This is a genomic window from Pseudomonas sp. Tof1 (assembly GCF_055390395.1).
The window spans coordinates 6924272-6981942 of the sequence record NZ_AP024344.1 but is presented as its reverse complement, the minus strand read 5'-3'; the positions used below and the strand labels follow the sequence as shown (position 1 = coordinate 6981942).

The window sequence follows — 57671 nt, the reverse complement described above, 5'->3', positions numbered from 1 at the left end:
CATCCTGATCATCACCCTGCAGGCGTTCATCTTCATGATGCTGACCATCGTCTACCTGTCGATGGCGCACGAAGAAAACCATTAAGACCGGCCTCGGCCAGTCTGATGTCTCTCCCGGTCAAACGGGAGAGGGCCTCAAGCGGGAAACCGCGGCAGGGCCCGCTGAAACGATTTGTTTTACCGCTTTAAATTAAAAAAACCTAAACCATACGACGTAAAAGTCGGGAGGAAAGATGGAAACTGTAGTTGGTCTAACTGCTATCGCTGTTGCACTGCTGATCGGCCTGGGCGCACTGGGTACCGCAATTGGTTTCGGCCTGCTGGGCGGCAAATTCCTGGAAGGCGCTGCTCGCCAGCCAGAAATGGTTCCAATGCTGCAGGTTAAAATGTTCATCGTGGCCGGTCTGCTCGACGCCGTTACCATGATCGGCGTTGGTATCGCTCTGTTCTTCACCTTCGCGAACCCCTTCGTTGGTCAACTCGCTGGCTAATCACTCGAATTTTCGAGTTGATTGATGGACAACGAACGAGCGAGGTGTTGGCGTGAACATTAATGCAACCCTGATTGGCCAGTCCGTTGCGTTCTTCATTTTTGTACTGTTTTGCATGAAGTTCGTGTGGCCTCCGGTCATCGCGGCTTTGCACGAACGTCAGAAGAAGATCGCGGATGGATTGGACGCTGCCACCCGTGCAGCTCGCGACCTGGAGTTGGCCCAAGAGAAAGCGGGCAATCAACTGCGCGAAGCGAAAGCACAGGCAGCCGAGATCATTGAGCAAGCCAAGAAACGCAGCAACCAGATCGTCGAAGAGGCTGTTGAAAAAGCCCGCGTCGAAGCTGAGCGCGTGAAGGCTTCGGCTCAGGCCGAGATCGAACAGGAACTGAACAGCGTCAAAGACGCGCTGCGCGCCCAACTGGGTAGCCTGGCCGTCGGTGGTGCCGAGAAGATCCTGGGCGCCACAATCGATCAAAACGCGCACGCGGAGCTGGTTAACAAACTGGCTGCTGAAATTTAAGCGAGGGCGATCATGGCAGAACTGACCACGTTGGCCCGACCTTACGCTAAGGCGGCCTTCGAGCACGCTCAGGCCCACCAGCAACTGGCCAATTGGTCAGCCATGCTCGGCCTGGCAGCAGCGGTGTCGCAGGACGACACCATGCAGCGCGTGCTCAAGGCCCCGCGACTGACGAGCGCAAACAAGGCCGCCGCGTTTATCGACGTGTGCGGCGACAAGTTCGATGCCAAGGCACAGAATTTCATCCACGTCGTTGCCGAAAACGACCGTCTCCAGCTGTTGCCGGAGATCTCCGCCCTGTTCGACCTGTACAAGGCCGAGCGGGAGAAGTCGGTAGACGTGGAAGTCACCAGTGCTTTTGCATTGAACCAAGAACAGCAAGACAAACTCGCCAAGGTTCTCAGTGCACGACTCGACCGGGAAGTGCGCCTGCAAGTTGCGGAAGATGCATCCCTCATCGGGGGTGTTGTCATTCGCGCCGGCGACCTGGTTATCGATGGCTCAGTTCGCGGCAAACTCGCGAAACTGGCCGAAGCATTGAAATCTTGAGTTTGAAGGGGCAGCAGAGCAATGCAGCAACTCAATCCTTCCGAAATAAGTGAAATTATCAAGGGCCGCATCGAAAAGCTCGATGTGACCTCCCAAGCCCGTAACGAAGGCACCGTCGTCAGCGTGTCTGACGGTATCGTGCGGATTCACGGTCTGGCCGACGCTATGTACGGCGAAATGATCGAGTTCCCGGGCGGCGTCTACGGCATGGCCCTCAACCTGGAGCAGGACTCCGTGGGTGCCGTGGTACTGGGCGCGTACACGACTCTGGCTGAAGGCATGAGCGCCAAGTGCACCGGCCGCATCCTGGAAGTTCCGGTAGGTAAGGAACTGCTGGGTCGCGTGGTCGACGCACTGGGCAACCCTGTCGACGGCAAAGGTCCGCTGAACAACACCGAGACCGACGCGGTCGAGAAAGTTGCTCCAGGCGTGATCTGGCGTAAGTCGGTAGACCAGCCTGTACAGACTGGCTACAAGGCAGTCGATGCCATGATCCCGGTCGGCCGTGGCCAGCGTGAGCTGATCATCGGTGACCGTCAGATCGGTAAGACCGCCATGGCGATCGACGCCATCATCAACCAGAAGAACAGCGGTATCTTCTGCGTATACGTCGCCGTTGGTCAGAAGCAATCGACCATCGCCAACGTGGTTCGCAAGCTGGAAGAAAACGGCGCACTGGCCAACACCATCATCGTTGCCGCCAGCGCTTCCGAATCGGCCGCCCTGCAGTTCCTGGCTCCGTACTCCGGTTGCACCATGGGCGAATACTTCCGCGACCGCGGTGAAGACGCGCTGATCGTTTATGACGATCTGTCCAAGCAGGCTGTGGCTTACCGCCAGATCTCCCTGCTGCTGCGTCGTCCACCAGGACGTGAAGCGTACCCAGGTGACGTGTTCTATCTCCACTCCCGTCTGCTGGAGCGCGCATCCCGCGTTTCGGAAGAGTACGTCGAGAAGTTCACCAACGGCGCAGTGACCGGCAAAACCGGCTCCCTGACCGCTCTGCCGATCATCGAAACCCAGGCTGGCGACGTTTCCGCGTTCGTTCCGACCAACGTGATTTCCATCACCGACGGTCAGATCTTCCTGGAATCGGCCATGTTCAACTCGGGCATCCGCCCAGCAGTGAACGCCGGTGTTTCGGTATCCCGTGTAGGTGGTGCCGCTCAGACCAAGATCATCAAGAAGCTGTCCGGTGGTATCCGTACCGCCCTGGCTCAGTACCGTGAACTGGCGGCATTCGCCCAGTTCGCTTCTGACCTGGACGAAGCGACCCGCAAGCAACTTGAGCATGGTCAGCGCGTTACCGAGCTGATGAAGCAGAAGCAATACGCGCCAATGTCGATCGCCGACATGTCGCTGTCGCTGTATGCCGCTGAGCGTGGGTTCCTGACCGACATTGAAATCGCCAAGATCGGCAGCTTCGAGCAGGCGCTGATTGCTTACTTCAACCGCGATCACGCCGATTTGATGGCCAAGATCAACGTGAAGGGTGACTTCAATGACGAAATCGACGCTGGCCTGAAGGCTGGTATCGAGAAGTTCAAGGCCACCCAAACCTGGTAAGCCGCAGCGGGAGCCGCAAGGCTCCCGCTTGCTAACCTGATAGGTGTTACATGGCAGGCGCAAAAGAGATTCGCAGTAAGATTGCGAGCATCAAAAGCACGCAAAAAATTACCAGCGCCATGGAAAAAGTGGCGGTCAGCAAAATGCGCAAGGCACAAATGCGCATGGCTGCTAGCCGTCCTTATGCGGAGCGTATCCGCCAGGTAATTGGGCATCTGGCCAACGCCAACCCGGAATACCGCCACCCGTTCATGATCGACCGCGACATCAAGCGCGTCGGTTACATCGTGGTGAGCAGTGACCGTGGTCTGTGCGGCGGCTTGAACACCAACCTGTTCAAGGCCCTGGTCAAGGACATGGCGGTAAACCGCGAAAACGGCGTCGAGATCGATCTGTGTGTCGTGGGTAGCAAGGGTGCGGCGTTTTTCCGCAACTTCGGCGGCAACGTCGTTGCAGCTATCAGCCACCTGGGTGAAGAGCCGTCGATCAACGACCTGATCGGCAGCGTGAAGGTGATGCTGGATGCCTACCTGGACGGCCGTATCGACCGCCTGTCCGTGGTATCCAACAAGTTCATCAACACCATGACCCAGCAGCCTACCGTGGAGCAGTTGATTCCACTGGTGGCAACCCCGGATCAGGATCTCAAGCACCACTGGGACTATCTGTACGAACCGGACGCCAAAGAGCTGCTTGACGGCCTGATGGTGCGCTATGTGGAGTCGCAGGTGTACCAGGCGGTGGTCGAGAACAACGCTGCTGAACAAGCGGCGCGGATGATCGCGATGAAGAACGCTACCGACAACGCCGGTGATCTGATCAGCGACTTGCAGCTGATCTACAACAAGGCGCGTCAGGCTGCGATCACCCAAGAGATCTCGGAAATCGTCGGCGGCGCTGCCGCGGTTTAACGGTTCAAATATTCAGAGGATCCAGCTATGAGTAGCGGACGTATCGTTCAAATCATCGGCGCCGTCATCGACGTGGAATTTCCACGCGACAGCGTACCGAGCATCTACGACGCCTTGAAGGTTCAAGGCGCCGAAACCACCCTGGAAGTTCAGCAGCAGCTGGGCGACGGCGTGGTACGTACCATTGCGATGGGTTCCACCGAAGGCCTCAAGCGTGGCCTGGACGTGAACAACACTGGCGCAGCCATCTCCGTACCGGTCGGTAAAGCGACCCTGGGCCGGATCATGGACGTGCTGGGCAACCCGATCGACGAAGCCGGTCCGATCGGCGAGGAAGAGCGCTGGGGTATCCACCGCGCCGCTCCATCCTTCGCTGAACAGGCAGGTGGCAACGAACTGCTGGAAACCGGCATCAAGGTTATCGACCTGGTTTGCCCGTTCGCCAAGGGTGGTAAGGTTGGTCTGTTCGGTGGTGCCGGTGTCGGCAAGACCGTAAACATGATGGAACTGATCCGTAACATCGCCATCGAGCACAGCGGTTACTCCGTGTTCGCCGGTGTGGGTGAGCGTACTCGTGAGGGTAACGACTTCTACCACGAGATGAAGGACTCCAACGTTCTGGACAAAGTGGCACTGGTCTACGGCCAGATGAACGAGCCACCAGGGAACCGTCTGCGCGTTGCCCTGACCGGCCTGACCATGGCCGAGAAGTTCCGTGACGAAGGTAACGACGTTCTGCTGTTCGTCGACAACATCTACCGTTACACCCTGGCCGGTACCGAAGTATCCGCACTGCTGGGCCGTATGCCTTCGGCAGTAGGTTACCAGCCGACCCTGGCTGAAGAGATGGGCGTGCTGCAAGAGCGCATCACTTCGACCAAGCAAGGTTCGATCACCTCGATCCAGGCCGTATACGTACCTGCGGACGACCTGACCGACCCGTCGCCAGCGACCACCTTCGCCCACCTCGACGCCACCGTCGTACTGTCCCGTGACATCGCTTCCCTGGGTATCTACCCAGCGGTAGACCCACTGGACTCGACTTCGCGTCAGCTGGATCCGAACGTGATCGGCAACGACCACTACGAAACCGCTCGTGGCGTTCAGTACGTGCTGCAGCGCTACAAGGAACTGAAGGACATCATCGCGATCCTGGGTATGGACGAGCTGTCGGAATCCGACAAGCAGCTGGTATCCCGCGCTCGTAAGATCCAGCGTTTCCTGTCGCAGCCGTTCTTCGTGGCTGAAGTCTTCACCGGTGCATCGGGTAAATACGTTTCCCTGAAAGACACCATTGCTGGCTTCAAAGGCATCCTCAACGGTGACTACGACCACCTGCCAGAACAAGCGTTCTACATGGTTGGCGGCATCGAAGAAGCGATCGAGAAAGCCAAGAAACTGTAATCCCGGCGCCCGGCAACGGGCGCTAATTTAGGTTGAGGCAATCAGATGGCTATGACAGTCCATTGCGATATCGTCAGTGCGGAAGGAGAAATTTTCTCCGGACTGGTCGAGATGGTGATTGCACACGGTGCACTGGGTGACCTGGGTATTGCCCTGGGCCACGCGCCGCTGATCACCAATCTCAAGCCGGGTCCGATCCGCTTGATCAAGCAGGGCGGGGAAGCCGAGGTGTTCTACATCTCCGGTGGTTTCCTCGAGGTTCAGCCGAACATGGTCAAGGTTCTTGCCGACACCGTGCAACGTGCTGCCGACCTGGACGAAGCCTCCGCTCAGGAAGCCGTCAAGGCTGCCGAGAAGGCCCTGAACGAAAAAGGCGCGGACTTCGACTACGGTTCCGCTGCTGCACGTCTGGCCGAGGCCGCAGCCCAGCTGCGTACCGTCCAGCAGATCCGCAAGAAGTTCGGCGGCTAAGCCACCGCTTGTTGCGCGATTGATTAAAAAGGGTAGCCTCGGCTACCCTTTTTTCTTTTCCGATATTCATCACCTGGTCACAGCCGCTGACCACCCAGGATTGGTAGCCAGTCATGTCTCTCGAAATCGTTATCCTTGCTGCCGGCCAAGGCACCCGCATGCGTTCGGCGTTGCCGAAGGTTCTTCATCCCGTAGCTGGCAATTCGATGCTCGGACATGTTATCCACAGCGCCCGCCAATTGAATCCACAGCGCATTCACGTGGTGATCGGCCACGGTGCGGACCAGGTGCGTGAACGACTGGCCGCCGATGACCTGAACTTCGTCCTGCAGGATAAACAACTGGGGACCGGCCATGCCGTGGCCCAGGCCGTTCCTTTCATTACCGCCGACACCGTGCTGGTGCTCTACGGCGATGTGCCGCTGATCGAAGTGGAAACCCTGCAGCGCCTGCTGCAGCACGCCACGCCTGAACAGGTGGCACTGCTGACCGTCGAACTGGCGGACCCGACCGGCTACGGCCGTATCGTGCGCAACGCCCAGGGCAAGGCCTGTGCGATCGTCGAGCAGAAGGACGCCAACGAGGCGCAGCGCGCCATCACCGAAGGCAACACCGGCATCCTCGCCTTGCCGGCCCGGCGCCTGGGCGACTGGATGAGCCGTCTGTCGAACAATAACGCCCAGGGCGAGTACTACCTCACCGATGTGATCGCCATGGCGGTCGCCGACGGCCTGGTGGTGGAAACCGAGCAACCCCACGATGCCATGGAAGTGCAGGGCGCCAACGATCGTCGGCAACTGGCCGAGCTCGAGCGTCATTACCAGAAGCGTGCGGCCCTGCGTCTGATGGCCCAGGGCGTGACCCTGCGTGACCCGGCCCGGTTCGATGTGCGTGGCGAGGTCACGGTGGGGCGTGATGTGTTGATCGACATCAACGTGATCCTCGAAGGCCGCGTGGTGATCGAGGATGACGTGGTGATCGGCCCGAACTGCGTGATCAAGGACAGCACCCTGCGCAAGGGCGTGGTGCTCAAGGCCAACACCCACCTCGACGGCGCGATCATGGGCGAGGGCAGCGATGCCGGTCCGTTCGCCCGCCTGCGCCCCGGCAGCGTGTTGGGCGAGCGTGCCCATGTGGGTAACTTCGTCGAGTTGAAAAATGCCGTGCTCGGCAACGACACCAAGGCCGGCCATCTGGCCTACCTGGGCGATGCCGTGATCGGTGAACGCACCAACATCGGCGCCGGCACCATCACCTGCAACTACGATGGTGCCAACAAGCACAAGACGGTGCTGGGTGATGACGTCTTCATCGGTACCAACAACTCCCTGGTCGCCCCTGTGGATATCTCCCACGGTGCTACCACGGCGGCGGGGTCGACCATCACCCAGAACGTCGATGAAGGCCAACTGGCGGTGGCGCGTGCACGCCAGCGCAATATCGATGGCTGGAAGCGGCCGGTGAAGATCAAGAAGAGCTGAATTATCCACAAGCGCTTTTGAGCGCTGTGGAAAGTGAGGGCCACCGTGGGTGGCCCTCTGCGTTTGTGGATAAATCTTCCCTCTTCCCCGTGCGCAGACTTCCCCCTGCGCAACCGGGCTTGCTGGCGACAGCCATTTCATCGACACCACAACATGTCGTGAATGCTCGCCTGCCAAAGGATTTTTCTGGCGGTGAAGGGAAGGGCTCGACCCGCGAACCGAAAAAGTTACCCACAAGCCATTTTTTGAAAACCTTCACTTGACGAAGTTTCGATTACAGGTTTTGATTGCACTTATTATCTTTCGAATCGAAACATAACGTCCCATGTCGAAACGTAATACCCCTCAACGTCGTCATAGCATTCTCGCCTTGCTCAGTGAGCAGGGTGAAGTGAGCGTGGACGAACTGGCCAAACGCTTCGAAACTTCCGAGGTTACGGTTCGCAAGGATCTGGCCGCGCTCGAAAGCAATGGTCTGCTGCTGCGTCGTTATGGCGGCGCGATCAGCATGCCCCAGGAACTGGTCAGCGATCCCGCCCACTCGGTGTCGAAATACAAGCAGGCTATTGCCCGTGCCGCCGTCGGCCGTCTGCGGGAACACGCCCGCATCATCATCGACAGTGGCAGCACCACGGCCTCGATGATCCCGGAACTGGGCCTGCAGCCTGGCCTGGTGGTGATGACCAACTCCCTGCATGTCGCCCGTGCCCTCAGCGAGCTGGAGCACGAGCCCGTGCTGCTGATGACCGGCGGCACCTGGGACCCGCATTCCGAATCGTTCCAGGGCCAGGTCGCCGAACAGGTGCTGCGCTCCTACGACTTCGACCAGTTGTTCATCGGTGCCGACGGCATCGATCTGGAGCGGGGCACCACCACCTTCAACGAATTGCTCGGCTTGAGCCGGGTGATGGCCGAAGTGTCCCGTGAAGTGGTGGTCATGGTCGAGTCCGACAAGATCGGTCGGCGTATTCCCAACCTGGAACTGCCGTGGAGCAGCGTCCATACCCTTATTACCGATGAACGCTTGCCCCAGGAGGCACGCGAACAGATTCAGGCCCGCGGCATACATTTGATTTGCGCGGCCGTCAGCTAGGAGAGAAAAGCATGTGCGGAATTGTCGGTGCAGTTGCTGAACGTAATATCACGGCCATTCTGGTCGAGGGTCTCAAGCGTCTGGAATACCGGGGCTACGACAGCGCCGGTGTCGCCGTCTTCACCCACAACGGTACGCTGGAGCGGACCCGCCGGACCGGCAAGGTCAGTGAGCTGGACCAGGCCCTGGCCGGCCAGCCACTGGCCGGCCGCCTGGGCATCGCCCACACCCGCTGGGCCACCCACGGCGCCCCCTGCGAGCGTAACGCCCACCCGCATTTCTCCGGCGCCGATATCGCCGTGGTGCACAACGGCATCATCGAGAACCACGAAGCCCTGCGCGAACAGCTCAAGGGCCTGGGCTACGTCTTCTCGTCGGACACCGATACCGAAGTGATCGCCCACCTGCTGAGCCACAAGCTCAAGGACCTGGGCGACCTGACCAAGGCCCTCAAGGCCACGGTCAAGGAACTGCACGGCGCCTACGGCCTGGCCGTGATCAATGCGCAGCAGCCTGATCGTCTGCTGGCAGCCCGCAGTGGCAGCCCGCTGGTGATCGGCCTCGGCCTCGGTGAGAACTTCCTCGCCTCCGACCAACTGGCCCTGCGCCAGGTGACCGACCGCTTCATGTACCTGGAGGAGGGCGATATTGCCGAAATCCGCCGTGACAGCGTGCAGATCTGGGACATCGATGGCCAGGTCGTCGAGCGCGAAGCCGTGCAGTATCGCGATGGCGCCGAAGCCGCCGACAAGGGCGAGTTCCGCCACTTCATGCTCAAGGAGATCCACGAGCAACCCTCCGTGGTGCAACGCACCCTGGAAGGTCGCCTGAGCCAGAACCAGGTGCTGGTGCAGGCCTTCGGCCCCCAGGCCGCCGAGCTGTTCGCCAAGGTACGCAATGTACAGATCGTCGCCTGCGGTACCAGCTACCACGCCGGCATGGTCGCGCGTTACTGGCTCGAAGGCCTGGCGGGCATTCCGTGCCAGGTCGAAGTCGCCAGCGAATTCCGCTACCGCAAGGTGGTGGTGCAACCGGACACCCTGTTCGTCTCCGTCTCCCAGTCCGGCGAAACCGCCGACACCCTGGCCGCGTTGCGTAACGCAAAAGAACTGGGCTTCCTCGGCAGCCTGGCGATCTGCAACGTCAGCATCAGCTCGCTGGTGCGCGAGTCGGACCTGACCCTGCTGACCCAGGCCGGTCGCGAAATCGGCGTGGCCTCGACCAAGGCTTTCACCACCCAACTGGTTGGCCTGCTGCTGCTGACCCTGGCCCTGGGCCAGGTCCGTGGCACCCTGGCGGAAGGTGTCGAAGCCGAACTGGTGGAAGAACTGCGTCGCCTGCCGACCCGCCTGGGCGAAACCCTGGCGATGGACGCCAAGGTCGAGAAGATCGCCGAGCTGTTCGCCGACAAGAACCACACCCTGTTCCTCGGTCGTGGCGCGCAGTATCCGGTGGCGATGGAAGGTTCGCTCAAGCTCAAGGAGATCTCCTACATCCACGCCGAAGCCTATCCGGCCGGCGAACTCAAGCACGGCCCACTGGCGCTGGTCGACAATGACATGCCGATCGTCACTGTGGCGCCGAACAACGAACTGCTGGAGAAGCTCAAGTCCAACCTGCAGGAAGTCCGCGCCCGTGGCGGCGAACTGATCGTCTTTGCCGACGAACAGGCCGGCATGAGCAATGGCGAGGGGACCCACGTCATCACCCTGCCGCACATCCACGACACCCTGGCGCCAATCCTCTACACCATCCCGCTGCAGTTGCTGTCGTACTACGTCGCTGTGCTCAAGGGCACCGACGTCGACCAGCCGCGCAACCTGGCGAAGTCGGTGACGGTGGAATAACGCGGTAGACGATGATGATCTGCGGGTTCTGACAATAAAGTCGCTACCAGGACAATAAAAGCTGTATCACGGGGCCACGTCTCACCTTAGGGGGCGTGGCCTCAATGCTTTACCTTGGATCCCGAAGAGAACACCCGACCCGTCTGCACCTGTGCTTATCAAGCGCAGGGCTTGAACGACATGATGTCGATATTCTTCTTGAGCACGCTGCTTTTGGGCGCCAGGCGCATGTACCAGTCGCGAAGCCAGCAGGCGATGCTCGACTCGGCCTGTTCGATGCCGCTCATGAAGCGCGCGGTGTTGACGATTTCATTGGCGCGCGGATGCCGATGCGCCTCGTACTCCGCCAGCGCGGTGCGCAGGTCAGGGGTCTTTGCCAGGCGATCAGCCAGTACGACGGCGTCTTCGATGGCCTGCGCCGCTCCCTGGCCCAGGCTCGGCAACATGGGATGAGCTGCATCGCCCAACAGCGCCACATGCCCATCGCAGAACTGCTCTACGGGCTGTCGATCCCTGGCATGCATTTTCAATATGACATCGTCGGGCGTCGCCTCAATGGCGGCACAGACTTCCGGTGCCCAGCCGGCATAGGCGTCGAGCACTTCCTGTTTGTTGAGGCTCAAGGCGTCGTGCGAGGCGTTTTCATGGTTACAGGTCCCCCACCAATAAGCGTGGCCGTCGCCCACATCGCAAAGCCCGAAGCGCTTGCCGCGGCCCCAGTAGTGCGCCACGTAGCCTTCAGTCATGACCGGGTGGCTGAACGGCGTTACCGCCAGCCAGGCGATATAGCCCGAGGATCGCAGGGGCGTCTCGCCCAGCATTTGTCGGCGTATGACCGAGTTGAGACCGTCGGCGCCAATCAGCAGGTCAGCCGCTTGGCTGCTGCCGTCTTCGAAGTGCACCGTCACGCCATGGGCGTGGTTGGTATAACCTGCGCAGCGCATACCCGTTATCAGGGTGTCGGGTGCCAGTTGCTGCGCCAGTGCACGCAGCAGCAAGGGCCGCTGGATACTCATACTGGGGTAGCCCAGTTGCTCACCGATCTCATGAATCGGGATGCTGGTGATGGGCGCGCCACCGGTTTTCTTGAAAAAGAACTGGCGGATCTCCTGGCCCGCCTGTTCGACCGGAGCATGGGCGCCGATCGAATTCAGCGCCGCCATGGCATTGGCCATGATGGACAAGCCGGTGCCGCCGGTGCGCAGCGTTTGAGCCGCTTCGAAGACCGTGACCTGCCATCCCGCGCGTTGCAGTGCGATGCCCGCCGTCAGGCCGCCGACACCGGCGCCTGCGACGATGGCTTTCCTCTGTTCTGTCATGCTGTTTTCACCTGTAGCAAGTCATTCACGCCTGATGGAGCGGTCAATCCGGCAGTGTTGCCGGCGTCTCCTATCAGGGCCGCGTCCATGTGTAACTTGATGAAGCTGCCCACCCGGTGAATGTGGGGTTCGCGCATCATCGTCAGGTGGTCGCCTTCTACGCCAATGCGCTGGACCTGGGGAGAAAGCGCGCGCCATCCGCGATAAGGGTCGTTAAAGGCGGTGCCCACCATTTCGTGGGGGCTTTGCAGGACATTGGGCAGCTCGACATCCGCCGCGAATAACGTCACCGGCAGGTCCCGTGGCGGGAAACTGTAGTCCAGCATCCCTTGCCAGTTGGCGTGGAACACCCGGAACAGCTGGTCCAGTGTTGCCACGGTAATGGTTTCGTCGAAAATGCCCTGGTCGATGCCGTGCTGCCGGATCTGCGTAAAGGCTTGCGCATCGCTCATCGCGGAAAAATCCAGCGCCTGATAGTCGTATTCCTTCTGGCCGTCGCCGCTGAGCAATTCCCACATGAACCAATTGAGGAACTCGGAGCGTTCGACCTGCACCTGGCCCTGATTGATACGCACGATGGTGTCGAGCAGGAACACGTTATGCACAAACCTCCCGCGACGCTGCAACTCGCTCGCCAGCTCATACGCCACGACGCCGCCATACGACCAGCCACCGATATTCAACGCGCCGTGCGGTACGGCCTGCTCGATGGCATCGGCGTAATAGGTCGCCTGGCCGTAGACCGATGGGATCGGTTCACGGGCGTCCCAGGTTCCCGGCGCCTGCAAGGCCATAAGATTGACCTGGTCCTTGAGGACATGCGCCAGTGCGGCATAGCACAGTACGTGGCCGCCGATAGGGTGGACCAGAAACACCGGCGGCTGGCCAGGCGCGTTCTTGAAGTCCACCAGCGCGCCAGTAGCGGGGTGTCCGGTGGCGGTCCCTTGCAGCACTTGGGCGAATTCGGCGATGGTCGGGGCCTGGATGAAGTCGGCCAATGAGGGTTCCAGACCTTGATGCGTGACCAGCTTCGCGACCAGTTGCACCGCTTTGAGCGAGTTGCCGCCCACCTCGAAGAAGTTGTCATGGACACTGATCTCTTCCAGGCCCAGGGCTTCCTGCCAATAAGCCTGCAACAAGTCTTCAACGGCATTTCGGGGAGCGGTGAAGGGCCGCTGCAGGATGTGTTGAATCTCTACTTTTTGCAGTTGCCGACGGTCGATCTTGCCGGTGGGGCCCACTGGCAGTTGCTCAATGCTGATCAGCGTGTTGGGCACCATGTAATCGGGCAACGCCAGGCGCATCTCTGCCTTGAGTTGATCCAGATCCGGCACGCGCCCCGGCATGGCCTGAACAAAGCCCACCAGATAACGGGTGCCATCGTTTGCCGGCTTGTCGATAACGGCGACTTGTCGAATGTCGGCACCGAATCGGGCGGAGCCCAGCATCGCCACCTCGATCTCGCCCAACTCGACGCGGTAGCCGCGAATCTTCACCTGGGCATCACCGCGGCCTTGATAGACCAGATCACCCCAAGGCAGGTAAAACCCGATGTCCCCGGTTTCATATAGCCTGCGGGCCTGGCCTTCCAGTTGCCGGTAGACAAAGCGTTCGTCGGTCAGGTCGGATCGATTCCAGTAGCCGTTTGCCAGGCAAGGCCCTTCGATAAACAGTTCGCCGATGACGCCGACAGGGCAGGCATTGCCGGCTGCATCCAGAACATGCAGGCGTACCCCGTCGATCGGCGTGCCGATCGACGGCATGCTCGGCCAGGTTTCGCTGGCCCCCTCAAGCTTCAGGCGCGTGACCACATGCGACTCGGTCGGCCCATAGTGGTTTTCTACCCGACAGCCTTCGAGGCCATCTATCAGGTCGCGGATCTCACTCGTGATCTTCAACTGCTCACCGGCCACGTTGATCAGGCGCAGGGAGACGGGGCGAATCCCCAATTGCATGGCCACTTCGGCCAGCCCTTGAAAGGCGACGTAGGGCAGGAACAGACGGTTGATCTGCCGTGCGCAGATCAACTTCAACAATTGGATGAAGTCATAGCGCAGGGCTTCTTCAATCATCACCAGTTCAGCGCCGCAGGACAGGGTCGAGAAAATTTCCTGGAACGAGACGTCGAACGAGATTGATGAATACTGCAGTGTTTTCAGCGAAACGGTCGGGTCGATGCCCTGCGCCTGTTCGCGGTTCTGCCAGAGGATCAGATGGGTCAAGGCACGGTGTGGCATGGCCACGCCTTTGGGACGGCCTGTCGAACCCGACGTATACAGCACATAGGCGTTGTCGTCGGCTTCGATGCCCGCCGCGAGTACGGCAACCCGTTCCGCGCAGCGGCCGGGATCGTTGTCGAACTCCGCGGCCACGCTATCCCAATGCCGCTGGTGTGCGTGCTTCGCCAGTGATGTCACCCGGCTCTGCGATGCGTCGGCGAACAGGATCAGGCTGGGCTGCGAATCCTCGAGAATCAGCCGGATGCGCTCATCCGGGAAGCTCAGGTCAATCGGCACATACGCAGCGCCAGCCTGTATGACGCCGAGCAAGGCCACGATCAGCTCGGGCGAGCGCGGCATCATGATCGCAACCCGGTCTCCCTGGCCTATGTCGTGCCGGTGCAGCCAACTGGCCATTTGCGCACTGGCGTCTCTCAGTTGGCGGTACGACAGTCGGGTCCCGTCGAAACTCACGGCGGTTTGTGGGGCATGGCGGGCAAAGCTGTCCAGCAACAGACTCGCCAGATTGTCATGGGGCCGTGGGATGGCCGGGGCTGGCGTGGTCGGCTCGAGAACGGGGCTCCATGCCGGTACACAGGGGCTGGCCTCTGGCGCGTCCATCATCAATGCCAGGGTGCGCAACAGGTATTCGGCATAAGACTGCACCTGGCTTTCGGCGACGCGGGCAGTGCGGTAGTCCATCTTCAACATCAGCGAGCCATTGCGCGGATGGCGGCCCAGGCTGGTCAGCAGGTCATAGTTGCTGGCCTCGGTCGTTTCCCAGTCAATGAGGATTCCATCGTCCTCGGCCAGCATGTCACTGAGCACATAGAAATCGACGTAGTTGAACACCACATCCAAGGCTACGTCGGTTTCACGGTGGATCAGGGCGAACGGATAGCGCCGATGCGTGAACACCTGTTGTTCCTGGGCAATCGATTGGCGGACCAGCTCCAGCCAACTCTGGCCCAGCGTGTTGAAACGCACAGGCAATGTGTTGAGGAACAGGCCGAGAATCGAGGCTGCATCCTCGAACTCGGGGCGACCGTGACTGATGACGCCGCACAGCACTTCTTTCTGGTTGGACAGGATGGCTTGCGCAAAGCCATGAGCCGTCAACAACACCGAGCGCAACGGCAGGTCGTGCGCCCTACAGAACGCTTCGAGCCGGGCCAGGTCAGCCGCCGGCATTTCCCGATAGGCCGAACGGTGCGCTACAGGGTCCGGGGCGACCGCATGGACCCAACTGGTCATCGACGCGGCGGGTGCTTCGCGCAAGTATTCGCTCCAGAACAGACGATGCTCAGCCGTCGTCACCGCCGCCTGCTCCAGGGCGATGAAGTCGGCTGGCGTGGTGATCAGGGCAGGCAAAGGGTCGGTTTCTGGCGTCGACGTGTAGAGGGTGATCAGGTCACGCATCAGGGTGGCGACGCTCCAGCCATCGAGAATGGCGTGGTGAAAGCTGAAAACCAGATTAATGTCGTCCGCCGCGACGAATACGCCGAACTGATAGAGCGGTGCCTCATGCCAATCTGGACGGTGACGCTTACGCTCTTCGATGTAACTGGAAACCGCCAGCGCCCGCTCGGCAGGGCCCAGGGCGGTGACGTCGATCACTTGCACAGGCGGCTCGACCGCGCGATGCACACGCGCCATGGGCGTTGCGTGGTGGCTTAGATCAAAGGACATGCGCAACGCCGGATGACGCCGGATCAATGCGTCGCACGCACGGTTCCATGAGGTGGCATCCCAGCGAAGGCGTAGCCGGTAGCGAAAGATGTCGTGATAGATCGCCGAGTCCGGGTACATCATCGAGTGATAGATCATCCCGACCTGCAGCTGCGAAGCCGGGAACACCTCATCGAACACGCCCTCGCTGGCCAAGCGGATGTCTTCTGATACTTGGGCAAAAGGCTTCACATGGACGGTGGGCTGCCATTGCGCTGAGGATGCCTGCTGCGTGCTCAAAAGCTGTGCCAGTTGAGCGATGGTCGGGTTCTGGTAGATCTGCCCCAGCGTGAGCGGCATACCTTGCTCACGCGCCTTGATCTGCAGATGAATGACCTTCAGAGAGTCGCCGCCAAGCATGAAATAGTTATCGTGGACGCCCAGTACCTCGCGTTTCAGGTTGTCTTTCCAGAGCGCCACCAGCGCCTGTTCCAGTGCCGTGCGCGGCGCTGTCGCGTCAGTGCTGCCCAGGGTCCCCTGGGGTTCGGGCAAGGCCTTGCGGTCCAGTTTGCCGTTTGCATTGAGCGGGAAGTGCTCCAGCTGAATCAGATACCTCGGCACCATGTAGTCGGGGACGTGCCGGCGCAGATGCGCCTGCAGTGCCTGCGCTGACAGCTCGTTGGCGTGGGTGCCGACCATGTAGCCGACCAGATAGGTATCACCGTCGGAGTCCTGGCGAGCGATCACCACCACATCCCTGACGCCTTCGCAGGCCAGCAGATGCGCTTCGATCTCGCCCAGCTCGATGCGCAGGCCGCGGATCTTCACCTGGAAGTCATTGCGGCCCAGGTACTCGACCGTGCCGTCGGCCAACCACCGGCCCAGGTCGCCGGTTTTGTAGAGACGGGCATTCGGGTCGTCGCTGAACGGGTCGCTGAGGAAACGCTCGGCCGTCAGCTGTGCACGGTTCAAATAACCGCGTGCCACTTGAACCCCGCCAATGTAAATCTCTCCCGCGACCCCCAGGGGGACGGGCTGCTGATGGGCATCCAGCAGGTAAATCCGGGTGTTGGCGATCGGCTTGCCGATCGGCGTACTGTCGGGCGTGCCGGGGCCTGAGCAGTCCCATGCGGTGACGTCGATGGCCGCTTCGGTCGGACCGTACAGGTTGTGCAGCGCGATATCCGGATACTGCGCCTTGAAGCGCCGAACCAGATGCCCGGGTAACGCTTCACCGCTGCACAGCACACGTCGCAGCTCACTGAAGCCTTGGCGGTCGCCATGCTCCAGAAAGACATCGAGCATCGATGGCACAAAGTGCATCAGGGTGATGCCGTGTTCACGGATGACGTGAGCGATGTAGGCCGGATCCTGATGACCGCCTGGGCGGGCCATGTGTAGCTGGGCGCCGGCCAGCAAGGGCAGGAAGAACTCCCAGACCGACACGTCGAAGCCGAAGGGGGTCTTTTGCAGGACGCGGTCGGTTTCATTCACTGCGTAGTGGTCTTGTGCCCAAAGCAGACGATTGACCACGCCACGATGCTCGTTCATCACGCCCTTGGGCGTGCCGGTCGAGCCGGAGGTGTAGAGCACGTAGGCCAGATGAGCCGCGGTCAGGCCCGGCACCTGGGGATTGGCCAGCGATTGACCCTGCAATGACTGACAATCCACATCAATCACCGGTACCGCAACGCTCGACAGCAGGCTCACTGTCGTCTGTTGAGCCAATACGGCAGAGGGAGTGCTGTCCTGCAGCATGTAGGCAATCCGGTCCGCAGGATAAGCCGGGTCCAGCGGTACATAACTGCCGCCGGCTTTGAGGATCGCGAGTAAACCGATGACCATCGACTCGCTACGCTCGGCGCAGATGGCCACACGGTCATCCGGTTTTACCCCGATATCGAGTAAATGATGTGCCAGTTGGTTGGCCCGGTCATTCAGCTCGCGATAACTCAGGCGGATATCGCCATGCACCACGGCGACCGCTTGCGGCGTGCGCTCCACCTGGGCTTCGAACAAGCCGTGGAGTGTCTGCTCCAAGGGGTAATCGAACGCGGTTGCATTGAAGTCGACCACCAGTTGATGGCGCTCCTGCTCCGGCAGGATCGAGAGGCTGTGCAAGGGCGCCTGAGGAACCTGTTCAAGGGCTTCGACCAGGCTTTCCAGCGCGGCCTGCACGTAATTGCAGACACGCTGGGCACCGATGTCGACCACGGTCTGGGCATTGAGGATGAAGTCCTCCCCCAGGTCGTCCACGTTCAATGTCAGTAGGTAGTTACTGCGTTCCTCGGCGTTCAATACTTGAATGCCGGCCCATACCGCGCCGATCTCCCGACTCAAGGCTTCGCCGTCAGTGTGTCGGTAGTTGAGCAGGGCATTGAAGAGGGGCAGATCGCCCGGCACACCGCTGCAACGCTGCGCCAGTGTCAGCGAGGCATGTTCATGTTCGAGCAGTGCCGACAGCTGTGCGTGAGTGGTTTGAACGCTGGCCCGGGCCCCCTGATCACCCACCTTGATACGCATCGGCAAGGTATTGATGAACATGCCCAGCGCACGGTCTGTACCGGCCGAGCCGCTCATTCGACCGATCAGGACGGTACCGAAGACGACGTCGTCGCGTCCTGAAAAGCGTCCGATGACCTGGGCCCAGGCCAGGTGCATCAGGCTGGCTGGACTCACTCCGGACAGCCGGGCCTGCCTGCGCAGGCGTTGGCTCAAGGTGCTGTCAATACGGTGATACACCTCTTCGATTGCGTTTGCGCCGCCGTGCACGTCGTGCAGGTTGAACGGCAGGGTCGGCTCGTCGAGGTCGCCGAGCATGTTGCGGAAGAAGGCTTCCTGGGCTTCGACACTGGCGCCCAGGCGGGCCTGGGCCACGTAATTGCGGTACGGCACCGAGGCCGGCAGGTCATGGCCTTTACCCAACATCAGGGCCTGTATCTCGTCACGCATGACGGCCAGCGCAGTGTGGTCGAGCACCAGGTGATGGCACAGCAGCAGCGAGACGATGCGCTGATGCGCGGTATCGTAGGCACTGACCAGCCGCATCAACGGTGCCTGGCCCAGATCCAGGCGATAGTGCTGCGGGTCATGGCGGTGTTGCAGTTGCGTGGAGATATCCCCTTGAGCCGGATCAAGGTGGAGGGTTTCCGTGGCAAGGGTGGCCTGGCGCCATACCACTTGCACCGGTTCGTCCAGCCCTTCCCAGAGCAGGGCGGTACGAAGGATATCGTGGCGCTGGATCAGCTGTTGCAGTGCCTGGCTGAATGCGTCCAGACGGGCTTGATCCTCGAAGGCAAAGACGGATTTCAGGACATAGGGGTCGCCCTGCTCACCGCGCAGGTGATGGAAAAGAATACCTTCCTGCAGCGGCGCCAGGGCATAGATGTCCTGCACGTTGGCCAAGCCCCCGGGCACCGTGGCCACGATGCGGTCGATAGCGGCCTGGGTGAGGTTCGCCAGGGGCAGCATGTCCGGGGTAATGCGTTTGCAGTCCTCGGGGATCCGATTGGCAGGTACCACGATTTCCGCACCTCCGCCCACGGCCGCCGCCAGGGCGGCCAGGGTCGGCTGGCTGAACAGCACGCGAACATCGGCGCTCAGGCCGATCTGGCGCATCTGCTCTATCAGCTTGACGGCCACCAATGAATGCCCGCCCAGCTCGAAGAAGTGGTCATGGCGACCCACCTGATCGATGTCCAGCAATTCTTGCCAGATAGCGGCGATGGCGGTTTCGGTGTCACCAATAGGCACCTCGTATTGGCGGTTGACCATTGATGACTGGGTGGGCGCGGGCAGGGCCTTGCGATCCAGCTTGCCGTTTGAGGTCAGTGGCAGCGACTCCAGGCGCACGTAGGCAGCGGGCACCATGTGGTCCGGCAGTTGGGCCTGCAGATGCTGGCGCAGCAGGTCGGGGCTCACTGCGGCATCCGTGGTGAAATAGGCCACCAGGCGCTTGTCGCCCGGCATGTCTTCACGGGCCATGATCACCGCTTCTTTCACCGCCTCGTACCCGGCCAGGCGGGCTTCGATTTCACCCAGCTCGATACGGAAACCCCGGATCTTGACCTGATCGTCATTGCGCCCCATGTACTCGAGGCGACCGTCAGCAGACCAGCGCACCAGATCGCCCGTGCGGTACAGGCGGGCGTCGGGCTGTTCGCTGAACGGGTTGGCGAGAAAGCGTTCTTCATTCAGTTCGGGGCGATTCAGATAGCCTCGCGCCACGCCGGCGCCACCGACATACAACTCACCGACCACGCCCAGAGGCATGGGCTCGCGGCGGGCGTCGAGCACATACAACTGCAAATCCGGTATCCGCTGGCCAATCGGGCTGACGCCTGCCCGCTCGACATCGTCGGCCTGCAAGGGGTAATACGTCACGTGCACGGTGGTTTCAGTGATGCCGTACATGTTCACCAGTTGCGTCCCGGCGTTGCCTGGCCTGGCGTACCAGGGCTTGAGGATGCCGGTTTCCAGCGCTTCGCCGCCAAAGATCACGTGGCGCAACGCATGGGCTTGCTGGCTGTCGGCCTGTGCGGCGATCAGTTGGCGGAAGGCGGAAGGGGTTTGGTTGAGCACTGTGACCCCAGCGTCACAGAGCAGTGCATAACATTCCCGGGGTGAGCGACTGACCAGGTGCGGGACGATCAGCAGTTGCCCGCCGTGCATCAGGGCGCCCCAGATTTCCCAGACCGAGAAGTCGAAAGCAAACGAGTGGAACAGTGCCCAGACGTCATCCGGGCTGAAGCCAAACCAGCCGTCGGTGGCCGAGAACAGGCGGGCCACGTGGCGATGTTCGACCTGCACGCCTTTTGGCAAGCCGGTGGAGCCCGAGGTGTAGATCACGTAGGCCAGATGCGAGGCGTCCAGGCCCGGTACCTGTGGGTTCTGCACGGATTGCGCCTGCAAGGCGGCATCGTCCAGATGGATGACGGGTAGTGATCCGAGCGCCAGCACCTGCGCTGTCGCGGTGTGTACCAGCACCGCGACCGGTGCGCTGTCTTGCAGCAGATAGGCCAGGCGCTCAGCGGGGTAGGCAGGGTCCAGCGGCACATAACCGGCCCCCGCCTTGAGAATCCCCAGCAGGCCGACAATCATCTGGGGGCCACGTTCGACGCAGATAGCGACCCGGTCATCGGGGCCGACGCCCAGTGTGATCAAATGATGCGCCAGTTGGTTGGCGGCACGATTCAGTTCGGCGTAGGTCAGCGCCTTGCCGTGGTGATCGCTGACGGCGCAGGCGTCTGGTTGGCGTTCTGCCTGTTGCTCGAAGCGCGTGTGAATGAGTTCATCGTCAGGGTACAACTGCTCAGTGGCGTTGAATGTCTGCAGCACCTGTTGCCGTTCGGCCATCGGCATGATCGGAAAGTGTGAAACCGCCGTGTGTTGCTGCTCGACCACGTGGGTCAGCATGGAAAGCATGCGCGTTTGAATCTGCTGCACTTCTTCCAGCGTGAAAAATGCCGTATTGAAGTTGAAGTCCAGATAAACGTCTGCGTTGGGGTTGTAGTCGCACACGAAAATCGCCAGCGGCAGGCGCTCATGCCCGCTGTACAGGGAATGCACTTTGGTCGGGCTGTCGCCGAAGATCACCTCTCCATCGAGACTCTCAAACGACAGTGACACGTCAAACAGTTGCCGCCGGCCCATCTGGTTCAGTTTCAGCATCCGGTTGAGTTCTGCGATCGGAAAGCGTTGATACCGGTAGCTGCGGCGCAACTGGGTGGAGGTCGTCTGCATCAGTTCCAGAAACGAAGCCTGGGGGTCCACCTCAAGACGGATGGGATTCAGGGAGGAGAACATGCCCGCGGTGTTCTTCTGGTAAGCCGTTGTCCGGTTGTGGACCGGCATGCCGATGACGATGGAGTCGACACCGGTGGTACGGCAGAAGTAAGTGCTGATGACGCTCATGAAAATATGAGGCAGTGACAGGCCCTTACTGCGTGCAAACTGCCCGAGCTCCTCGAAAAGAGCCCGGGGGATCATCATCTGGCTCAGCGCGCTGGGCGCTGTTCGGTTGTCGGCAACCGCGACGCGTGGCTGCAGAAAGGGTGGCGGCAGCTCGGCATAGCGCTCTTTCCAGAAAGCCTTGTCACGTTCGAAACGGGTCGATTCCAGATAGGCTCGGTCCTCGGCGAGAAACGACAGATAAGAATTTCCCTGGGGTGGATTGTGATCACCCCGCAGCAGGCCGTTGTAAGCGTCTACCACCGCGTGAATGATCAAATAGACCGCGATGCCATCCCCTACCAGGTGGTGGTTGCGATACAGGCAGTAATGCCGATCCGCTCCGCAGCGCACGAGCCTGGCCTCCCACAGCACCTCCCCCAGCAGCGTGAACGGCTGGCGAAAAACATCTTGCAGGTAGGCCTTTACAGGTTCTTCGCCAGCCTGTTCGCCTGAAAACTCGACAACGCTCAGCTTCGCCTTGACGTGGGGCAGTACGCGCTGACGCACGCTTGCACCCTGCTCACTGAGCACCAGGCGCAAGGAGTCATGGCGATCCACGATCAGTTGGAACGCTTTCTCGAACAGCGGCAGATCCAGTTCACCCTTGATCTCAAGGACCATGCCGATGTTGTAGTAGGGCAGTTCGGGATTCGCGATCTGGTCAAACCAGATGCCTTGCTGGGGGGAGGTGAGTTCAACGGCTGGCGTTTCAGGGGCGAACATTGGCAAGTCAGCGGATGTCATGGGGGCGCCTGTATTCAAGTCACTCAGGCTCGCCAACAACCAATGGGTCGGATGTGAAAAGCCAGGGAGAGGGGGCGGAATGTGCAATGGACGTTCTGTCTGTTCGGTAACCACAGCGAACCGACCGTCATTGCATCGTGGTCGGGTGCTTGCTTGAGCGGCCGATATCATTCGCGTCATGCGCCGGCGAGGGATCCATGGGGGGGGTAGCGAAGTTGGTGGATTCCAACGTAGCCATGACTGAAAACGATCAACTTGACGTCATTAGGCGTTTACAGAGGGGAGAGATCTATACCGGAAAAGGGGGACACCAGAGCAAGCAGTCGCTTGTTCCGGGGGCAGAGGAAAACCCGTTTTCGTGCATCAGCCGGGAACACGGTGCAACGGTCTACGCTGTTTGCGCTTGTGCCGTGTTCAGCCTGCTGGCTAGTGCGCTACAAGCCACTCACCACAACCGTGGTAGTCGCGATCCCCGACCTTGAGCAGCACGGTGGCCTCGAATGGCTTGCCGCTCATGTCGTCGGTGCAGGGGCTCCTGTCGATCAGTACCTGGATTTCAGTACCGTCCGCGGCATTGCCGAAAAAGCCGTCGGTGGTCGATTCGCTCTTGGTCACCTCGGTTTTCTGCCGGCCGTAGTTCATCTCCAGGTGCAGCGGCGGCGTTTCTCCCATCCCCACTTCAACGACCCAGCCCGGCTCGTTGCCGGTGCCGCGAAAACCACCCTTGAGGGCCGCGGCGTCGGGGTGTGTCGAGGACATTCCACTGCCCGAAGAGGCCGATTGTTCGCACCCGGCAAGCGACAACAGCAAGGCGGCGCAGAGAAGTCCTGAGTAGTTCATGTAGGAAATTTCAGTGCTTGAAAACCATGAGGTTAGCGCAGTCGAGCCGTCGGGGCCGAAAACGAAGGTTTCAAAGTGTTAATGGGCCTGTCGACTTATCCACAGCTCGTCGGCCTACCTACTGGTTTGGCTGGGTTTTGCCTACAATGCCGTCGGCTTGAGCTGACTTGTTGATCAATCAGCCCTGCCTTTAGGCTCTGGTTCTCGTTGCCAAATCAACGAGCGGGTTTGACGATCCGAACGAATCAGAGCGCCTTTGCGCCACCATGTCCTTCCTGGCTCATCTGGGGAAGGAACGCTTCATGGCGGCTGTGCGCGGGAGGCCTTAGGGTCTGCCGGTTCCTTGGTTCCCGGTTCGTCAACCTGCGTACAGCTGCCACCTCATTGTTTGACGACGGTAGGTGGTGGTCTCTCGAACCAGGAGCCGAACTTCATGAAAACCAAGATCGTTCCAGACCCACCCCATACTTCCACTCTGGATGAAAAATGCGCCGTGGTGCGTGATGTCATTGGCCGTTGCATCGACTATCTCGCCCCCGACTCCGACCCTGCGCAGCCACCGCGCTTTGGCGTAATCGATAAAACCGCCGCCCCTCCTGCCGATTACCTCAACGCCCACAAGCTCCCGGTTTTCACGGTCCGCGCCGGCATCGACGTGGAAGTGGCCCTGCAGCATGTGTCGTTTTTGCTCAAGGCTGCCGAGTACGTCGCCGATGATCTGGTTCCTTCCACCAACGATCTGGCTCGGGACCAGCTCTGGTCGATCACCCATTCGGTCGAAATGGCCCGGGCGGTGGTGGACGCGTTGCTGAGCGGTGCACATCGATCGCTTGGGTGAATGGCGTCCTTCTCTTGCCGGAAGGCTCGCCGCTTCAGTCGTCGGTCCTGGGTCTGTCCAGCATGGAAAAGGCCCGTCGAGACGGGCCTTGTGAAACACGATGAAACGGAGTGTCAGCGTGAGGTGGCAGATGCCAGCCTGCGCTTGATGCCGGCCTTTATCCTGGTCATCCAGCTGGCTGGAGGAGTGACCGCCGGGCTGGGTGGAGCCTCGACGGGGGGCGCGATTGCTGCAGCCTTCACTGCAGGAGCTTGCGCTGTCGGCCGCTGAAGGCCATCAAGCACCTGCTGCGAGTTCGCCCAGAGGTTGGGTGAGCCTTCAGTGAGCACCATCCGGCTTTGCATTTGCTGGCGCGCAGGAAATTCAGGGGCCAACAGAGCCTCGGCGAACGAGAGCCCCATCACGATATTGTTCTGGTTCTGCTCGAAAAATATGCCGTGGTCGGAAATCTGATTCCTGATACCGGATGCGTATCGCTTTACCTGGTACTCCGACATTTCACTCATCGACAGCGTGTTGATGACCAGGTCGAAATTTTCGGACAGCGTGTCGAACAGGTAATTCGGTAGCAACGACAGGCGCTCGTTACCGGCTCCGCCATGCATTTTCACGTTCTGGGTCGCTATCGACAGGTAGATACCGGAGAAAAGCAGGCTCTCTGGCAAATCGCAGATGACATATTCGCAGTCGGGTACGGCCTCCATCAGTGCCAGCGCCAGAGCGCCATACCCACCGCCGATTTCAAGAATTCTCGCCGGTCGACCCAGCGATCTCAGCTTGTCCAGAACTCCGGACGAATAGAGCAGCGTCATCCTTTCCTGGTAGACGCGGGTATCGTAGTTGACGAGGACGCCGTCAACGTACCAGCCGACTTCCCCCAGGATATGGGGCGGTTTTACCCTGGCCCATTCCGGCACATCTTTTACAGAGTCTTGCCAGGACCGAATGACCTCAGTGGGGTCTATCTGGCGCAAGCGGTCGTCGAAGTCGCTCGATATTTCGCCAACACTTCGAACGCCGCGTGCCCCTTTCATTTCCCTGAGGCTGTAGCCAGTAAAGCATTGCGCCATCAGCCTCAGATTGCTGATGTGTGTCCATTCAAGCGTTGCAAGCAGTTTGACGGCGTCACGAAAGTCGTTTGGAGAGTCATCGGCCCAGTTCGCGTCAGGCTTCCCGAACTTCGCATCAAGGCCACGCTTCTCGATGATGTCGTCTCGATTTTCGAGCGAGGCGAGAACTTCGACGGCCATCCGTTTTGCCGCCTCTCGCCGCGCCTCTGATGGCGCCGCTATTCCAGATAATGTCGCAATACTTGAAATTTCCACTGATTTCCCCTGCGTCCTGCGTTCAAGAGTAAAAAGACCAAATGATAGTAGAAGAAACCTGTTCTGCAGGAACTGCCCCTGTGGCTTGAATGAGTGTGCTTGAACCGTCCTGATATCCACAAGCTATCCGTTTTCACTGGCTATGGATTATCAACATTGATGCAGAATCTTTCATTACAAAACCCTGGCTGTTGGCCGGTGAACTCCTGTAGCCAATACTGTCCGATCTCTGCAAGATTCACTCACCGCATGCCGCACAGGCATCTGCCGTCTTATCCACACCCAAGGGGGATTCCATGCCAGTTGTGACTATCGATGGGCAACCGCTCCATTACCTGGACCAGGGGGAGGGCGAGGTGGTCGTCCTGGGTTCCAGCTACCTGTGGGACAGCGCCATGTGGGCGCCGCAGATCGCCGTGTTGTCCCGGCACTATCGGGTGATCGTGCCGGAGCTGTGGGGCCACGGTCAGTCGGGACCCTTGCCGGCCAACACCCACAGCCTGGATGACCTGGCCAGCCAGGTTCTGGCCTTGCTCGACCGGCTGGATATCCAGCGTTTCAGCCTGGTCGGCCTGTCGGTCGGCGGCATGTGGGGCGCGCGCCTGGCACTGGCTGCGCCGCAACGCATTCGTGGCCTGGTGCTGATGGACACCTATGCCGGTGCCGAACCGGAAGCCACCCGCCAGTATTACTTCTCGATGCTGAAGATGATCGAGGACGCCGGCACTATCCCGCCGCCGCTGCTCGATGCCATCGTGCCGATCTTCTTCAGGCCCGGCATCGACCCCGAGACGCCGTTCTACCAGACCTTCCGCCATTCCCTGACGGCCTACTCCCGCGAGCAACTGCTCAACAGCATCGTCCCGCTGGGGCGGCTGATCTTCGGCCGTGACGATCGTCTTGCGGCGTTGGCCGCGCTGAATGCCGAGACCACCCTGGTGATGTGCGGCGAGCAGGACAAGCCTAGGCCACCGAGCGAAGCGCGGGAAATGGCCGAACTCATCGGCTGCCCGTACATCGGCATTCCCGAGGCGGGGCACATTTCCAGCATCGAGAACCCGGCCAGCGTGAACCAGGCGCTGCTGGCGTTCCTGGAAAAACTCTCCGGGTAATCCCGCCGGGTTTTCGATACGCTGAAGAGGGCCGCCGATGCGGCTCTTTTCTTTGCGGGTGCGTACAGGGGGCACAGTGGACAGATTCCAGGAAATGCAGGTGTTTCTTGCCGTCGCCCAGGAGCAGGGCTTTTCGGCGGCCGCGCGGCGCCTGAACCTGTCGGCGCCCAGCGTCACCCGGGCGGTGGCGGCCCTGGAGCAACGCATTGGCGCGCAACTGCTGATTCGTACCACGCGCAATGTGCACCTGACCGAACCCGGCCAGCGCTATTTCGAGGACTGCCGGCGGATTCTCGCCGAACTGGAAGAAGCCGAAGCCAGCGCTGCCGACAGCCACGCCCATCCCAGCGGGCAACTGACCATGACCGCGCCGGTGCTGTTTGGCGAGTTGTACGTCACGCCGGTGATGGTGCGTTACCTGGAACAGTATCCGGCCGTAACCATCAATGCGCTGCTGATCGACCGGGTGGTGCGCATGGTCGAGGACGGTATCGACGTGGCGGTGCGCATTGGCGAGTTGGCGGACAGCGGACATCACGCGGTGCGGGTAGGGCAGGTGCGGCGGGTGGTGTGTGCCTCCCCCGGCTACCTGGCGCAGCATGGCCGGCCCGGGCATCCGGATGAGTTGCGCCAGGCGCGGATCATCATGACATCCAGCGCTTCCCAGGTCCGCAGCTGGCAGTTCGCCGACGGCGACAAGCCGCTGAATGTGCGATTGGAACCGCGCATGGCGGTGACCGCGAACCAGGCGGCGATACGGGCGGCGTGCCTGGGCGCGGGATTGACCCGGGTGTTGTCCTACCAGGTGGCGGACAAGCTGGCCTCGGGTGAACTGGAGGTGGTGCTCGAGCACTTCGAGCTGCCGCCGTTGCCGATTCATGTGGTGTACCAGGGCGGGCGCAAGGCCCCGGTACGAGTGCGCAGTTTTGTCGATTTTGTGGTGGCGGCCCTGAGGGAAAATCGGGCCTTGAGAGGATGAACACGGTTGAGTCCTCTGGCGCTTTATTTCACCCACTGAAATAACGGATTGCCATTCCTGGTGATTCTGTTGGTTTCGCCGGAGGCGGAAGATGACTCCACCGCGCGGTCCATCCCGGATCGCATCAGCGCCTCTGGAGTGTCCAATGTCTCAGCCTGCCATCAAACTCTATAACTTCCCTCGCTCCGGTCATGCCCATCGCGTCGAGTTGATGCTGTCCCTGCTCGGCCTGCCGGTGGAACTGATCCATGTCGATCTGCCCGGCGGTGCCCACAAGAAGCCCGAATACCTCGCGCTGAACCCCTTTGGCCAGGTACCGGTGATTGACGACCAGGGTGTGGTCCTCGCCGACTCCAACGCGATCCTGGTGTACCTGGCCCAGAAGTATGGCAACGGCCGCTGGCTGCCGAGCGATCCGCTCGGTGCTGCCCGGGTGCAGCGTTGGCTGTCGGCGGCGGCGGGGCCGATTGCCTTTGGTCCGGCGCGGGCGAGGCTGATCACTGTGTTTGGTGCGAACTTCGATGCCGAGGAGGCGATCAGCCGCTCCCATGCCTTGCTCAAGGTGGTCGAGCAGGAGTTGAGCCACACGCCTTATCTGGTCGGCTCCGAACCGACCATCGCCGATGTCGCCGGCTACAGCTACATCGCCCATGCACCGGAGGGCAACGTCTCGTTGGCGGACTACCCTAACGTGAGGGCCTGGCTGGCGCGCATCGAAGCCTTGCCAGGTTTCGTACCGATGCCACGCACTGTCGTTGGCTTGCAGACGGCCTGAGTCCGCAAGGGAGAGATCGCGATGAAACAGTCCGGCGTTTCACCCTGGCATGCGGGCGAACGGCAGATGCAGGCACGAGTCGGCGTCGCTGAGCGGATGGCTGAACTGGGCACCCGGGTGGTCCGGGACTATATGCCGGACCAGCATCGCGATTTCTTCCGGCAACTGCCGTTCATGCTGTTGGGTGCGGTCGATGACGCGGGGCGGCCTTGGGCCAGCCTGTTCGAAGGCGAACCTGGTTTTGCCTCGTCCCCGGATCCGAAACACCTGTTGGTCGACAGTTTTCCCCAGCCCGAGGACCCGACTTATAAAGCCGTGCGACAAGGGGCGGCGCTGGGCCTGTTGGGCATCGAACTGCACACGCGGCGGCGCAACCGGATCAATGGGCGTATCCACAGCCTGGGAAAACAGGGCCTGGATATCGTCGTGGAACACAGCTTCGGTAACTGCCCGCAGTATATCCAGCTACGCCAGTTCGAGCGGGTGGCGCCAGTCGAGCCGGCACAACGGGTCGTCCACCGTGGCACGACACTGGACCCGCTGGCCACGGCGATGATTCGTCAAGCCGATACCTTTTTCGTCGCCAGCTATGTCGATATCGACGGTGCCCGTTCGGTGGACGTTTCCCATCGCGGCGGCCAGAGCGGTTTCGTCCGGGTGGAGGGTGACTGCCTGACCATCCCGGACTTCTCCGGCAACCTGTTCTTCAACACCCTGGGCAACCTGCTGGTCAATCCACGGGCCGGTTTGTTGTTCATCGACTTCAACAGTGGCGACCTGCTGCAATTGAGCGGTCGCACCGAGATCATTCTCGACGGCCCGTTAGTGAAAGCATTCCAGGGCGCGGAGCGTTTGTGGACGTTCCACGTGGAACATGTTGTTCGCCGCCCGGCTGGTTCGACCTTGCGCTGGAAGTTCGAAGGCTTTTCCCCCAATAGCCTGATGACCGGCAATTGGCAGCAGGCTGCCGCCCGCTTGCAGGCCGAAGCGTTGGGCAATAGCTGGCGGCCGCTGCGCATCGAGCGGATCGTCGAGGAAAGCCGCAATATCCGTTCGTTGTACCTGCAGCCAGCCGACGGGGCGGGGAGTCCGTTGTTCCTGGCCGGGCAGCATCTGCCCTTGCGCTTGAGTATCGACGGGCAAACTCATATTCGCACCTACAGCCTGTCTGGCGCGCCCTCGGATGCGTTTCTACGAATCAGCGTGAAACGTGATGGGCGGGTGTCGTCACATATTCACGACCGCCTGCAGGTAGGCGATCTGCTTGAGGCCCGGGCACCGCAAGGGCACTTCACCGTGGCACCGAGTGCGCCGCGTCCGCTGGTGCTGCTGGCGGCGGGTGTCGGCATCACGCCGTTGCTGTCGATGCTGCGCGAGGTGGTTTACCAGGGGCAGCGCACACGGCGGATGCGGCCGACCGTGCTGTTCCTCAGTGCCCGCTCGCTGGCGGAATTGCCGTTCACCAAGGAGTTGGACGAGCTGATGGCGCGTGCCGGTGAAACGGTGCGGGTGGTGCGTCTGCTGAGCCAGCCGGAGGCGCAGGCGGTGCCGGGCAGGGATTACGATGTGCGTGGGCGCCTGAGTGTCGAGGTCATGCAGCAGTTGCTGCGTATCGACGACTATGACGCGGTGGATTTCGTTCTCTGCGGGCCGGGTGGCTTTACCCAGGATTTATACGATCAATTGCGTGACAGGGATATTCGTGACGAGCAGATCCATGCCGAAACTTTTGGTCCGTCGACGCTGAGTCGGCGGTTGGATCCGGGCGCCAGGCAGATCGAGCAGCCGCCGGCGGCTACCGTAGCGGTGCCGGTGCTGTTCCACCGGTCGGCGAAAGAGGCCCGTTGGCAGCCGGAGGGGGAAAGCCTGCTGGCGTTGGCGGAGAGCCGTGGCTTGCGGCCGGAGTTCAGTTGCCGGGGTGGCTCGTGCGGTACCTGCAGCACGCGCCTGATCAGTGGACGGGTGCATTACCCGCGGCCGCCGGCGGAACTGCCGGGGGACGGGCAAGTGTTGATCTGCTGTGCGGTCCCGGCCCAGGGGGAGGAGCCATTGGTGCTCGATCTCTGAACCATGCGGCTGTGATGGGTCGTTCCCACGCGGAGCGTGGGAACACTCAAGCAGGTGTAGCGTCTGTATCGGTCAGCGGCGCAGGCGGGTATCGACCTGAGTCATCCGGCTGCGCAGGGTGAACACCCCGTCACCCGAGAGAATCGCGCCACGGGCGAACAGCCGACCGTTCTCCCAGTTCGAAAGACCCAGCTCCGGCTTGTTCAACGCATACTGCCCATCGACCCAACGGGTGAAGCCATCACCCACGAAGGGCGCATTGATGCTGTTGTAGAAGTAGTCATGGGCCTGGCGATCGGCGCTGAGCAGCGACACGGTGAACTGCGGGCTGTAGCGATTGAACAGGGCGATGGCCTGGTCCAGGTCGTCGACGATCTTCAGGCTGACTTCCGGCGTGTCCTCCCATTCCCATTCTCGACCCAGTTGCGCCTCGGGGAGGATTTCCGTCTGTGCCTCTTCCTGGTCGCCCTCGGCCCGGCGAACCTGAACCCGCGCCTGCAGCCACTGTTCGGGCAGCACGCCTTCGTCGCCACTGACCACATGCAGCTTGCAGCTCTGACCACGAGCCCGGCCGGCCTCGGTCAGGGCCTCGAGGAATACCGGCACCAGTTCCGCCGCCCGCTGACGATGGATCACACAGACGTTCAGTGTGTTGCATACCTTGCGATCGAGGGAGTTGCGCACCACGTCGGCGAAACGGGCGGCATCGGCATCCTGGTGGGCGACCAGCCAAGCACCGCCGGTGCCGTGCAGGCTGACGACGGTACCGGCCTGCTGGGCGATGCCGCCGAGCTGTTTCACTGCGTGGCCCGAGCCACGGGCCACGGCCAGGGACAGGCGGCGGTCGGCGAACATCGCCCAGCCCGCTGAGCGGTCGAGGCTTTCCACCAGCGATACCGCACCCTCTGGCAAACCGGCTTCACGCAGGGCCGGCGCCAGGGCGTGCCTGACGATCGCCTGGGCGGTGCCGAGGGCATCGCTGCCAATGCGCAGCACGGCGGTATTGCCGGTGCGCAGAACCCCGGCCGCATCGGCGAAGACGTTGGGCCGGCCCTCGAAAACGAACGCCACCACACCCAGCGGTGCGACCACCTGCTCGACTTTCCAGCCTGCATGTTCCACGGACTCGCGTACGCGGCCACGGATCAGCGGTGCATCGCGCCAGGCGCGCAGCCCGGCGATCATGTCGCGGCGCATGGCCTGGCTGGTGGCCAGGCGCGTGGTGGAGCGCCCCAGGGCTTGGGCGCGGGCCAGGTCGGCCTGGTTGGCGGCCTCGATCAAGGCCCAGGATGGCTCGGCCTCCAGGTGCCCGGCGAACAGGTCGAAGAAGCGGCTGATGGCTTCGTCCGAAACCTGTGCCAGGGCACTGAAGGCGTTTTGCGCGGCATCGATGGCAGCCGCGGCGAGCTGCTGCACCGACTGTGGGATCAGCAGCAGTTCACCGCTGCTCTGGTCGACCAGCAGATGATCGCCCGGCTGGAAACGCTCGGCCAATTCCGGCGGTACCGGGGAAACCCGATTACCCGCGTAGAGAATGGGAGTGCCGGCGATAAGACGATCGAGCGTGCTGGTCATGGTGACTGGACTGCCTGAATAAATGAGGAATGAAATGTATAAGAAAAACGCCGTCGACTCACCTGCTAACGGCGTTTGTCATGCATGAAGGTTCAGGCTTGCTGGATAAAGGCCAGGCGTGCGGCAAAGCCGATCAGCAGGCCGCCGAACAGCCATTGCTGCAGACGCTGGGCTCGCGGGTTGCTGTCCAGCCAGCGTCCGATCCAGGCGCCGGTCAGGGCATAGGCGCTGTCGAACAGCAGGCCCACGCCTACCAGCGTTGCACCGAGCCCGAGGAATTGGGCGCCGACGGCCCCGGCCTGGGCATCGATGAACTGTGGCAGCAGCACCGAACAGAACAGCAGTGCCTTGGGGTTGAGCAGATTGGTCAGCAGCCCCTGGCGAAAGGCGCCGCGCCAACCGAGTCGAAGAGGGTGCGCGGCCCGGGCGTCGCCCCCAAGGCTGGCCAGCGTGCCGGGGCGCAGCATGCGGATACCGATCCACAGCAGGTAGGTGGCGCCTGCCAGGCGCACCAGGTCGAAGGTCCACGGGGCCGCCCTGAACAGTGCCGCCAGGCCCAGGGCGGCGAGGACGACATGGCAGGCACGGGCCACGGCCAGCCCCAGTGCGGTGGTGAGAGCCAGGGCGCGGCCATGGCGGGCGCCGGTTTGCAGCAGCAGGATCATGTCGGGACCGGGGAGCAGATAGACCATCGCCAGCGCGAGCAGGTAGAGGAGCATCGTTGCCGTTCTCTCGATTGAGTGGGGGAACAGGCAAAAGTCTATGCCGGAAGGCCGGGGCAGGTGCTTGCGTATTCGACCCCGCACGGGCTTAGACTTGGCACAAAATGCCAACAGGAACCACTCGGGTAGCTGGATATGCCAAAAATCAAACTCGATGCCTACGACCGCAAGATTCTCGCCGCGCTGCAACGCGATGGCCGCCTGAGCAACGTCGAACTGGCCGACGAGATCGGCTTGTCGGCCTCGCCGTGTTTGCGCCGGGTGCGCATGCTGGAAGAGGCCGGGGTGATTCGCGGTTACCAGGTGAACCTGGATCGGGACGAGGTCGGGCTGGGGCTGACGGTGTTCGTCGGGGTGAAGGTCGAGCGGCACCACGAGGCCGACGCCGAGGCGTTCCGGTTGGCGGTCACGGCCCTGCCGCAGGTGATCTCGGCGTTCCTGGTGTCCGGCGAGTCGGATTTCCTGCTGCAGGTGGTGGTCCCCGACCTGCGTGCCTACGAACGCTTCCTCACCGGCGAACTGTTGCGCCTGCCGGGAGTGCGCGACATCCGCAGCAACTTTGCGATCCAGGCGGTGAAGGCGCCCGGACCGCTGCCGCTCGATCATCTTCCTGTCTAGTGTCCTGTACGGTCAATTCGAAGACTCGAAGTTGAGCAAGCGAATCAGCTACACAGGGCACTAGATCTGTGTCGCCAGGCCTTCCACGTTCATCGCCGCCTGGCGCAAGGCCTCGGAGCGGGTCGGGTGTGGGTGGCAGGTCAGGGCGATGTCTTCGGCCGAGGCCGAGAACTCCATGGCCACGCAGTATTCGCCGATCATCTCGCTGACGCTCGGGCCGACCAGGTGCACGCCGAGGATCTCGTCGGTCTGCGCATCGGCCAGGACCTTGGCGAACCCTTCGGTCTCGTGGTTGATCTTGGAGCGGCTGTTGGCGCTGAAGGGAAACTTGCCGGCCTTGTAGGCGCGGCCTTCGGCCTTGAGCTGCTCTTCGGTCTTGCCGACACTCGCCAGTTCCGGGCGGGTGTAGATCACGCTGGGAATCAGGGCGTAGTTGACCTCGGCGGCCTTGCCGGCGATCCGTTCGATGCAGGCCATGGCTTCGTCCTCGGCCTTGTGGGCGAGCATCGGTCCCGAGGTGACATCGCCAATCACCCAGATGCCCGGCACTTCGCTGCGATGACCGTGCTGTGCGAGCAGGCCGCGCGGGTCGGTGGCGAGGCCGACGTTTTCCAGGCCGAGGCCGCGGGTGAACGGGCGGCGGCCGATCGCCACCAGCACGTAATCGGCTTCGATCAGTTCGCTCTCGCCGCCGGCGGCCGGCTCGACCCGCAGTTGTACGCCGGTGGCCGAAGGGGTGGCGCGGGTCACCTTGGTACCGAGCCTGAAGCCGATGCCCTGTTTGCCGAGGGCGCGCTGCAGGGTCTTGCCAGCCTCGAGGTCGGTGCCGGGGCAGATGCGGTCGAGGTATTCGACCACCGTGACCTGACTGCCCAGCCGTCGCCACACCGAGCCCAGTTCCAGGCCGATCACCCCGGCGCCGATCACCACCAGGTGGCGCGGCACTTCCGGCAACGAGAGGGCGCCGGTGGAGTCGAGGATGCGCTGGTTGTCGATTTCCACGCCGGGCAGTGGCGTCGGTTCGGAACCGGTGGCGATCACGATGTCCTGGGCCTGCAGTTGGCTCTTGCGGCCATCGGCGGCCGTCACCTCGACCTGACCGGGCCCGGTGAGGCGGCCCCAGCCCTTGATCCAGTCGACCTTGTTCTTGCGAAACAGGTACTCGATACCCTTGGTCAGCCCGGCAACGCTGTCGTCCTTCTGCTTCATCATCTGCGCCAGGTCGAGGCGCGGCGTCACCTCGATACCGAGGTTGGCCAGCTCGCCGCTGGTGGCCGCCTCATACAGTTCGGAGGCGTGCAGCAGCGCCTTGGAGGGCATGCAGCCGACGTTCAGGCAGGTGCCGCCGAGGGTGTCGCGGCCCTCCACACAGGCGGCTTTCAGGCCCAGCTGACCGGCGCGGATCGCCGCGTTATAGCCGCCAGGTCCACCGCCGATGATGATCACGTCGTAATTGCTCATGGTTGTTCTCCTGCCAGTCGGGTCACCAAGGGAAACAAAATATTATGATCATAATATGAGCGCATAGCAGGATGCCGGTCAAGTGCCTGTCTTGCCAGCGGTGAGCGTTCCCACGGTCCCCGTGGGAACGTCTCCCAGGACGCGTCCGCACGGGTGACGCAGAGCGTCAGGGGCTGCATTCCCACGCGGGGCGTGGGAACAATCGGATCAGGTGAGCGGACCGGTCAGGTCCACCAGTAGCGCACCAGGTGGAAGAAGATCGGCGCGGCGAAGCACACCGAGTCCAGCCGGTCGAGCATGCCGCCGTGGCCCTCGATCATGTGGCCCCAGTCCTTGACCCCGCGGTCGCGCTTGATCGCCGACATGACGATACCGCCGGCAAAGCCCAGCAGGTTGATCAGCAGGGCGATCAGCAATGCCTGCCAGGGCTTGAACGGGGTGATCCAGAACAGCGCGCCGCCGATCAGCGAAGCCAGGGTGATGCCGCCGACGAAGCCTTCGACGGTTTTCGACGGCGACAGGTTGGGCGCGATCTTGCGCTTGCCGAACAGCTTGCCGCAGACGTACTGCAGCACGTCCGACAGTTGCACCACGATCACCAGGTAGGCGATCAGCAGCAGGTTGCGCCCTTCGTAGCCAGCGATGTCGAGGGTCAGCAGGGCCGGCACGAACGACACGCAGAACACCGCGATCATCAAGCCCCACTGGACCTTCGAGGCCCGTTCCAGGAAATGCGTGCTGTCGCCGCCGAGGGAGGCGAGGATCGGCAGCAGCAGGAACACGTACACCGGGATGAAGATCGAGAACAGCCCGTACCAGTCGGAATAGATCAGCAGGTACTGCAGCGGCAGCGCCAGGTAGAACGCCGCCACCAGCGCCGGATAGTCGCTGCGCCGGGTCGGCGTCAGGGTCAGGAACTCGCGCAGGGCATAGAACGACACCGCGTAGAACAGCAGGATCACCGCTCCGGTACCGAGCCAGAAGGCGGTACCGATCACCAGCACCATCACCCACCAGGCGTTGATCCGTGCGTTGAGGTTGTCGATCACCGCGTTCGGTGCATCGCCGGCGCGTCGCTTGAGGATGAAGCCGATCAGCGAAGCCAGGACCAGGATCATGCCGATCCCGGCGAACAACATCAGGGTCTGCCTATCCATCTCAATGTTGCTCCGGTGCCAGGGCCAGCAGCGCATCGCGGCTGCGTTGCAGGAAATGTTCTTTGCTTTCGTCTTCTTCGAGTTGCAGCGGTGCGCCGAAGGCGGTGGTGCACAACAGCGGCAGGGGCAGCACCCGGCCCTTGGGCATGACCCGGTTGAGGTTGGCGATCCACACCGGAATCAGTTGCGCCTGTGGATAAGCCCGCGCCAGGTGGAAAATCCCGCTCTTGAACGGCAGCAGGCCTTCTTCCTGGTTGCGGGTGCCCTCGGGAAAGATGATCAGCGAGTGGCCCTGTTCCAGGGCGTCGAGCATCGGTTGCAGTGGGTTATCCCCAGGCTCCTTGCGTTCGCGGTCGATCAGTACGCCGTTGAACACCCGCCGAATGATGTAGCGGCGGAGCGTGCTGCGGTTCCAGTAGTCGGCGCCGGCGACTGGCCGGGTGAGTGTCCGCAGCGCTGGCGGCAGCGAGGCCCAGAGCAGCACGAAGTCGCCATGGCTGCTGTGGTTGGCGAAGTAGATGCGTTGCACCGGGTCGGGCGCGCAACCTATCCACAGGCTGCGCGCGCCGGTGATCAGGCGCGCGGCGGAGGTGATCAGGGTGGCTACCACGGGTTCGAGCATGACGATTCCTTATCCGGCGAAAGGCAGCCAGGGGCTGGCCAGGATGACGATCAGGGGCGGCAGGATCTGCAACGCCAGCCACAGGGCCTGGCGCTTGAGCAGGCGCAGCGCACCGCGGCTACGTTCGCTCCAGGGACGGCTGAGCGACTGTCGCGGTTGCAGGCCCAGGTCCTGCAGCGCGGTGTCGAGGGCTTCGGTGCGGTCGCCCAGGGCACTCGGGTTGCCGGCCATCAGTTGAAACAGGTCGGCGTCGAAGGCGACCCTGAACGCCCAGTATTTCTGCAACAGCCCCGACATGGCCAACCACAGGCCGAGCCCCAGGCACCACGGGCTGAGCGTACCGATCAGCAGCGGTGCCAGGCCCAGCAGCACACCGAGCAGCGTCAGCCCTGTGGATAACTGATCCAGCGAGCGCCCTCGGCGCAACAGGCTGGCGACGACCTGCAGGGGAATGTCAGCGGGCATCGGCGATCCTCAGGTGGGCGGGGGCCGCACCGGGCTGCAGGTGGATCATGGCTTCCAGCGCCTGGCGGTGGGCCGGGTGCAGGACCACGCCGGGGCGCGCCGCACGGATCAGGGCCAGGGCCTCGTCGATTTCCTGCACCCGGCCGCTGTGCAACAGCCAGGCGGCGACGGCCGTGGCACTGCGCGAGTAACCCAGGGCGCAGCAGACCAGCAGCGGTCCGTGCTGGCGCAGTTGTTCGATGGCCTGCGCGGCCTCCCGGCACTGTTCGGCGGAGGGGGCGATCAGGTCCAGCACCGGGATGTTCCGATAGGCTCGCCCTTCTGGCGCCAGCGGCAGTTCGGCGCACAGGTCGACGATGGCCTTGAACGGGCCGGCTCGCAGTTCGTCGCGGCCGGGCAGGCGGCCGAGCCAGAGGTTATCCACAAGCGGATCGGGTTGTGGATGGGATCTTGTCCACAGCCGTGAATTGATCCAGGCGCCTGCCCGGTAGGGCGCGAACAGCCAGCGCGCGGCCGGGCTGAGGCTGCCGTCGGCGCGCTTCTGGAAGCCCTGGGCGCCGAACAGCGCGTAGTTGAGCGCCACCAGCGCCAGGGCCAGCGCCGGCCAGAGCAGCCACAGCGCGGCCCCGGCGAAATAGCCGGCGACACCGGCCAGCAGCAGGGCACCCAGCCCGTAGCGGGCCGCCAGGCGCAGGCGCTGCCCGTCGCGGGCCGGCCGCGCCACCGCCAGCGGGCTGGAGCGATCGTCCGGCCACAGCCAGACGCACAGCCAGCCGGCCAGGGCGCCGGTGGGCACGTCGATGAAGTGATGTTGATAGGTGGTCAGCACCGAGAGGCCGATCAAGGCGAACCAGCCGTGCACCAGCCAGCGTCCGGCCCCGTTGAAATGTCGGCGGTACATGACCCAGAGGATCACCAGCAGGGCGATGTGCAGCGACGGCGCCTGGTTGAACGGCTTGTCGAAGCCGGCCAGCACCGCGAACAGCCAGCCGAACACGCCGTCCAGCGGTGGCCGGGTGAAAGTGAAGGTCAGCGGCCAGAGCAGGAAGCACGACACCGCGATGGCCTGCGCCGTCAGCAGGCGCAGGGCGTGCCGGTCCAGCTCGCGTCTGCTGCGTGGCAACAGCAGGGACAGGCCGTACAGCAGGTCGATGGACCAGTAGGGCACGATGGTCCAGGCCCAGAACGGTATCTGGCTCTCCCAGCCGAACACGAAGCTGCCGACATCGCTGCGCTGGCTGGTGTACCAGGTGGCGAAGCCATAGCTGCCGAAGAACAACGGTGCCAGAAGCAGCAGCCAGAGTACGGCGCGCTTGAGCAGGCCGGCTTCGCGCGCGGTGGCGTCCATCATTGCACCCGTTGTGCCAGGGAGACGCTGAAGATCCCCCATTCATCGACCCGCTGGGTGATCTTGCGGAACCCGGCGGCTTCCACCAACTGGTCCATTTCCGCCTGGCTGCGTCGGCGCATCACCCAGGCCTGGCCCTGGCGATGGCTGGTCAGGGCGCGGGCGATCAGTTCCAGCTGCGGGTGCCACGGTTGTCCGGTATAGACCAGGTAGGCGCCCGGCTCGCAGGCTTCGGCCAGCCCGGCCAGGGAGTTGCCGACCATGCCGTTGTCGGCGAACAGTTCATACAGCCCCGACACCACCGCCAGGCTGGGCTTGGGGTCCAGCGCGGCGAGGTCGGCGCGGTCGAAGGCATCGCCCTTGACGAAGCGGGCGATCTCGCCGAGGCCCTTCTCGGCGATCAGCGCGCTGCCGTCGCGGACGTTGATATCACTGTAGTCGCGCAGCAGGATCGATTCCGGCAGCGGCGTGACCCCTTGCAGGGCTTCGAGGATGTAGCGCCCGTGGCCGGCAGCGATATCGACGATGCGCACCTCGCGACCCTGCTCGCGCAACCGGGCCATGGCCAGGCGCAGCAGTTCCTCGACGTGCAGCTTGCGTTGGCGGATGCCGCGCCAGCCGATGGAGTTCAGGTAATTCTGGTCGATCAGCCGGCCCAGCGCAGTGTGCCCGGTGGGCTGGTTGCGATAGACGTAGTCCAGGGTGCTGCCGGAGTCGAAACCGGTGTCGAAGCCGAGCTTGACACCGGCCGACAGCTTGCCGCCCACGGCCATGCCGGCGCGGGTCAGGCGCCAGTACAGGTCGCGTGGCGAGTTGTGTGGCAGTGGCGCGGCCAGTGCTTCGGACTCGGCGCAGGTCTCGCCGATGCGGTCGGCGTCCAGCAGGCCCGGGCGATTCACCGGGCTGAGGAAGCCCTGTTCGATGAAGCGTCTGGCGCGGCTGACCGCCAGGTGCCGGTCGCGCTCGCCGAGGGTGTCGTGGAAGAACCCCGGCAGTACGTGCAGTTCCTTTTTCAGGCTGCCCAGGCGCTGGAAGAATTGCTCCTGGGGTTTGCGGTGGACCACGAAATCGGCACCGGAAATCAGCACCTGGGTCGGCACCTGGATCGCATTGGCATCGGCGACCACCCGCTCGGCGGCTTCGTACAGGCCCAGTAGCACGTTCACCGAGATCGCCTTGGTGATCAGCGGGTCGCTGTCATAAGAGGCGATGCGTTGCGGGTCGTGGCTGAGGAACTTGGCCTTGACGTAGCTGTTGACGAAGAAGTTGCCGCGAAAGCGTCGCAGCAGGGCCAGGCCCGTACGGGCGAACGGTACGTACAGCTTGACCTTGAAGGCCGGCGAGGCGAGCACCAGCGCGCGGATCTTCGGCGCGTAGTCGTGCACCCAGGTGGCGACGATCACCGCGCCGACGCTCTGGGCGACCACCGCGAGGTTTTCCTCGGCGATGCCGAAGGTCGTGCCCAGGTGGTCGCAGAAGGTCTGCACGTCGCGCACGCTGGTGGCGAAGCTCGGGCTGTCGCCGCGTTCGCCCGGCGATTGGCCGTGGCCGCGGGCGTCCCAGGCAAAGAAATCGAATTCCGGCAGGTCCAGTTCGTCCACCAGGTGGGCGATGCGCCCGGAGTGCTCATGGCCACGGTGGAACAGCAGGATGGCCTTGCGCGGCTCGCCGGCCACCGGCGCGGTGGCCGGCCAGTGGCGATAGAACAGTTCGACGCCATCGTGGGTACTGAAGGTCTGGGTTTGCTCGTCGCGCATCGCATTATCCTTGTGCCGTATCGCAGATCAGTGGAGAGCCCGCAGGGGCCTGCCTTTCATTGCCTGTGGTTTTCCATGGGAGCCAGCGCTTCCTGCTATCAGGGTTCTTGACCGGCCTCTTTCAGGCCCTGGCGGACGCGGTTGATCAGCGTGACCACCAGCAGCGCGGCGATCAGCAGGAGCAGGCCGTTTATCCACAGGGACTGGAGCAGGCCGAAAGCGACACCGGTGGCGATCACGCCGAGGGCGAAGGCCCGGTCGCTCTTGCCCATCGGCCCGTCGTAGCGCCGCGACACGCCGACCAGCGGCCCCATCACCCCGGCGTATTCGCTGAACAGCGCCAGCAGGGTCACCAGCAGCACCGCCGGCAGGCTGACCCCGGGCAGCAGGGCAAACGGCAGGATCAAGGCGCTGTCGGCAATGATGTCGCACAGCTCGTTCAGGTAGGCGCCGAGCTTCGATTGCTGGCCGAACTCCCGGGCCAGCATGCCGTCGATGGCGTTCAGAGCCATGCGCAGGATCATCCACAGCGGGATGAGCAGGAAGACCCAGGCGTGGCTGGCGAAGGTGGCTACCACCGCGCCCACCAGCAGGGAAATCAATGCCGCGCTGAGGGTGACCTGGTTAGCCGTGGTGCCATTGTCGAACAGGCGCTGGACCACCGGTCGCAACAGATTCTGGAAGCGGGGTTTGAGTTGGTAGATCGAAGGCATGGAAGCGACGGTCCTTGTCTGAGAGGGCTTGGGTCCAGACGGTGGTGATCGGGATAACCGTTTATCGGCAAAGTGAACGAATTATTGCCATAAACAACAGAGGCTGACATTAGCTTCCGGCTAAAAATCCGTGCGGCCCTGCACATTCAAGAAATAAACCCGCAAGGGTCCTGGGCCTGGCGCTGAATCCAGGCGACGGGCACCTGGATTCAGGGGGGGGGGAAGGGTTCAGATTGATAGCTTATTGCTACTATTGCTGAGAGCAGGATCTTCCAGATAAGTGACCTGTGGATAACGTGAGTCGCTGTGGAAGCTGATACGCGGCCCACGAACCGTAATCAGGTTGGCATCGACTTTTATGCAGAGTGTCTGGCCACTCCTGAAGGTCAGTCGATGGACTTTTTCATTATCTTCCTGGCGTATTTCATGACTGATCAAATCCAGCAGGTTGTTCAGCGCCAGACGCGAGCCCGGTTGATTGATGGTCAGGCAACTGACTCCACCGGAAGCACCAAAGGGCGTGGAAGAGGGTTGGAAGAAACAATACTGGTTCAGATCACGACTCATGGCGGCTCCGTCGTTGGGGTGCGCGCTGAGTGTTGGCGATATTATGGGTCACCAGCACGCACGATGGGGTGTCAAGTGTGTTTGCCGTCTGGCATATAGTTATTAATTTTTGCAAAACATCAGTCTTAACTTTTGGCTCTCCAGCAGGAGTCCTCGGCATGGCGAGCCGGCAGGTAAAGCGCTTACAGTCTTTTAGTGCAAGGTCACCGGAGTTTTCCGATGTTCGGCTTTTAATTGGAATATTTTAAGTTAATGAAAAACATTGTTCGGCTGCTCGGATGTTAGTCACTGGCGATTCGCCAATCAAGTCACTCTCTTGTTGGATTTTGTTACATTGCTCTCGCTATTGATTTATAGGGTCGGTTTTATCTGTAGGACTTATATATTGTTCATGTGAGTAACTTCCCTTTGCTTTTGAGTTTTGGAGTAGTCCGGGTTTTCAGCCTGGTGTTCATCGGGTTCGATAGCGCTTTTGGGTTGGCGGTGTTCGGCAGGTCCGGGTTTGCAGCATCACAACCGGGCCTGCCGGCTGCGCACAAAAAGCGCTCCTGCGAACGAAAAATTCACCCTTTCTGTTATAAGGTAACCAAATATTTCAAGGGGCTCGCGGGTGCGCCGACCTGAGGTCTGCGCCAGGGCTCCGGCTATCCTGATGTGAATGACCTCGGTGATCGAACCGGGTCTGGAGTGGACATGCGAGTGGATCTTGAAGCGTCGCAGGCCGACCTCGAAAGCCTGCCGCGCTTCCAGCGGGCGGGCTTGCAGGCCCGTCAGTTGCAACGCCTGGGCCTCGGCCTGGCGGTGCTGGCGCTCAGTGGCCTGGTGCTGGGCTTCTTCGTCGGGCTGTTTGCGCCGGCGTCGATCTGGCCGAGCCTGCTGAACAACAACGCCGCGGCCTTGCTGGTGCTGGTCGCGGCGTTGCAGTCGGCTGCCGGTGTGGCGCGTTGGCGCGAGCAGGCGAGGGCGCCTGCCGTGGTCGAGCCCGGCGTGGCGTCCGCGCTGCAGGTGGCAGAAGCACTGGGCGCCTACGAGCGTCTGCTCGCCCGCCTGGACAGCCTGTGGCGCAACGCCCTGGCGCAGATCGGTGCGACGACGCTATGGCTGGGCGGTTGGGCCTTGCTGGCGCTGGTGAGCGTCGAGCAGACCTGGAACCTGACGCTGGCCGGCGCGAGCCTGGGGCTGAGCGGCTCCGTGGCGGCGAGCCTGGGCCTGTTGCTGGCATTTGCCCTCTTGGTGCTGGAGCGCCAGTTGGCCCAGGCCCATGCCGCCGAATGGCCGGAAGCCGAGGCCCTGGCGCAGTTCGTTCGGGTGGCGATCGGCGTGCAGGTGGTCAGTGCCCTGTGCCTGTTGTTCAGCGGGCCGCAGAACCTCTGGCCGGCTCGCCTGCTCAGCCTGATCGGCCTGTTGCCGGCACTGGTGGCGGCGGAATTGTTGCTGCGGGCGCTGTTGTCGTTGTTCAGCCCGCGGCGCGACAGCCTGGAGCCGCGCCTGGTGGCGACCAGCTTCATCGCCGGCCTGTTGCGCTGGCCGCCGCAACCGTTGCTGGCTCTGCAGGATGAACTGCACAACCGCTTTGGCATCGACCTGCGTCAGATCTGGGCCTTCAGCTACATGCGCCGGGCATTCGCACCGGTGCTGCTGGTGGTGCTGGCGGTCGGCTGGCTGTTGAGCGGGGTCAGCGAAGTGCCGCTGCAGGGGCGTGGTATCTACGAACGTTTCGGCAAACCGGTGGACGTCTTCGGCCCCGGCCTGCATGTCGGCCTGCCCTGGCCGCTGGGCCGGGTGCTGGCGGTGGAGAATGGCGTGGTCCACGAGTTGGCCACCAGCGTCGAGGCGGCGGCCTCTGCCGTACCCGACCCCGCCGAGGGTGAGGCGCCGGCCAGCGCCAACCGGCTGTGGGACGCCAGCCACGTGAACGAGAAGTCCCAGGTGATCGCCAGCAGCAGCGGCGACCGGCAGGGCTTCCAGGTGGTCAACATGGACGTGCGTTTCGTCTACCGCATTGGCTTGAGCGACCAGGCCGCGCTGGCCGCCACCTACAACAGCGCCGATGTGCCGAGCTTGATCCGCAGCACCGCCAGCCGGGTGCTGGTCCATGATTTCGCCGCGCGGACTCTCGATGGTCTGCTGGGCGAACAGCGCACGGCGCTGGCCGAGGATATCGGCCGTGCGGTACAGGCCGACCTGCAACGCCTGGACAGTGGCGTGGAAATCCTCGCCACGGTGGTCGAGGCGATTCATCCGCCAGCGGGTGCGGCGAACGCCTATCACGCGGTGCAGGCGGCACAGATCAGCGCCCAGGCGCTGATTTCCCGCGAGCGTGGCGCCGCCAGCGAACAGGCCAACCAGGCGCAGTTGCAGGCCAGCATTGTCGAGGACCAGGCCCGGGCCAGCGCCCACGAGGTAAAGGCCGGCGCCCGCGCGGCAGACCTGCGTTTCAGCGCCGAGCGCCAGGCCTATGCCCAGGCCGGCCAGGCTTTCGTGCTGGAGCAGTACCTGGCGCAACTGAGCCAGGGGCTGGGCAAGGCGAAGCTATGGGTGCTCGACCACCGCCTGGGCGGCAACAGCGCCCCCACCATCGATCTGCGTTCATTCACGCTGCCGGCCGACCCCATGCCTGCGCGTAAAGCCGTCCAGCCAGGAGTCACCCCTTGAGCCTGTCCCACTCCCATTGTGCCGATCATCACGATCACGGCGGCCACGAGCACGCCGGTCATCATCACCCTCATCACGGGCACGATCACCACCACGGCGATGCGGGCAGCGGCGGGCCATTTCCATGGCGGCGCATGGGCTGGGCGCTGCTGCTGATCCTGTTCGCGGTCGCGGCGGCGAGCCTGGTGCAGGTGCGCTCCGGCGAGGCCACGGTAATCACCCGTTTCGGCAACCCGTCGCGGGTGCTGCTCGAACCGGGCCTCGGCTGGCGCTGGCCGGCGCCGTTCGAGGCGGCGATTCCGGTCGACCTGCGCCTGCGTACCACCTCCAGCGGCCTGCAGGATGTCGGCACCCGTGATGGCCTGCGCATCATCATCCAGGCCTATGTGGCCTGGCAGGTCCAGGGCGATCCGCAGAACGTCGAGCGCTTCATGCGCGCCGTGCAGAACCAGCCGGACGAAGCCGCGCGGCAGATCCGCACCTTCGTCGGATCGGCGCTGGAAACCACCGCCGCCAGCTTCGACCTGTCGAGCCTGGTCAACACCGATGCCCGCCAGGTACGGATCGCCGATTTCGAGGCGCAACTGCGTCAGCAGATCGACCAGCAATTGCTCTCGACTTACGGCGTGCGGGTCCTGCAGGTCGGCATCGAGCGCCTGACGCTGCCTTCGGTGACGCTCTCGGCCACCGTCGACCGCATGCGCGCCGAACGGGAAACCATCGCCACCGAACGTACCGCGATCGGCAAGCGCGAGGCCGCGCAGATCCGCTCCGCCGCCGAACGCGATGCCCGCATCCTGCAGGCCGATGCCACGGTCAAGGCCGCCGACATCGAGGCACAGTCGCGGGTCGAGGCGGCGCAGATCTATGGCCGGGCCTACGCCGGCTCGCCGCAGTTGTACAACCTGCTGCGCTCGCTGGACACCCTCGGCACTATCGTCACCCCGGGAACCAGGCTGATCCTGCGCACCGATGCGGCGCCTTTCCGGGTGCTGGTCGACGGGCCGCCGGCCGCTGTCGACAAGCATGATGGCAAGGCCGGGGCGCAGCCATGAGTGAATACCCGGAACCCTCACGGGGCCTGGACAGCCCGTGGATCCAGGCCGGTCGCCTGGCGTTTCTCGGCCTCTATGCGGTGACGGTGCTGGCGGCGCTGGCCTGGGCCTTTTCCAACGTGCGGCAGATCGACCCGCAGGAGCGCGCGGTGGTCCTGCGCCTGGGGGCCCTGGAGCGTATCCAGAATGCCGGCTTGCTGCTGGCCTGGCCGCGGCCCTTCGAGCAGGTGGTGATCCTGCCGGCGGCGGACCGGGTGATCGAGCGGCGCGTCGAAGGGCTGCTGCGCTCCGATGCGGCGCTGCAGGCCGACCGCCAGGCCACCCTGGCGACGCCGATCAATGACGCGCTGGCCGGCTCCGGCTACCTGCTGACCGGCGATGCCGGTGTGGTGCAGCTGGATGTACGGGTGTTCTACAAGGTCACCGATCCCTATGCCTTCGTGCTCCAGGCCGGGCACGTGCTGCCGGCCCTCGACCGGATCGTCACCCGCAGTGCAGTGGCCCTGACCGCGGCGCGGGACCTGGACACCATACTGGTCGCGCGCCCCGAACTGATCGGCAGCGACAGTCAGGCCGCCGAACGCCGCGAGCGCCTGCGCGGCGACTTGCTGCAAGGGGTCAACCGGCGCCTGGCCGAACTGGCGGCGAGCGGGCAGGGGATTGGCGTCGAGGTGGCGCGGGTCGACGTCCAGTCGAGCTTGCCGGGCCCGGCGGTGAATGCCTTCAACGCGGTACTGACCGCCAGCCAGCAGGCCGACAAGGCCGTGGCCAATGCCCGTAACGAAGCGGCCAAGCTCGGCCAGTCGGCGACCCAGGAGGCCGACCGCCTGGTGCAGGTCGCCAAGGCCCAGGCCAGCGAACGCCTGGCCAGGGCCCAGGCCGATACGGCCACGGTGGCGAGCCTGGGCAAGGCGCAGCAGGACGGCAGCGACCCGGGCCTGTTGTTGCGCCTGTACCGCGAGCGTATGCCGAAGATTCTCCAGCAGGCCGGGTCGGTGACCACGGTCGACCCTCGGGACGATTCCCGCCTGATCATCCAGGGAGCAGAGCAATGAGTGCATCGACCACGGCCCATCCGCCGGCCAGCCTGCTGAGCCGCGCCGAACAGCGCAGCGCGGCCCGCCAACTGCTGCTGGCGATGCTCGCCCTCGGCCTGCTCGGGCTAGGCCTGCTGTGGCGCTGGCTGGCGCCGGGGCAGGTCGGGGTGAGCCAGTTGTTGCTCGGTTTTGCCTCGATCCTGGTGGCGGTGCCGGTGATGCGCTCGGCCTGGTACAGCCTGCGCTATCCGAGTCTGCACGGCATCACCGACCAGTTGATCGCCCTGGCGATGCTCGGCGCCTGGGCCACCGGCGACCTGCTGACCGCCGCCCTGCTGCCGATCATCATGATCTTCGGCCACGTGCTCGAAGAGCGCAGCGTCATCGGCTCCCAGGAGGCCATCGGCGCCCTCGGCCGGCTGACCCGCAGCCACGCGCGGCAGGTACAGGCCGATGGCAGTGTGCTTGAGGTGGACAACGCCAGCCTCAAGGCCGGCGACCAGGTGGAGGTCCGCGCCGGCGACCGGGTACCGGCCGACGGCGTGGTGCTGTCCGGCCAGGCGAGCCTCGATACCGCGCCGATCACCGGCGAGTCGGTGCCGCTGGAGGCGAGTGCCGGGGTGCAGGTGTTCGGCGGGGCGATCAACCTCGATGGGCTGCTGCGCATCGAGGTGACCCGCACCGGCCATGAGTCGACCCTGGGCAAGGTGATCGCGCTGATGCAGAGCGCCGAACGGGCCAAGCCGCCGATCACCCGCCTGCTGGAGCGCTATGCCGGCAGCTATCTGGTGCTGGTGCTGATGATCGCCGCAGTCACCTGGTTCATCACCAACGACGCCCAGGCGATGCTCGCCGTGCTGGTGGCAGCCTGCCCCTGCGCGCTGGTGCTGTCGGCACCGGCCACGGCGATTGCCGGCATCGCCGTGGCGGCGCGGCACGGCATCCTGATCCGCAGCTCGGCGTTTCTCGAGGAACTGGCCGACCTGACCTCGCTGGTGGTGGACAAGACCGGCACCCTGACCTACGGCAGCCTGCGCCTGCAGTCGCTGCAGACCGCAGTGACGGACCGCGAGCCGTTGCTGCGCCTGGCGGCGAGCCTCGGTTCGGCCAGCAGCCACCCGGTCAGCCGGGCCCTGGCGGGGCTGGCGCAGCCGGCCGAGCATGTGGCCTTGAGTGACGTGCACGAGCGCCAGGGGCTGGGTATCGTCGCCAGCACCGCCCACGGCCAGGCGGCGCTGGGCCGGCCGGAGCTGTTCAGCCAGTTGGCGATCGCCACCACGCCGGTACCCGAGCACGACGGGCCGATTGCCGGCCTGGCCCTGGAGGGTGAATTTCTCGCCTGGCTGTTGCTAGCCGACAGCACCAAGCCCGAGGCCCGACACGCCCTGGGCGAGCTGCGTGAGCTGGGCCTGGGCCGGCAATTGCTGCTGACCGGTGACCGCCAGAGCGTGGCCGACCGCCTGGCGCGGGAGGTCGGCATCAGCGATGTCGCCGCCCAGGCGCTGCCCGAGGACAAGCTCCAGCGGGTGCTCGGCGAGATCGACAGCGGCTTCCGACCGATGGTGGTGGGCGACGGCATCAACGACTCGCTGGCGCTCAAGGCCGGGGTGGTCGGGGTGGCGATGGGCGCGGGCGGCGCGGACATCGCCCTGGCCTCGGCGGACGTGGTGCTGATCGGCAGTGACCTGCGCCGCCTGGGCACCTGCGTACGCCTGAGCCGGCAGTGCCGCCGGACCTTGCAGGTCAACGTGGTGATCGGCCTGGGCTGGACCCTGGCGATCGTCGCGGCGGCGGCTTTCGGCTGGCTGGGCGTGGCGGGAGCGATGATCGCGGCGCTGTTGCACAACCTCAGCACCCTGCTGGTGCTGGGCAATGCCGGGCGGCTGCTGCGCTTCCAGGAGCCGTTGCTCAAGCTTCCCGAGTAAATGGGGATAAAGCGGTGCCCATGTGGGCTATTCGCGGGCAAGCCCAAGATCCCTCCCACTGCGGTGACAGCAGGCGAACATCATGAATCGGGTCTATCATCCCGATAGCCTGACAGTTCCCGGTAATGCGCTACCCTTTAATCAGACTTCTGAAACAGGGGGGACCACTCATGCTCGCGCAACTTCCACCGGCCTTACAGAATCTTCAGCTACCGCTGCGTCTGAAACTCTGGGACGGCCATCAATTCGATCTCGGGCCGCATCCCAGCATCACCATCACTGTGAAGGACCCGCAACTGGTCGCGCAATTCAGCCATCCGACGCTGGACCTGCTCGGCAGTGCGTTCGTCGAGGGCAAGCTGGAACTCGAAGGTCCGGTCAGCGAAGTGGTACGGGTCTGCGACGAGCTGAGCCAGGCGCTGCTGGAGGACGAAGGGGACGGTCCGGCACAGCGCCACTCCCACGACAAGGAAACCGACGCGGCTTCGATTTCCTACCACTACGACCTCTCCAATGCGTTCTATCAGCTCTGGCTGGATCGCGACATGGTCTATTCCTGCGCCTATTTCGAGCGCGACGATGCCAGCCTGGAGGAGGCCCAGCAGGCCAAGTTCCGTCACCTGTGCCGCAAGCTGCGCCTGCAACCGGGCGAGTACCTGCTGGATGTCGGCTGTGGCTGGGGCGGCCTGGCGCGCTTCGCCGCCCGGGAGTTCGGGGTCAAGGTGTTCGGCATCACCCTGAGCAAGGAACAGTTGGCGCTGGCCCGGGAGCGGGTGATCGCCGAGGGCCTGCAGGACAAGGTCGACCTGCAGTTGCTCGACTATCGCGACCTGCCGCAGGACGGTCGGTTCGACAAGGTGGTCAGTGTCGGCATGTTCGAGCATGTCGGCCACGCCAACCTGCAGCAGTACAGCAATATCCTGTTCGGCGCGGTGCGCGAGGGCGGCCTGGTGATGAACCATGGCATCACCGCCCGCCATGTCGACGGCCGCCCGGTCGGGCGCGGCGCTGGCGATTTCATCGACCGCTACGTATTTCCCAATGGCGAGCTGCCGCACCTGTCGATGATCTCGGCGTTCGTCAGCGAGGCCGGGCTGGAAGTGGTCGACGTGGAGAGCCTGCGCCTGCACTACGCCAAAACCCTGAACATCTGGAGCCAGCGCCTGGAGGGCAACCTGGAGGCGGCTGGCAAGCTGGTGCCGGACAAGGCCCTGCGGATCTGGCGGCTGTACCTGGCCGGCTGCGCCTACGCCTTCGAGAAGGGCTGGATCAACCTGCACCAGATCCTCGCGGTGAAACCGTTGGCCGACGGCGGCCACGACCTGCCCTGGACCCGTGGCGACCTCTATCGCTGACTGCCCGTCTTACCACTTGAGCGGGCGCGGGTCGGCTACCGGGTTGCTCTCCAACCGGTAGCGGCCATGTTGGCGGGGAATATCCTGGTCCGAGGGCAGCAGGGCCTGTTGCTCGAAGGTGCCGGTTTCCCGGTCGAAACTCAGGTCATGCTGGGCGACGTTGCCGTATCAGTCGCTGGAGGGTAGCGAGATATAGCTGATGGCGTAGCGCAGGTCGTCGAAGCTGCCCCTCACCACATAGACGCCGTAGTGTTCTTCGCCCGGCGAGACGATCTTGTAGAGGCCGTTGTCGTAGTAGTACAGGGCGGCCTCCTCGAAGGGTTTGTCCTTGTAGAGCACCTGGTAGTGCAGGTGATGGACATGGCTGGGCTTGCCGAATTCGACGGTGATCGACGGTGGGGTGCTGGAACTGCCAGATGTGAACTTCATCGTGGGGCCTCCGGAGGATTGCTCGGCGAAACCCCCAGCTTAAAAGACCCTCGGTGTCGATCGCAGGGCCGGGCCGGCCTTTCGGAACGGTCCTACGGTTATCTGAAAATAGTCCTTCCTGCTACAGAATCGGCGAAATCAGCCGGGCGATGCGCATGCCCAGTTGCTGCAGGCGGTGGGTTTCCCGGCTGTCCTCGTGGGTGACTTCGCGGGCCAGGTCGAAGTCCTTCAGCAGCATGTTTTCCACCTCGCCGGCGAAGGCCGGGTCGACGGTCAGCAGCATCAGTTCGAAATTCAGCCGGAACGAGCGGTTGTCCAGGTTGGCGCTGCCGATGGCGCTGATCTCGTTGTCCACCAGTACCACCTTCTGGTGCAGGAACCCCGGGCCATAGCGGAATACCCGGACCCCGGCGCGCACGGCTTCGAAGGCATAGAGGCTGGAGGCGGCGTAGACGATCCGGTGGTCGGGCCGCGAGGGCAGCAGCAGGCGCACGTCGACGCCGCGCAGGGCCGCCAGGCGCAGGGCGGCGAACACCGCTTCATCGGGGATGAAGTACGGGCTGGTGATCCATACCCGCTCGCGGGCGGCGTGGATCGCCTCGACGAAAAACAGCGAGCAGGTCTCGAACGGGTCGGCCGGACCGCTGGCGAGCAACTGGCAGAGGACGCCGTCGTCGGGGTAGGTGTCCGGCAGGATCAGCGGCGGCAGCTGGCGCGCGGCCCAGAACCAGTCTTCGGCGAACGACTCCTGCAGGCAGGCCACCACCGGGCCGCTGACCTGCACATGGGTGTCGCGCCAGGGCGACAGCGGCGGCCTGGCCCCCAGGTATTCATCGCCGACGTTGTGCCCGCCGACGAAGCCGACCACGCCGTCGACCACCACCACCTTGCGGTGGTTGCGAAAGTTCACCTGGAAGCGGTTGAGCCAGCCGCTGCGGGTGGCGAAGGCTTTCACCCGCACGCCGCCGTCGCGCAGGCTGTCGGCATAGCCGTGGGGCAGGGCGTGGCTGCCGATGCCGTCATAGAGCAGGTAGACCTCGACGCCCTCGGCAGCCTTTTTTTGCAGCAGGCTGTGCAGGCGTCGGCCGAGCCGATCGTCGTGGATGATGAAGAACTGCACCAGCACGGCATGCCGGGCCTGCTCGATGGCCTGGAAGATCGCCTCGAAGGTGGCCTCGCCGTTGACCAGCAAGCGCACCTGGTTGTTGGCCAGGCACGGCATGCGGCCGAGCTTGGGCATCGCCCGCAATGCCGCGTAGGCTTGGGAGTTGCGGGCGGCCAGGGCCTCCTCGACCCAGGGCCGCCAGTTCAGGTCGGCGATGGCCTTGCGCATTTCCACGTTGGCCTGGCGCCGGGCCTTGATGTAGGCATCGAAGGTGCTGCGGCCGAAGACCAGGTAGGGAATCAGCGTGAGGTAGGGAATGAATACCAGCGACAGCGCCCAGGCGATCGAGCCCTGGGCGGTGCGTACGGTCAGCACGGCGTGAATGGCCGCGATACTGCCAAGCGTGTGAATCAGCGCTATCAGATAGCCGAAGACATGAGGGCCAAAAAAATCCATGAGGTCCTGATCCTGAATCCGTACCGTCTAACAGACCATGTTCCGGCGCGATTGTCGCTATTTAATTCATCACGCAACCCAAGCATGATTCTGGCGTCTAAGCAGGACCTTTCTTCAGGAGCTATACGATGAACCTTCGTCTGCCGGGGCTGGCCATCGCCTGTGCCTTCGTGATTCCCGTGGCCCAGGCGCAAGTGCTGCAGCCCGGTCTGTGGGAACTGACCTCCAGCAATGTGCAGGTCGAGAACCAGTCGCTGGATGTGAACATGCTGCTGGGCGTGCTCAAGCAGAACACCACGCCGGAGCAGCGTGCCGCCCTGGAAAAGCAGGGCATCAACCTGGGCGGACAGGGCGTGCGGGTGTGTCTGACGCCGCAGCAGGTGGCTTCCGAGGCGATTCCGCTGACCGATCCGCAGTCCGGCTGCCAGCAGCAGGTCACCGAACGCAAGGGGCCGGACTGGAAGTTCCGCTTCAGCTGTCCGAAGGCCCAGGGTGCGGGCACGGCGCATTTTGTCAGTGATCGCGAGTTCACCACCAAGGTCAGCGGCACGTTCAATGCCACTGGTATCCAGCAGAATGGCAGCATGGACACCAAGGCGGTCTGGCTGGGGCAGGATTGCGGGGCGGTGAAGCCGCGGTCCTGATGAAAGAGCGGCCTGCGGTGGGTTGCAGGAGCGGGGCTTGCCCGCGAAGCTTTTGGCGACCTTGAGGACGCATTCGCGGGCAAGCCTCGCTCCTACAGGTAGAGGGGGGTCCTCAGGTGTCGAGGCGTTGCAGCAACGCCTCGACCGTCATCGTCCCCAGGTCCTCTCCCGCCCGGCTGCGCACGCTGACCAGCCCCGCGGCCTTTTCCTTCTCGCCGACCACCAGCAGGTAGGGCACCTTCTGCAGGCTGTGTTCGCGAATTTTGTAGCCGATCTTCTCGTTGCGCAGGTCCGCCACCGCTCGCCAGCCATGGGCCTTGAGCCGCTGGACGGCCTCCCGGGCATAGTCGGCCTGGCCCTCGCTGATGTTCAGCACCACCGCCTGGCAGGGCGAAAGCCACAGTGGCAGGGCGCCGCTGTAGTGCTCGACAAGGATGCCGATGAAGCGCTCCAGCGAACCGAACAGCGCCCGGTGCAGCATCACCGGCCGCTGGCGCTCGCCGTTCTCGTCGATGTAGCCGATATCGAAACGCTCCGGCAGGTTGAGGTCGACCTGCAGGGTCCCGCACTGCCAGTCGCGGCCGATGGCATCGCGTAGCACGAACTCCAGCTTCGGCCCGTAGAAGGCGCCTTCGCCGGGGTTGATCCGGTAGTCGATGCCCATCCGGCCCAGGGCGCCGAGCAGCGCGCCTTCCAACCGGTCCCAGGTCTCGTCGCTGCCGATGCGGTTGAGCGGGCGGGTGGAGAGTTTCACCAGCACGTCGCTGAAGCCGAACTCGCGGTAGATATCGAACACCAGGGCGATCGCCGTTTCGCACTCATCCTGCATCTGCTCCGGGGTGCAGAAAATGTGCGCATCGTCCTGGGTGAAGTGGCGCACGCGCAACAGCCCGTGCAGGGCGCCGGACGGCTCGTAGCGATGGACCTTGCCGAACTCGGCGATGCGCAATGGCAGGTCGCGATAGCTCTTGAGGCCATGGCCGAAGATCGACACCGCGCCCGGGCAGTTCATCGGTTTGAGGGCGAACACCCGCTCGTCCTCGGTGCTGGTGGTGAACATGTGATCGCGGTAGTTCTGCCAGTGCCCGGAGGTTTCCCACAGGCCGCGGTCCATCACGTCCGGGGTGTTCACCTCGACGTAGCCGGCCTGCTCCTGGCGCTGGCGCATGTAGCCGATCAGTTGCTGGAACAGCGTCCAGCCCTTGGCATGCCAGAACACCGAACCCGGTGCGCACTCGTCGAAGTGAAACAGGTCCAGTTGCGCGCCGAGCTTGCGATGATCGCGCTTGCCGGCTTCTTCCAGGCGGGTGAGGTAGGCCTTGAGGTCCCGGGCGTTGGCCCAGCAGGTGCCGTAGATCCGCTGCAGCGGAGCGTTGTTGGCGTCGCCGCGCCAGTAGGCCCCGGCCACCTTGGTCAGTTTGAACGCCTGCAGGATGCCGGTCGACGGCACGTGCGGGCCGCGGCACAGGTCCTCGAAATCGCCCTGGCGGTACAGCGACAAGGTTTCGTCTTCGGGGATGGCACGGATCAGCTCGGCCTTGTAGTGCTCGCCCAGGTTCTCGAAATATTCGATGGCTTCGTCACGCGGCAGGGTACGACGACGTACCGAATGATTGGTCGCGGCCAGGGCCTGCATCCGCTCCTCGATCAGTTCCAGGTCCTGGGGCGTGAAGGGGCGTTCGTAGGCGAAGTCGTAGAAGAAGCCGTTCTCGATCACCGGGCCGATGGTGACCTGGGCCGAGGGGTAGAGCTGCTTGACCGCCATGGCCAGCAGGTGCGCGCAGGAATGACGGAGGATCTGCAGGCCTTCGTCGTCGCGCGGGGTGACGATGCTCACTGCCGCGTCCTGCTCGATGAGGGTGTCGCAGTCGACCAGCACGCCGTCGATCCGCCCGGCCACCGCTGCCCGGGCCAGGCCGACGCCGATGCTGGCGGCCACTTCGAAGACCGACAGCGGCTGGTCGTACTCGCGTTGCGAGCCATCGGGGAGGGTGATGCGGATCATTGCTGGGGGCCTCGGTCGATCTGGAAGGGTATTAGCGGAGAAACTGTAGGGGCAGGCCCTGACAGCCGTCATGAAGTCGGCCGGCATGCCAGGCGACCTGCCCGGAAACCACGGTGGTGTGCACGTGGTGGCGGAAGCTGTGCTCGATGAAGGGGGTCCAGCCACATTCGTAGAGGATCGGTTCACCGGCGACCGGCCGCGGCTGCGGCTGGCGATTGAGCAGGACCAGGTCGGCCCAGTAGCCCTCGCGCAGGTAGCCGCGCTCGGCGATGGCGAACAGGTCGGCGACCCGGTGGCTGGTTTTGTCCACCAGGGTGGTCAGTGGCAGCACCTTGTCCGCCACCAGTTCCATCAGCGCCGGCAGAGCGTGCTGCACCAGCGGCAGGCCGGAGGGCGCTTCCTCGTAGGGCCGCTGCTTTTCTTCCCAGGTGTGCGGCGCGTGATCGCTGCCGATCACGTCCAGGCGGTTGCTCAACAGCGCCTTGCGCAAGGCATCGCGGTCCGACTGCTGCTTGATCGCCGGGTTGCACTTGATCCGGTTACCCAGGCGCGGGTAGTCGCGATCGTCGAACAGCAGGTGATGCAGGCAGACTTCGGCGGTGATGAGCTTCTCGCCCAGCGGCTTGTTCTCGAACAGTTCCAGTTCGCGCTCGGTGGTCAGGTGCAGCACGTGCAGGCGGGTGCCGTGCTTCCTGGCCAGTTCCACCGCCAGCGACGAGGAGCGGTAGCAGGCGTCGGCATTGCGGATCAGCGGATGGGCGGCCGGCGGGATCATGCCGCCCAGCAGTTCCTTGAGGTTCTTCAGGCGCGTGTCGACGGTCGGCGTGTGTTCGCAATGGGCCAGCAGAAGGGTCGGTACCTCGGCGAACAGCCGTTCGAGGATGTGCGGGTCATCCACCAGCAGGTTGCCGGTGGACGCGCCCATGAACACCTTGACCCCGGCGACCTGGCGCGGGTCGAGGGCCGCCACGGTGTCGAGGTTGTCGTGGCTGACGCCGAAGTGGAAGCCGTAGTTGGCCACCGAGGCGTTCGCCGCCCGGCGCTGCTTGTCGGCGAGGGCGTCGAGGGTCAGGGTCGCCGGGCGGGTGTTGGGCATGTCCATGTAGCTGGTGATGCCGCCGGCCACCGCCGCCCGCGATTCGCTGTAAATGGTGCCCTTGGCCGGTGCTCCCGGGTCGCGGAAGTGCACCTGGTCGTCGATCATCCCCGGCAGCAGCCAGTCACCATTCGCGTCGATTTCCACGTCGGCGCTGGCGTTGCCGATCTCGGCGGCGATGGAGTCGATGCGGCCGTTGATCACCCGGACATCGGCGTCGAACTGACGGCCCTCGTTGACCACGCGGGCATTGCGGATCAGCAGGCTGCTCATGCTCAGAACTCGTTCTGCAGGGCCTTGTAGCCCCGGACCAGGTCGACGTTGGTGCGCGCCACGTCCTCGGAGAACTCCGAGGCGCTGACGCTGACCGGTGGGAACTGCGACAGGTCGGTATGGGGCCGATGCGGGTGGTGGAGGGCACGTAGAAGCCGGGTGGCAGGTCGCGGCCGTCGACCACCGAGTTGTGTCGGACCACGCTGCCGTCGCCGACCGCGCAGTTGAACAGCACGCTGTTGAACCCGATGAATACCCGGTTGCCGACCGTGCAGGGGCCGTGGACGATCGAGCGGTGGGCGATGGAACTGAACTCGCCGATGGTCACCGCCGCGCCGGACTTGGAGTGGATCACCACGCCATCCTGGATGTTGGAGTTGGCGCCGATGATGATCGGGTCCATCTCGCCGTGTTCGTTGACTTCATCGGCGCGGATCACCGCGTAGGGGCCGACGAAGACGTTGTCACCGATCACCACCTTGCCGCAGATGATCGCGGTCTTGTCCACGTAGGCGGATTCGGCGATCACCGGCAGGTCGCCGGAAGGGTTCTTGCGGATCATGGGGAGGTCTCCTGAGGGGCGCTGATGATCTCCACCGCGCCGTCGCGGATGGCGTTGTAGAAACAGTTGGGACGGCCGGTATGGCAGGCCGGGCCCTGTTGCTCGACCCGCAGCAGGACCGCATCGCCGTCGCAGTCGAGGCGGGCCTCGACCAGGCGCTGGCGGTGCCCGGAGCTTTCGCCCTTGCGCCACAACTGCTGGCGCGAGCGCGACCAGTAGCAGACCTGGCCGCGTTCGAGGGTTTCGGCCAGGGCCTGGCGGTTCATCCAGGCCAGCATCAGCACTTCGCCCGTGTCGTGTTGCTGGGCGATGGCGGCGATCAGGCCGTCGGCGTTCCACGGCAGGGCGTCGAGCACGGCCGTGAGGGGCCAGCGGCTGCCCGCGGCGGCGCGCTCCAGAGCGAGCATCGACAGGGGCGGCCGGGCAGTCACTTGCTCAGTGCCGCGTGCAGGGTGTTCATGTTGTATTCGAACAGGCCAATGAAGGTGCTGGCCGGGCCTTCGGCGGCGAGGGCGTCGGAGTACAGGGTGCCGCCGATCTTCGCGCCGCTTTCGTCGGCGATCTGCTTGAGCAGGCGGGCGTCCTTGATGTTCTCCATGAATACCGCGGTGACCTTGTCCTTGCGGATCTGCCGGATCAGCTCGGCAACTTCGGCGGCCGACGGCTCACGCTCGGTGGACAGGCCCTGGGGCGCCATGAACTGGATGCCATAGGCCTGGCCGAGGTAGCCGAAGGCGTCATGGGAGGTGACGATGCGGCGGTTGCCGGCCGGCAGGTTGCCGAGCTTGACCTTGGCCTCGGCCAGCAGGCGATAGATCTGCTTCAGGTACGCCTGGCTGTTGCGGGTGTAGTCGTCCTTGTGCGCGGGGTCGACCTGGATCAGCGCCTTGGTGATGTTGTTCACGTACAGCTCGACGTTCGCCAGGTTGTGCCAGGCATGCGGGTCGGGCACGGTCTGGCCGTCCTCTTCCATGGTGTGCGAGAGCACGCCCTTGCTGGCGGTGACCACCGGGGCCTTGGTCTCGGTGCTGGTCACCAGGCGGTCGAGCCAGGGTTCGAACTCCAGGCCGTTCTTGACGATCAGTTTGGCCTTGAGCAGCGCCTGGGCATCATCCGGGGTCGGCTCGTAGGTGTGGGCGTCGGCGTCCGGGCCGACCATCGCGGAAACCTGGATATGGTCGCCGCCGATCTGCTGGGTGATGTCCCGCAGGATACTGAAGCTGGCGACCACCGGCAGCTTCTCCGCCGCCTGGGCGCTGGACAACTGCAACGACAGGGCCAGCACGGAGCTGAACAGAACGAGTAACGCACGCATCGGGTGACACCTCATTGGGATGGCAGGGGTGGGCGGCGCAGCAGACCGTGCACCGGACCGAAGACCACGGAGAACAGGTACAGGCAGCCGGCGACCAGCACGATGGCCGGGCCGCTGGGTTGCGAGCAGTAGAACGACAGCAGCAGGCCGGCGGCGACCGAGACGCAGCCGAGCAGCGCGGCGATCAGCATCAGCACCGGCAGGCGACGGCTCCAGAAGCGCGAGGCGATCGCCGGCAGCATCATCAGGCCGACCACCATCAGGGCGCCGATGGCCTGGAAACCGATCACCAGGTTGAGCACCACCAGTGTCAGGAACACACCGTGGGCCAGCGGGCCGAGGCGGCTGACGGTCTGCAGGAACAGCGGGTCGAGGGTGTCGAGCATCAGCGGCCGGTAGATCGCCGCCAGCAGCACCAGGCTGATGCCGCAGACCCAGAGCATGCCGGTGAGGGTCGGCCCGTCCACCGCCAGTGCCGAGCCGAACAGCAGGTGCAAGAGGTCCAGGCGCTTGCCGGCGATGCCCAGCAACAGCACGCCACTGGCCAGCGAGATCGGATAGATCGCCGCCAGGCTGGCGT

The 57671-nt window shown here is 63.4% G+C and carries 44 protein-coding genes and 1 pseudogene (2 of these 45 running past the window's edge); 23 read left to right on the top strand and 22 right to left on the bottom strand.

What is annotated here, in order from left to right; genetic code table 11:
- The 11 genes from atpB to glmS form a co-directional block, all read left to right on the top strand.
- Nucleotides 1-85: the end of a F0F1 ATP synthase subunit A gene (gene atpB, locus ACZ5KU_RS31510; protein WP_054056433.1), read on the top strand. The gene continues 785 nt to the left of window position 1, outside the view; only the last 85 of its 870 coding nucleotides appear in the window; its start codon lies off the left edge, out of view; the stop codon is at nucleotides 83-85.
- Nucleotides 86-233: 148 nt separating this feature from the next.
- The gene (gene atpE / locus ACZ5KU_RS31505; RefSeq protein WP_002555987.1) at nucleotides 234-491 is read left to right on the top strand and encodes a F0F1 ATP synthase subunit C; all 258 of its coding nucleotides are present in this window, start codon (nucleotides 234-236) and stop codon (nucleotides 489-491) included.
- A gap of 52 nt (nucleotides 492-543) precedes the next feature.
- Complete coding sequence (locus ACZ5KU_RS31500) at nucleotides 544-1014, top strand: F0F1 ATP synthase subunit B (protein WP_054056435.1); 471 nt, start codon at nucleotides 544-546, stop codon at nucleotides 1012-1014.
- 12 nt (nucleotides 1015-1026) lie between these two features.
- Nucleotides 1027-1563 (top strand): F0F1 ATP synthase subunit delta, encoded by a 537-nt coding sequence (locus ACZ5KU_RS31495; protein WP_017902419.1) that lies wholly within the window; start codon nucleotides 1027-1029, stop codon nucleotides 1561-1563.
- Between the two features lie 21 nt (nucleotides 1564-1584).
- Nucleotides 1585-3129, top strand: a complete 1545-nt coding sequence (gene atpA / locus ACZ5KU_RS31490) for a F0F1 ATP synthase subunit alpha (protein WP_054056436.1) — start codon at nucleotides 1585-1587, stop codon at nucleotides 3127-3129.
- A gap of 50 nt (nucleotides 3130-3179) precedes the next feature.
- The gene (gene atpG, locus ACZ5KU_RS31485) at nucleotides 3180-4040 is read left to right on the top strand and encodes a F0F1 ATP synthase subunit gamma (protein ID WP_017902417.1); all 861 of its coding nucleotides are present in this window, start codon (nucleotides 3180-3182) and stop codon (nucleotides 4038-4040) included.
- A 27-nt stretch (nucleotides 4041-4067) separates the two neighbouring features.
- Nucleotides 4068-5444 (top strand): F0F1 ATP synthase subunit beta, encoded by a 1377-nt coding sequence (atpD, locus tag ACZ5KU_RS31480; protein ID WP_054056437.1) that lies wholly within the window; start codon nucleotides 4068-4070, stop codon nucleotides 5442-5444.
- 45 nt (nucleotides 5445-5489) lie between these two features.
- Nucleotides 5490-5915 carry a F0F1 ATP synthase subunit epsilon gene (locus ACZ5KU_RS31475; protein WP_010447599.1) on the top strand — a complete coding sequence of 142 codons (426 nt, stop codon included), beginning with the start codon at nucleotides 5490-5492 and terminating at the stop codon, nucleotides 5913-5915.
- A gap of 113 nt (nucleotides 5916-6028) precedes the next feature.
- A complete protein-coding gene (gene glmU, locus ACZ5KU_RS31470; protein WP_054056438.1) occupies nucleotides 6029-7396 on the top strand; it encodes a bifunctional UDP-N-acetylglucosamine diphosphorylase/glucosamine-1-phosphate N-acetyltransferase GlmU in 1368 nt (455 codons plus the stop codon).
- Nucleotides 7397-7721: 325 nt separating this feature from the next.
- Nucleotides 7722-8489, top strand: a complete 768-nt coding sequence (locus ACZ5KU_RS31465) for a DeoR/GlpR family DNA-binding transcription regulator (protein WP_054056439.1) — start codon at nucleotides 7722-7724, stop codon at nucleotides 8487-8489.
- Nucleotides 8490-8500: 11 nt separating this feature from the next.
- Entirely contained in the window at nucleotides 8501-10336 is a 1836-nt protein-coding gene (gene glmS / locus ACZ5KU_RS31460) for a glutamine--fructose-6-phosphate transaminase (isomerizing) (RefSeq protein WP_054063426.1), read from the top strand.
- Between the two features lie 158 nt (nucleotides 10337-10494).
- Here glmS and ACZ5KU_RS31455 read toward each other — a convergent pair whose 3' ends face one another.
- The 3 genes from ACZ5KU_RS31455 to ACZ5KU_RS31445 form a co-directional block, all read right to left on the bottom strand.
- On the bottom strand, nucleotides 10495-11655 hold the full coding sequence (locus ACZ5KU_RS31455; protein WP_464736688.1) for an FAD-dependent monooxygenase: 1161 nt from the start codon (nucleotides 11653-11655) through the stop codon (nucleotides 10495-10497).
- On the bottom strand, nucleotides 11652-22238 hold the full coding sequence (locus ACZ5KU_RS31450; protein ID WP_464736687.1) for a non-ribosomal peptide synthetase: 10587 nt from the start codon (nucleotides 22236-22238) through the stop codon (nucleotides 11652-11654). Before ACZ5KU_RS31450 ends, ACZ5KU_RS31455 begins: the two co-directional genes overlap by 4 nt.
- A 426-nt stretch (nucleotides 22239-22664) precedes the next feature.
- Nucleotides 22665-22997 carry a hypothetical protein gene (locus tag ACZ5KU_RS31445; protein ID WP_239687876.1) on the bottom strand — a complete coding sequence of 111 codons (333 nt, stop codon included), beginning with the start codon at nucleotides 22995-22997 and terminating at the stop codon, nucleotides 22665-22667.
- Between the two features lie 514 nt (nucleotides 22998-23511).
- Between ACZ5KU_RS31445 and ACZ5KU_RS31440 the strand changes: the two genes are divergently transcribed.
- Nucleotides 23512-23916, top strand: coding sequence for a DUF3077 domain-containing protein (locus ACZ5KU_RS31440; protein WP_416771129.1), 405 nt, complete (start codon nucleotides 23512-23514; stop codon nucleotides 23914-23916).
- Between the two features lie 113 nt (nucleotides 23917-24029).
- Here the strand turns inward: ACZ5KU_RS31440 and ACZ5KU_RS31435 are convergent, their stop codons facing one another.
- Complete coding sequence (locus tag ACZ5KU_RS31435; protein WP_054063430.1) at nucleotides 24030-25166, bottom strand: putative sugar O-methyltransferase; 1137 nt, start codon at nucleotides 25164-25166, stop codon at nucleotides 24030-24032.
- A 371-nt stretch (nucleotides 25167-25537) separates the two neighbouring features.
- On the opposite strand from ACZ5KU_RS31435, the gene ACZ5KU_RS31430 reads away from it, so the two are divergent.
- From ACZ5KU_RS31430 to ACZ5KU_RS31415, 4 genes are all read left to right on the top strand, one after another.
- Complete coding sequence (locus ACZ5KU_RS31430) at nucleotides 25538-26353, top strand: alpha/beta fold hydrolase (protein ID WP_054056446.1); 816 nt, start codon at nucleotides 25538-25540, stop codon at nucleotides 26351-26353.
- 76 nt (nucleotides 26354-26429) lie between these two features.
- Nucleotides 26430-27332, top strand: a complete 903-nt coding sequence (locus ACZ5KU_RS31425; protein ID WP_416771127.1) for a LysR family transcriptional regulator — start codon at nucleotides 26430-26432, stop codon at nucleotides 27330-27332.
- A 145-nt stretch (nucleotides 27333-27477) separates the two neighbouring features.
- Nucleotides 27478-28107, top strand: a complete 630-nt coding sequence (locus tag ACZ5KU_RS31420) for a glutathione S-transferase family protein (protein ID WP_054056448.1) — start codon at nucleotides 27478-27480, stop codon at nucleotides 28105-28107.
- A 21-nt stretch (nucleotides 28108-28128) separates the two neighbouring features.
- On the top strand, nucleotides 28129-30174 hold the full coding sequence (locus ACZ5KU_RS31415; RefSeq protein WP_464736686.1) for a 2Fe-2S iron-sulfur cluster-binding protein: 2046 nt from the start codon (nucleotides 28129-28131) through the stop codon (nucleotides 30172-30174).
- A gap of 72 nt (nucleotides 30175-30246) precedes the next feature.
- Here the strand turns inward: ACZ5KU_RS31415 and ACZ5KU_RS31410 are convergent, their stop codons facing one another.
- Nucleotides 30247-31749, bottom strand: coding sequence for an aldehyde dehydrogenase family protein (locus tag ACZ5KU_RS31410; protein WP_464736685.1), 1503 nt, complete (start codon nucleotides 31747-31749; stop codon nucleotides 30247-30249).
- 92 nt (nucleotides 31750-31841) lie between these two features.
- Complete coding sequence (locus ACZ5KU_RS31405; protein ID WP_273819703.1) at nucleotides 31842-32468, bottom strand: LysE family translocator; 627 nt, start codon at nucleotides 32466-32468, stop codon at nucleotides 31842-31844.
- Between the two features lie 147 nt (nucleotides 32469-32615).
- Between ACZ5KU_RS31405 and ACZ5KU_RS31400 the strand changes: the two genes are divergently transcribed.
- Nucleotides 32616-33089 (top strand): Lrp/AsnC family transcriptional regulator, encoded by a 474-nt coding sequence (locus ACZ5KU_RS31400; RefSeq protein WP_054060963.1) that lies wholly within the window; start codon nucleotides 32616-32618, stop codon nucleotides 33087-33089.
- 60 nt (nucleotides 33090-33149) lie between these two features.
- Here the strand turns inward: ACZ5KU_RS31400 and lpdA are convergent, their stop codons facing one another.
- The 8 genes from lpdA to ACZ5KU_RS31360 form a co-directional block, all read right to left on the bottom strand.
- Entirely contained in the window at nucleotides 33150-34550 is a 1401-nt protein-coding gene (lpdA, locus tag ACZ5KU_RS31395) for a dihydrolipoyl dehydrogenase (RefSeq protein ID WP_273819705.1), read from the bottom strand.
- A 224-nt stretch (nucleotides 34551-34774) separates the two neighbouring features.
- Entirely contained in the window at nucleotides 34775-35707 is a 933-nt protein-coding gene (locus tag ACZ5KU_RS31390) for a phosphatidate cytidylyltransferase (protein ID WP_054060960.1), read from the bottom strand.
- A 1-nt stretch (nucleotide 35708) separates the two neighbouring features.
- The gene (locus tag ACZ5KU_RS31385; RefSeq protein ID WP_054060959.1) at nucleotides 35709-36329 is read right to left on the bottom strand and encodes a lysophospholipid acyltransferase family protein; all 621 of its coding nucleotides are present in this window, start codon (nucleotides 36327-36329) and stop codon (nucleotides 35709-35711) included.
- 9 nt (nucleotides 36330-36338) lie between these two features.
- Nucleotides 36339-36794, bottom strand: coding sequence for a hypothetical protein (locus ACZ5KU_RS31380; RefSeq protein ID WP_054060958.1), 456 nt, complete (start codon nucleotides 36792-36794; stop codon nucleotides 36339-36341).
- The gene (locus ACZ5KU_RS31375) at nucleotides 36784-38145 is read right to left on the bottom strand and encodes a phosphatase PAP2/dual specificity phosphatase family protein (RefSeq protein WP_464736684.1); all 1362 of its coding nucleotides are present in this window, start codon (nucleotides 38143-38145) and stop codon (nucleotides 36784-36786) included. Before ACZ5KU_RS31375 ends, ACZ5KU_RS31380 begins: the two co-directional genes overlap by 11 nt.
- Entirely contained in the window at nucleotides 38142-39899 is a 1758-nt protein-coding gene (locus ACZ5KU_RS31370; RefSeq protein WP_416771116.1) for a bifunctional alpha/beta hydrolase/class I SAM-dependent methyltransferase, read from the bottom strand. Before ACZ5KU_RS31370 ends, ACZ5KU_RS31375 begins: the two co-directional genes overlap by 4 nt.
- Nucleotides 39900-39997: 98 nt before the next feature.
- A complete protein-coding gene (locus ACZ5KU_RS31365) occupies nucleotides 39998-40612 on the bottom strand; it encodes a CDP-alcohol phosphatidyltransferase family protein (RefSeq protein ID WP_464736683.1) in 615 nt (204 codons plus the stop codon).
- Nucleotides 40613-40840: 228 nt separating this feature from the next.
- Nucleotides 40841-41179 carry a hypothetical protein gene (locus ACZ5KU_RS31360; RefSeq protein WP_017903012.1) on the bottom strand — a complete coding sequence of 113 codons (339 nt, stop codon included), beginning with the start codon at nucleotides 41177-41179 and terminating at the stop codon, nucleotides 40841-40843.
- A 693-nt stretch (nucleotides 41180-41872) separates the two neighbouring features.
- On the opposite strand from ACZ5KU_RS31360, the gene hflK (ACZ5KU_RS31355) reads away from it, so the two are divergent.
- The 5 genes from hflK (ACZ5KU_RS31355) to cfaB all read left to right on the top strand — a co-directional run bounded on the left by hflK (ACZ5KU_RS31355) (nucleotide 41873) and on the right by cfaB (nucleotide 49206).
- Nucleotides 41873-43834 carry a protease modulator HflK gene (hflK, locus tag ACZ5KU_RS31355; RefSeq protein WP_464736682.1) on the top strand — a complete coding sequence of 654 codons (1962 nt, stop codon included), beginning with the start codon at nucleotides 41873-41875 and terminating at the stop codon, nucleotides 43832-43834.
- On the top strand, nucleotides 43831-44889 hold the full coding sequence (hflC, locus tag ACZ5KU_RS31350) for a protease modulator HflC (protein ID WP_464736681.1): 1059 nt from the start codon (nucleotides 43831-43833) through the stop codon (nucleotides 44887-44889). Before hflK (ACZ5KU_RS31355) ends, hflC begins: the two co-directional genes overlap by 4 nt.
- On the top strand, nucleotides 44886-45944 hold the full coding sequence (gene hflK / locus ACZ5KU_RS31345; protein ID WP_464736680.1) for a protease modulator HflK: 1059 nt from the start codon (nucleotides 44886-44888) through the stop codon (nucleotides 45942-45944). The genes hflC and hflK (ACZ5KU_RS31345) overlap by 4 nt, the downstream gene beginning before the upstream one ends.
- Nucleotides 45941-47851 (top strand): cation-translocating P-type ATPase, encoded by a 1911-nt coding sequence (locus ACZ5KU_RS31340; protein ID WP_464736679.1) that lies wholly within the window; start codon nucleotides 45941-45943, stop codon nucleotides 47849-47851. The genes hflK (ACZ5KU_RS31345) and ACZ5KU_RS31340 overlap by 4 nt, the downstream gene beginning before the upstream one ends.
- 170 nt (nucleotides 47852-48021) lie before the next feature.
- A complete protein-coding gene (gene cfaB, locus ACZ5KU_RS31335) occupies nucleotides 48022-49206 on the top strand; it encodes a C17 cyclopropane fatty acid synthase CfaB (protein WP_054057212.1) in 1185 nt (394 codons plus the stop codon).
- Nucleotides 49207-49374: 168 nt separating this feature from the next.
- On the opposite strand, the gene ACZ5KU_RS31330 is transcribed toward cfaB, so the two are convergent.
- Complete coding sequence (locus ACZ5KU_RS31330; protein WP_464736678.1) at nucleotides 49375-49635, bottom strand: hypothetical protein; 261 nt, start codon at nucleotides 49633-49635, stop codon at nucleotides 49375-49377.
- A 121-nt stretch (nucleotides 49636-49756) separates the two neighbouring features.
- Nucleotides 49757-51196 carry a cardiolipin synthase gene (gene cls, locus ACZ5KU_RS31325; RefSeq protein ID WP_054057214.1) on the bottom strand — a complete coding sequence of 480 codons (1440 nt, stop codon included), beginning with the start codon at nucleotides 51194-51196 and terminating at the stop codon, nucleotides 49757-49759.
- Between the two features lie 128 nt (nucleotides 51197-51324).
- Between cls and ACZ5KU_RS31320 the strand changes: the two genes are divergently transcribed.
- Nucleotides 51325-51840 (top strand): DUF3617 domain-containing protein, encoded by a 516-nt coding sequence (locus tag ACZ5KU_RS31320; RefSeq protein ID WP_054057215.1) that lies wholly within the window; start codon nucleotides 51325-51327, stop codon nucleotides 51838-51840.
- Between the two features lie 112 nt (nucleotides 51841-51952).
- On the opposite strand, the gene thrS is transcribed toward ACZ5KU_RS31320, so the two are convergent.
- The 6 genes and pseudogenes from thrS to ACZ5KU_RS31290 all read right to left on the bottom strand — a co-directional run.
- Nucleotides 51953-53845, bottom strand: a complete 1893-nt coding sequence (thrS, locus tag ACZ5KU_RS31315; protein ID WP_416771103.1) for a threonine--tRNA ligase — start codon at nucleotides 53843-53845, stop codon at nucleotides 51953-51955.
- A 31-nt stretch (nucleotides 53846-53876) separates the two neighbouring features.
- Nucleotides 53877-55214 (bottom strand): dihydroorotase, encoded by a 1338-nt coding sequence (locus ACZ5KU_RS31310; protein WP_054063448.1) that lies wholly within the window; start codon nucleotides 55212-55214, stop codon nucleotides 53877-53879.
- A gap of 2 nt (nucleotides 55215-55216) precedes the next feature.
- Nucleotides 55217-55776 (bottom strand): annotated as a pseudogene (locus tag ACZ5KU_RS31305) (gamma carbonic anhydrase family protein).
- A complete protein-coding gene (gene hisI, locus ACZ5KU_RS31300; protein ID WP_152973052.1) occupies nucleotides 55773-56207 on the bottom strand; it encodes a phosphoribosyl-AMP cyclohydrolase in 435 nt (144 codons plus the stop codon). The pseudogene ACZ5KU_RS31305 and the gene hisI overlap by 4 nt, the downstream one beginning before the upstream one ends.
- Nucleotides 56204-57091: a metal ABC transporter substrate-binding protein gene (locus tag ACZ5KU_RS31295; RefSeq protein WP_054060515.1), complete on the bottom strand. Its 888-nt coding sequence runs from the start codon at nucleotides 57089-57091 to the stop codon at nucleotides 56204-56206. Before ACZ5KU_RS31295 ends, hisI begins: the two co-directional genes overlap by 4 nt.
- A gap of 11 nt (nucleotides 57092-57102) precedes the next feature.
- A protein-coding gene (locus ACZ5KU_RS31290) for a metal ABC transporter permease (RefSeq protein WP_054063502.1) crosses the window boundary here: on the bottom strand, nucleotides 57103-57671 show its 3' portion. It continues 295 nt past the right edge of the window; the window shows 569 of its 864 coding nt (coding positions 296-864); its start codon lies off the right edge, out of view; the stop codon is at nucleotides 57103-57105.

What these genes read in the sequence shown, in the direction of transcription:
- cls (WP_054057214.1), bottom strand. Translation starts at nt 51,196, where the DNA reads ATGGATTTTTTTGGCCCTCATGTCTTCGGCTATCTGATAGCGCTGATT.
- ACZ5KU_RS31370 (WP_416771116.1), bottom strand. Translation starts at nt 39,899, where the DNA reads ATGCGCGACGAGCAAACCCAGACCTTCAGTACCCACGATGGCGTCGAA.
- cfaB (WP_054057212.1), top strand. Translation starts at nt 48,022, where the DNA reads ATGCTCGCGCAACTTCCACCGGCCTTACAGAATCTTCAGCTACCGCTG.
- ACZ5KU_RS31310 (WP_054063448.1), bottom strand. Translation starts at nt 55,214, where the DNA reads ATGAGCAGCCTGCTGATCCGCAATGCCCGCGTGGTCAACGAGGGCCGT.
- hflK (WP_464736680.1), top strand. Translation starts at nt 44,886, where the DNA reads ATGAGTGAATACCCGGAACCCTCACGGGGCCTGGACAGCCCGTGGATC.
- ACZ5KU_RS31340 (WP_464736679.1), top strand. Translation starts at nt 45,941, where the DNA reads ATGAGTGCATCGACCACGGCCCATCCGCCGGCCAGCCTGCTGAGCCGC.
- ACZ5KU_RS31430 (WP_054056446.1), top strand. Translation starts at nt 25,538, where the DNA reads ATGCCAGTTGTGACTATCGATGGGCAACCGCTCCATTACCTGGACCAG.
- glmS (WP_054063426.1), top strand. Translation starts at nt 8,501, where the DNA reads ATGTGCGGAATTGTCGGTGCAGTTGCTGAACGTAATATCACGGCCATT.
- ACZ5KU_RS31465 (WP_054056439.1), top strand. Translation starts at nt 7,722, where the DNA reads ATGTCGAAACGTAATACCCCTCAACGTCGTCATAGCATTCTCGCCTTG.
- ACZ5KU_RS31375 (WP_464736684.1), bottom strand. Translation starts at nt 38,145, where the DNA reads ATGATGGACGCCACCGCGCGCGAAGCCGGCCTGCTCAAGCGCGCCGTA.
- ACZ5KU_RS31320 (WP_054057215.1), top strand. Translation starts at nt 51,325, where the DNA reads ATGAACCTTCGTCTGCCGGGGCTGGCCATCGCCTGTGCCTTCGTGATT.
- ACZ5KU_RS31495 (WP_017902419.1), top strand. Translation starts at nt 1,027, where the DNA reads ATGGCAGAACTGACCACGTTGGCCCGACCTTACGCTAAGGCGGCCTTC.
- lpdA (WP_273819705.1), bottom strand. Translation starts at nt 34,550, where the DNA reads ATGAGCAATTACGACGTGATCATCATCGGCGGTGGACCTGGCGGCTAT.
- ACZ5KU_RS31360 (WP_017903012.1), bottom strand. Translation starts at nt 41,179, where the DNA reads ATGAGTCGTGATCTGAACCAGTATTGTTTCTTCCAACCCTCTTCCACG.
- ACZ5KU_RS31385 (WP_054060959.1), bottom strand. Translation starts at nt 36,329, where the DNA reads ATGCTCGAACCCGTGGTAGCCACCCTGATCACCTCCGCCGCGCGCCTG.
- ACZ5KU_RS31330 (WP_464736678.1), bottom strand. Translation starts at nt 49,635, where the DNA reads ATGAAGTTCACATCTGGCAGTTCCAGCACCCCACCGTCGATCACCGTC.
- ACZ5KU_RS31365 (WP_464736683.1), bottom strand. Translation starts at nt 40,612, where the DNA reads ATGCCTTCGATCTACCAACTCAAACCCCGCTTCCAGAATCTGTTGCGA.
- thrS (WP_416771103.1), bottom strand. Translation starts at nt 53,845, where the DNA reads ATGATCCGCATCACCCTCCCCGATGGCTCGCAACGCGAGTACGACCAG.
- atpE (WP_002555987.1), top strand. Translation starts at nt 234, where the DNA reads ATGGAAACTGTAGTTGGTCTAACTGCTATCGCTGTTGCACTGCTGATC.
- ACZ5KU_RS31450 (WP_464736687.1), bottom strand. Translation starts at nt 22,238, where the DNA reads ATGACATCCGCTGACTTGCCAATGTTCGCCCCTGAAACGCCAGCCGTT.
- ACZ5KU_RS31410 (WP_464736685.1), bottom strand. Translation starts at nt 31,749, where the DNA reads ATGACCAGCACGCTCGATCGTCTTATCGCCGGCACTCCCATTCTCTAC.
- ACZ5KU_RS31415 (WP_464736686.1), top strand. Translation starts at nt 28,129, where the DNA reads ATGAAACAGTCCGGCGTTTCACCCTGGCATGCGGGCGAACGGCAGATG.
- ACZ5KU_RS31380 (WP_054060958.1), bottom strand. Translation starts at nt 36,794, where the DNA reads ATGCCCGCTGACATTCCCCTGCAGGTCGTCGCCAGCCTGTTGCGCCGA.
- ACZ5KU_RS31420 (WP_054056448.1), top strand. Translation starts at nt 27,478, where the DNA reads ATGTCTCAGCCTGCCATCAAACTCTATAACTTCCCTCGCTCCGGTCAT.
- ACZ5KU_RS31445 (WP_239687876.1), bottom strand. Translation starts at nt 22,997, where the DNA reads ATGTCCTCGACACACCCCGACGCCGCGGCCCTCAAGGGTGGTTTTCGC.
- ACZ5KU_RS31455 (WP_464736688.1), bottom strand. Translation starts at nt 11,655, where the DNA reads ATGACAGAACAGAGGAAAGCCATCGTCGCAGGCGCCGGTGTCGGCGGC.
- atpA (WP_054056436.1), top strand. Translation starts at nt 1,585, where the DNA reads ATGCAGCAACTCAATCCTTCCGAAATAAGTGAAATTATCAAGGGCCGC.
- glmU (WP_054056438.1), top strand. Translation starts at nt 6,029, where the DNA reads ATGTCTCTCGAAATCGTTATCCTTGCTGCCGGCCAAGGCACCCGCATG.
- atpG (WP_017902417.1), top strand. Translation starts at nt 3,180, where the DNA reads ATGGCAGGCGCAAAAGAGATTCGCAGTAAGATTGCGAGCATCAAAAGC.
- ACZ5KU_RS31295 (WP_054060515.1), bottom strand. Translation starts at nt 57,091, where the DNA reads ATGCGTGCGTTACTCGTTCTGTTCAGCTCCGTGCTGGCCCTGTCGTTG.
- ACZ5KU_RS31435 (WP_054063430.1), bottom strand. Translation starts at nt 25,166, where the DNA reads ATGGCCGTCGAAGTTCTCGCCTCGCTCGAAAATCGAGACGACATCATC.
- ACZ5KU_RS31390 (WP_054060960.1), bottom strand. Translation starts at nt 35,707, where the DNA reads ATGGATAGGCAGACCCTGATGTTGTTCGCCGGGATCGGCATGATCCTG.
- atpD (WP_054056437.1), top strand. Translation starts at nt 4,068, where the DNA reads ATGAGTAGCGGACGTATCGTTCAAATCATCGGCGCCGTCATCGACGTG.
- ACZ5KU_RS31405 (WP_273819703.1), bottom strand. Translation starts at nt 32,468, where the DNA reads ATGCTCCTCTACCTGCTCGCGCTGGCGATGGTCTATCTGCTCCCCGGT.
- ACZ5KU_RS31440 (WP_416771129.1), top strand. Translation starts at nt 23,512, where the DNA reads ATGAAAACCAAGATCGTTCCAGACCCACCCCATACTTCCACTCTGGAT.
- hflK (WP_464736682.1), top strand. Translation starts at nt 41,873, where the DNA reads ATGCGAGTGGATCTTGAAGCGTCGCAGGCCGACCTCGAAAGCCTGCCG.
- ACZ5KU_RS31475 (WP_010447599.1), top strand. Translation starts at nt 5,490, where the DNA reads ATGGCTATGACAGTCCATTGCGATATCGTCAGTGCGGAAGGAGAAATT.